The 57,671-nt window shown below is 44.2% G+C and carries 50 protein-coding genes and 1 pseudogene (1 of these 51 only partly in view); 40 read left to right on the forward strand and 11 right to left on the reverse strand.

Annotated features, from left to right (window positions below):
• Window positions 1-84: 84 nt before the first annotated feature.
• Window positions 85-1,014, reverse strand: coding sequence for a pentapeptide repeat-containing protein (locus tag QUA54_RS04920; protein WP_333413621.1), 930 nt, complete (start codon window positions 1,012-1,014; stop codon window positions 85-87).
• Between the two features lie 899 nt (window positions 1,015-1,913).
• On the opposite strand from QUA54_RS04920, the gene QUA54_RS04925 reads away from it, so the two are divergent.
• Window positions 1,914-4,430 (forward strand): adenylate/guanylate cyclase domain-containing protein, encoded by a 2,517-nt coding sequence (locus tag QUA54_RS04925; protein WP_333413622.1) that lies wholly within the window; start codon window positions 1,914-1,916, stop codon window positions 4,428-4,430.
• Window positions 4,431-4,539: 109 nt separating this feature from the next.
• On the opposite strand, the pseudogene QUA54_RS04930 reads toward QUA54_RS04925, so the two are convergent.
• Window positions 4,540-4,890, reverse strand: a pseudogene (locus tag QUA54_RS04930) (four helix bundle protein).
• A 177-nt stretch (window positions 4,891-5,067) separates the two neighbouring features.
• Here QUA54_RS04930 and QUA54_RS04935 point away from each other — a divergent pair.
• The 7 genes from QUA54_RS04935 (at window position 5,068) to QUA54_RS04965 (ending at window position 14,363) form a co-directional block, all read left to right on the forward strand.
• The gene (locus QUA54_RS04935) at window positions 5,068-6,558 is read left to right on the forward strand and encodes a mechanosensitive ion channel family protein (protein WP_333413623.1); all 1,491 of its coding nucleotides are present in this window, start codon (window positions 5,068-5,070) and stop codon (window positions 6,556-6,558) included.
• A 444-nt stretch (window positions 6,559-7,002) separates the two neighbouring features.
• On the forward strand, window positions 7,003-8,094 hold the full coding sequence (locus QUA54_RS04940; protein ID WP_333413624.1) for a substrate-binding domain-containing protein: 1,092 nt from the start codon (window positions 7,003-7,005) through the stop codon (window positions 8,092-8,094).
• Between the two features lie 97 nt (window positions 8,095-8,191).
• Complete coding sequence (locus QUA54_RS04945; protein ID WP_333413625.1) at window positions 8,192-9,547, forward strand: hypothetical protein; 1,356 nt, start codon at window positions 8,192-8,194, stop codon at window positions 9,545-9,547.
• 117 nt (window positions 9,548-9,664) lie between these two features.
• On the forward strand, window positions 9,665-10,114 hold the full coding sequence (locus QUA54_RS04950) for a hypothetical protein (protein ID WP_333413626.1): 450 nt from the start codon (window positions 9,665-9,667) through the stop codon (window positions 10,112-10,114).
• A gap of 225 nt (window positions 10,115-10,339) precedes the next feature.
• Complete coding sequence (locus QUA54_RS04955) at window positions 10,340-10,918, forward strand: hypothetical protein (RefSeq protein ID WP_333413627.1); 579 nt, start codon at window positions 10,340-10,342, stop codon at window positions 10,916-10,918.
• Between the two features lie 41 nt (window positions 10,919-10,959).
• Complete coding sequence (gene pstS / locus QUA54_RS04960) at window positions 10,960-11,976, forward strand: phosphate ABC transporter substrate-binding protein PstS (RefSeq protein WP_333413628.1); 1,017 nt, start codon at window positions 10,960-10,962, stop codon at window positions 11,974-11,976.
• A gap of 311 nt (window positions 11,977-12,287) precedes the next feature.
• Window positions 12,288-14,363 carry an iron uptake porin gene (locus QUA54_RS04965; RefSeq protein ID WP_333413629.1) on the forward strand — a complete coding sequence of 692 codons (2,076 nt, stop codon included), beginning with the start codon at window positions 12,288-12,290 and terminating at the stop codon, window positions 14,361-14,363.
• On the opposite strand, the gene QUA54_RS04970 is transcribed toward QUA54_RS04965, so the two are convergent.
• The gene (locus QUA54_RS04970) at window positions 14,360-14,539 is read right to left on the reverse strand and encodes a hypothetical protein (protein WP_333413630.1); all 180 of its coding nucleotides are present in this window, start codon (window positions 14,537-14,539) and stop codon (window positions 14,360-14,362) included. The two genes, QUA54_RS04965 and QUA54_RS04970, sit on opposite strands and share 4 nt — an antisense overlap.
• A gap of 547 nt (window positions 14,540-15,086) precedes the next feature.
• Here QUA54_RS04970 and QUA54_RS04975 point away from each other — a divergent pair.
• The 11 genes from QUA54_RS04975 to QUA54_RS05025 all read left to right on the forward strand — a co-directional run bounded on the left by QUA54_RS04975 (window position 15,087) and on the right by QUA54_RS05025 (window position 27,125).
• Window positions 15,087-15,344 carry a hypothetical protein gene (locus QUA54_RS04975; protein ID WP_333413631.1) on the forward strand — a complete coding sequence of 86 codons (258 nt, stop codon included), beginning with the start codon at window positions 15,087-15,089 and terminating at the stop codon, window positions 15,342-15,344.
• Between the two features lie 58 nt (window positions 15,345-15,402).
• On the forward strand, window positions 15,403-15,708 hold the full coding sequence (locus QUA54_RS04980) for a hypothetical protein (protein ID WP_333413632.1): 306 nt from the start codon (window positions 15,403-15,405) through the stop codon (window positions 15,706-15,708).
• Complete coding sequence (locus QUA54_RS04985; protein ID WP_333413633.1) at window positions 15,705-15,935, forward strand: hypothetical protein; 231 nt, start codon at window positions 15,705-15,707, stop codon at window positions 15,933-15,935. Before QUA54_RS04980 ends, QUA54_RS04985 begins: the two co-directional genes overlap by 4 nt.
• 721 nt (window positions 15,936-16,656) lie before the next feature.
• Window positions 16,657-16,827 (forward strand): hypothetical protein, encoded by a 171-nt coding sequence (locus QUA54_RS04990; RefSeq protein ID WP_333413634.1) that lies wholly within the window; start codon window positions 16,657-16,659, stop codon window positions 16,825-16,827.
• Window positions 16,828-18,569: 1,742 nt separating this feature from the next.
• A complete protein-coding gene (locus QUA54_RS04995) occupies window positions 18,570-18,749 on the forward strand; it encodes a hypothetical protein (protein WP_333413635.1) in 180 nt (59 codons plus the stop codon).
• Between the two features lie 229 nt (window positions 18,750-18,978).
• The gene (locus QUA54_RS05000) at window positions 18,979-19,380 is read left to right on the forward strand and encodes a plasmid mobilization protein (protein WP_333413636.1); all 402 of its coding nucleotides are present in this window, start codon (window positions 18,979-18,981) and stop codon (window positions 19,378-19,380) included.
• Between the two features lie 65 nt (window positions 19,381-19,445).
• Window positions 19,446-21,104 carry a relaxase/mobilization nuclease domain-containing protein gene (locus QUA54_RS05005; RefSeq protein ID WP_333413637.1) on the forward strand — a complete coding sequence of 553 codons (1,659 nt, stop codon included), beginning with the start codon at window positions 19,446-19,448 and terminating at the stop codon, window positions 21,102-21,104.
• Window positions 21,105-21,573: 469 nt separating this feature from the next.
• Window positions 21,574-23,283, forward strand: a complete 1,710-nt coding sequence (locus QUA54_RS05010; protein WP_333106742.1) for an SNF2-related protein — start codon at window positions 21,574-21,576, stop codon at window positions 23,281-23,283.
• A 19-nt stretch (window positions 23,284-23,302) separates the two neighbouring features.
• On the forward strand, window positions 23,303-24,343 hold the full coding sequence (locus QUA54_RS05015) for a hypothetical protein (RefSeq protein ID WP_333134554.1): 1,041 nt from the start codon (window positions 23,303-23,305) through the stop codon (window positions 24,341-24,343).
• 911 nt (window positions 24,344-25,254) lie between these two features.
• Entirely contained in the window at window positions 25,255-26,397 is a 1,143-nt protein-coding gene (locus tag QUA54_RS05020; protein WP_333413638.1) for a leucine-rich repeat domain-containing protein, read from the forward strand.
• Window positions 26,398-26,690: 293 nt separating this feature from the next.
• On the forward strand, window positions 26,691-27,125 hold the full coding sequence (locus tag QUA54_RS05025; protein WP_333413639.1) for a hypothetical protein: 435 nt from the start codon (window positions 26,691-26,693) through the stop codon (window positions 27,123-27,125).
• A gap of 381 nt (window positions 27,126-27,506) precedes the next feature.
• On the opposite strand, the gene QUA54_RS05030 is transcribed toward QUA54_RS05025, so the two are convergent.
• From QUA54_RS05030 to QUA54_RS05050, 5 genes are all read right to left on the reverse strand, one after another.
• The gene (locus QUA54_RS05030; RefSeq protein ID WP_333413640.1) at window positions 27,507-28,499 is read right to left on the reverse strand and encodes a tyrosine-type recombinase/integrase; all 993 of its coding nucleotides are present in this window, start codon (window positions 28,497-28,499) and stop codon (window positions 27,507-27,509) included.
• Window positions 28,496-28,777: a hypothetical protein gene (locus tag QUA54_RS05035; protein ID WP_333413641.1), complete on the reverse strand. Its 282-nt coding sequence runs from the start codon at window positions 28,775-28,777 to the stop codon at window positions 28,496-28,498. Before QUA54_RS05035 ends, QUA54_RS05030 begins: the two co-directional genes overlap by 4 nt.
• 300 nt (window positions 28,778-29,077) lie before the next feature.
• Window positions 29,078-29,227, reverse strand: coding sequence for an nSTAND3 domain-containing NTPase (locus QUA54_RS05040; protein ID WP_333085312.1), 150 nt, complete (start codon window positions 29,225-29,227; stop codon window positions 29,078-29,080).
• Window positions 29,228-29,329: 102 nt separating this feature from the next.
• Window positions 29,330-29,452 (reverse strand): hypothetical protein, encoded by a 123-nt coding sequence (locus tag QUA54_RS05045; protein WP_333154329.1) that lies wholly within the window; start codon window positions 29,450-29,452, stop codon window positions 29,330-29,332.
• A gap of 90 nt (window positions 29,453-29,542) precedes the next feature.
• Window positions 29,543-29,797, reverse strand: a complete 255-nt coding sequence (locus QUA54_RS05050) for a hypothetical protein (RefSeq protein WP_333413642.1) — start codon at window positions 29,795-29,797, stop codon at window positions 29,543-29,545.
• Between the two features lie 435 nt (window positions 29,798-30,232).
• On the opposite strand from QUA54_RS05050, the gene QUA54_RS05055 reads away from it, so the two are divergent.
• The 3 genes from QUA54_RS05055 to QUA54_RS05065 all read left to right on the forward strand — a co-directional run bounded on the left by QUA54_RS05055 (window position 30,233) and on the right by QUA54_RS05065 (window position 31,626).
• Window positions 30,233-30,571 (forward strand): hypothetical protein, encoded by a 339-nt coding sequence (locus QUA54_RS05055; protein WP_333413643.1) that lies wholly within the window; start codon window positions 30,233-30,235, stop codon window positions 30,569-30,571.
• Window positions 30,572-30,889: 318 nt separating this feature from the next.
• Complete coding sequence (locus tag QUA54_RS05060) at window positions 30,890-31,306, forward strand: XisH family protein (RefSeq protein WP_333413644.1); 417 nt, start codon at window positions 30,890-30,892, stop codon at window positions 31,304-31,306.
• Window positions 31,294-31,626: a XisI protein gene (locus QUA54_RS05065; protein WP_015179801.1), complete on the forward strand. Its 333-nt coding sequence runs from the start codon at window positions 31,294-31,296 to the stop codon at window positions 31,624-31,626. The genes QUA54_RS05060 and QUA54_RS05065 overlap by 13 nt, the downstream gene beginning before the upstream one ends.
• 114 nt (window positions 31,627-31,740) lie before the next feature.
• Here the strand turns inward: QUA54_RS05065 and QUA54_RS05070 are convergent, their stop codons facing one another.
• Window positions 31,741-32,868 (reverse strand): hypothetical protein, encoded by a 1,128-nt coding sequence (locus tag QUA54_RS05070; protein ID WP_333413645.1) that lies wholly within the window; start codon window positions 32,866-32,868, stop codon window positions 31,741-31,743.
• A 65-nt stretch (window positions 32,869-32,933) separates the two neighbouring features.
• Between QUA54_RS05070 and QUA54_RS05075 the strand changes: the two genes are divergently transcribed.
• Both QUA54_RS05075 and QUA54_RS05080 read left to right on the forward strand, forming a co-directional pair.
• A complete protein-coding gene (locus tag QUA54_RS05075; RefSeq protein ID WP_333413646.1) occupies window positions 32,934-33,107 on the forward strand; it encodes a hypothetical protein in 174 nt (57 codons plus the stop codon).
• A 2-nt stretch (window positions 33,108-33,109) separates the two neighbouring features.
• Window positions 33,110-33,733 carry a siphovirus Gp157 family protein gene (locus tag QUA54_RS05080; RefSeq protein ID WP_333413647.1) on the forward strand — a complete coding sequence of 208 codons (624 nt, stop codon included), beginning with the start codon at window positions 33,110-33,112 and terminating at the stop codon, window positions 33,731-33,733.
• Between the two features lie 235 nt (window positions 33,734-33,968).
• On the opposite strand, the gene QUA54_RS05085 is transcribed toward QUA54_RS05080, so the two are convergent.
• On the reverse strand, window positions 33,969-34,205 hold the full coding sequence (locus QUA54_RS05085) for a hypothetical protein (protein WP_333413648.1): 237 nt from the start codon (window positions 34,203-34,205) through the stop codon (window positions 33,969-33,971).
• Window positions 34,206-34,379: 174 nt separating this feature from the next.
• Between QUA54_RS05085 and QUA54_RS05090 the strand changes: the two genes are divergently transcribed.
• The 3 genes from QUA54_RS05090 to QUA54_RS05100 all read left to right on the forward strand — a co-directional run bounded on the left by QUA54_RS05090 (window position 34,380) and on the right by QUA54_RS05100 (window position 41,339).
• Window positions 34,380-37,949, forward strand: a complete 3,570-nt coding sequence (locus QUA54_RS05090) for a hypothetical protein (RefSeq protein ID WP_333413649.1) — start codon at window positions 34,380-34,382, stop codon at window positions 37,947-37,949.
• Window positions 37,950-38,182: 233 nt separating this feature from the next.
• Entirely contained in the window at window positions 38,183-40,591 is a 2,409-nt protein-coding gene (locus tag QUA54_RS05095) for a hypothetical protein (protein ID WP_333413650.1), read from the forward strand.
• A 136-nt stretch (window positions 40,592-40,727) separates the two neighbouring features.
• Window positions 40,728-41,339: a hypothetical protein gene (locus QUA54_RS05100; RefSeq protein ID WP_333413651.1), complete on the forward strand. Its 612-nt coding sequence runs from the start codon at window positions 40,728-40,730 to the stop codon at window positions 41,337-41,339.
• A gap of 311 nt (window positions 41,340-41,650) precedes the next feature.
• Here the strand turns inward: QUA54_RS05100 and QUA54_RS05105 are convergent, their stop codons facing one another.
• The gene (locus QUA54_RS05105; protein WP_333413652.1) at window positions 41,651-42,061 is read right to left on the reverse strand and encodes a four helix bundle protein; all 411 of its coding nucleotides are present in this window, start codon (window positions 42,059-42,061) and stop codon (window positions 41,651-41,653) included.
• Window positions 42,062-42,213: 152 nt separating this feature from the next.
• Between QUA54_RS05105 and QUA54_RS05110 the strand changes: the two genes are divergently transcribed.
• From QUA54_RS05110 to QUA54_RS05170, 13 genes are all read left to right on the forward strand, one after another.
• Window positions 42,214-45,417: a hypothetical protein gene (locus tag QUA54_RS05110; protein ID WP_333413653.1), complete on the forward strand. Its 3,204-nt coding sequence runs from the start codon at window positions 42,214-42,216 to the stop codon at window positions 45,415-45,417.
• A gap of 34 nt (window positions 45,418-45,451) precedes the next feature.
• Complete coding sequence (locus tag QUA54_RS05115; protein ID WP_333413654.1) at window positions 45,452-46,447, forward strand: hypothetical protein; 996 nt, start codon at window positions 45,452-45,454, stop codon at window positions 46,445-46,447.
• Window positions 46,448-46,470: 23 nt separating this feature from the next.
• Complete coding sequence (locus tag QUA54_RS05120) at window positions 46,471-47,556, forward strand: hypothetical protein (RefSeq protein WP_333413655.1); 1,086 nt, start codon at window positions 46,471-46,473, stop codon at window positions 47,554-47,556.
• 57 nt (window positions 47,557-47,613) lie between these two features.
• Window positions 47,614-48,327, forward strand: coding sequence for a hypothetical protein (locus tag QUA54_RS05125; protein ID WP_333413656.1), 714 nt, complete (start codon window positions 47,614-47,616; stop codon window positions 48,325-48,327).
• A gap of 169 nt (window positions 48,328-48,496) precedes the next feature.
• Window positions 48,497-50,467 carry a hypothetical protein gene (locus tag QUA54_RS05130; protein WP_333413657.1) on the forward strand — a complete coding sequence of 657 codons (1,971 nt, stop codon included), beginning with the start codon at window positions 48,497-48,499 and terminating at the stop codon, window positions 50,465-50,467.
• A 5-nt stretch (window positions 50,468-50,472) separates the two neighbouring features.
• Window positions 50,473-51,225 carry a hypothetical protein gene (locus QUA54_RS05135; RefSeq protein WP_333413658.1) on the forward strand — a complete coding sequence of 251 codons (753 nt, stop codon included), beginning with the start codon at window positions 50,473-50,475 and terminating at the stop codon, window positions 51,223-51,225.
• A gap of 427 nt (window positions 51,226-51,652) precedes the next feature.
• On the forward strand, window positions 51,653-54,121 hold the full coding sequence (locus QUA54_RS05140) for an ATP-binding protein (protein WP_333413659.1): 2,469 nt from the start codon (window positions 51,653-51,655) through the stop codon (window positions 54,119-54,121).
• A 133-nt stretch (window positions 54,122-54,254) separates the two neighbouring features.
• Window positions 54,255-55,010: a ParA family protein gene (locus tag QUA54_RS05145; protein ID WP_333413660.1), complete on the forward strand. Its 756-nt coding sequence runs from the start codon at window positions 54,255-54,257 to the stop codon at window positions 55,008-55,010.
• Entirely contained in the window at window positions 55,007-55,948 is a 942-nt protein-coding gene (locus tag QUA54_RS05150; protein WP_333413661.1) for a ParB/RepB/Spo0J family partition protein, read from the forward strand. Before QUA54_RS05145 ends, QUA54_RS05150 begins: the two co-directional genes overlap by 4 nt.
• A gap of 191 nt (window positions 55,949-56,139) precedes the next feature.
• Entirely contained in the window at window positions 56,140-56,514 is a 375-nt protein-coding gene (locus tag QUA54_RS05155; protein ID WP_333413662.1) for an alpha/beta hydrolase, read from the forward strand.
• Window position 56,515: 1 nt separating this feature from the next.
• Window positions 56,516-56,695, forward strand: a complete 180-nt coding sequence (locus tag QUA54_RS05160) for a hypothetical protein (protein WP_333413663.1) — start codon at window positions 56,516-56,518, stop codon at window positions 56,693-56,695.
• Between the two features lie 152 nt (window positions 56,696-56,847).
• Entirely contained in the window at window positions 56,848-57,111 is a 264-nt protein-coding gene (locus QUA54_RS05165; protein WP_333413664.1) for an HNH endonuclease, read from the forward strand.
• 150 nt (window positions 57,112-57,261) lie between these two features.
• A protein-coding gene (locus tag QUA54_RS05170) for a hypothetical protein (RefSeq protein WP_333413665.1) crosses the window boundary here: on the forward strand, window positions 57,262-57,671 show its 5' portion. 202 nt of this gene lie beyond the right edge of the window; 410 of the gene's 612 nt are visible here — the first part of the coding sequence; the start codon lies at window positions 57,262-57,264; its stop codon lies beyond the right edge, outside the window.

Below are 57,671 nucleotides of genomic sequence, written 5' to 3' on the forward strand. Positions count from 1 at the left end.
CCTCCTGCCTCCTGCCTCCTGCCTCCTGCCTCCTGCCTGCCTCCTGCCTCCTGCCTCCTGCCTCCTGCCTCCTGCCTTCTTGCACTAGGTTGGGATATTCAAGGCTCCATTAGTTCTGAGCCACTGCTTCTGTTGGCCAGTTAACCCTTGAGCATCTGTAAAACACGCTCTTTTGACGCGAGAACCAGAAAAATCCGAGCCCATTAACTGAGTATCTTTCAAGTTGGCGTGTCTCAGATCTGTCTCAACCAGATTAGTATCTCTTAAAACTGCTCCCTCTAGATCGGCTTGAAATAGAGAGGCTCCTTTGAGATTAGCACGGCTTAAGTCAGCGCCCACTAAGTTGGCTAACTCTAAAGCAACTCGGCACAAAATCGCTTCTGTCAAATCAGCATATCTCAAATCAGCCCCAACCAAATCTGCCTCCGTCAAATCAGCTCTCTTGAGAATTGTCTCATTAAGCTGGCTCTCTTCGAGATCGGCTCGCTGCAACGAGGCTTGGCTTAAGATAGCACCTTCCCAATTTGTCTGACGCAGATTTGCTTCATCGAGATTGGCTCCCGTAAAATCCGCCCCTTTCAAGTTTGCTTTCAATAAATTAGCTTGACTCAGAATTGCTTGAACCAAACAAGCGCCTTCTAAAGAGGCTTCCGTTAAATTAGCACCTTTTAAACAGGCAGAAGTTAGATTTGCATGATTTAGAAGAGCATTACTCAGGTTGGCGTTAAGTAATGTGACTTTTTGTAAATCCGTCCAAAAAAGGCTGCTGTAGAGCAGGCAAGCTTGAGTTAAGTTTGCCTGTCTTAAGTTGGCTCGATTCAAATCTGTCCACATCAGATTTGTGCCGCTTAAATTGGTATAACTCAAATCAGCACTATTGAGGTTAGTATGACTATAATCAATTCCATTTAGGTCAGCACCCTTCAGGTCAACTCGACTAAGGTTAAGATTTTGAAAATTTCGTTCTTGCTCAGCATACCGCTTAAGAATGTCACTGGCATTAATTATGTTCATCAGCATTAACTAGGAATTGCTCGGCTTAACGGTGGTTTTTGAACAAGCTTGGTTGTGATGCCCTGCATTCATAGATTTGCCATCTCTACCGATACTTTATTTTCGTTCGTTGCCAAGAGTGAGACTGGAGTTGATATATTCATCATGTTTATATCAATTAATATGACTGACTTGAGCCGATAAATTGATTAAAAAAGTTTCGTAATTTACTGGTATTTAAGGGTAAGTATCGAATATCAGTTGTTTGTTTTTTAGGTAGGATTGCCTGGAGTGCAGATAAGTAAATCTACTTAATTCAACGTAAAATCTAGAATTTATCAAGATAATAAGCTATTCAGCATTTAAATTGTATATAGCAATCCTAAATCATTTGTGAATTTCTTACTCCCTCCCCTTACCAAGGGGAGGGTTGGGGTGGGGTAAAAAATTTACGACTCATTTAGGATTGCTATATCAAAAAACAATCAAACTTTTGTGGGGTGTCTCGCCCCCTCCAATATGAAATTTAAATGCGCGACAGCTTAGGTCAATTTTTTCTTAGGAACTTTAGTTGGCAAGGGTTAATCGGCATTGTCTAATCTAAACCAATAATAAACCTTTTTTTTACTTTTTTATCTTTCCGATAATAGGTTCCTACTTTTCCTACTTTTCCTACTTTTCCTACTTTTAACTAAAGAATAATTGCTCTTTAAAAAACTTGTAAAAAAGCTTGACTTCAAGAACTTCCTCTGATATACAGGTAGAACTAGAGATATAAATACAAGAATAAAAAGCTTAAGAAAGCAGAAAAATAACAGATGTTAAATCCCCTAAATCGCTTGCGTAAATTCCGTAATGACTCCCTAGGTAATCTAAAACTGGGTAATCTCCAACTGGGCGGCTGGACCATTCAATCCAAGATGCAAGCGTTACTCCTAGGAGTTAGCCTCGGTTCTGTAGTGGTAGTTAGTGGGATTGGTTGGTATCAAACACAAGCCACCCTCAGAAGCAAAATCGCCGAGCAACTTGCAGGTATCAGCAGCACCAAAGCCGAGCAGTTTGAATCGTACTTTGAAAATTTGAACAACCAAGTAGGGATGCTGGCAGCAGACAGCAACGTTGTTAAAGCGATGGTGGATTTGAATGGGAGTTTCCGCAACCTGGAGCGCAACTTTGTTCCCGCCGAATGGGATACAGCGCTGGATACTTACTACACCGAGCAATTTTTCCCTAGGTTGAAAAGTAATCTATCCCCACAAGAACTCAACCCCAGTGTCTATCGTCCCACCGGACAAGCAGCTCGCTATCTCCAGTATCACTACATTGCTTCTAATCCCAATCCAGTCGGCCAAAAAGATAAGCTACTAGATGCTGGTGATGGCAGCGATTACAGCAAAGCTCATGCCAAATATCAAAAAATATTTGCAGGAATTATCCAAAAATTCGGTTATTACGATTTATTTTTGATTAATCATAAAACCGGAGATATCATCTATTCCTATTTTAAAGAAACAGATTTTGCCACTAATCGACTACAGGGTTTTTACGCCCAGAGTTCACTAACTGATTTGCTGCAGAAAGTCCAGTCAAATCCTACACAAGGTAGCATTCAGGTTGCTGATTTCAAACCTTACCGCCCCTCTTATAACGCTCCAGCCGCTTTCTTGGCAACGCCCATTTATAGCGGTTCTAACATGATTGGCATTTTGGCAGTGCAAATTCCCATTGAAAAAATCGACCAGGCAATTAGCCGGAGTAATAATTGGGAAGCCAGTGGTTTGCAGAAAACGGGGGAAGCTTATTTAGTCGGACCGGATTCCTTAATGCGTTCGACATCCCGTTTTTGGGTTGAAGACCCCAAAAAATATCAAAACGTGGTTCGTTACACGGGGACTGACCAGACAACTCTGCAACTGATGGAGAACTTCAACACTACCATTGGCTTACAGAAAATCAACAGTCCAGCCGCCCAAGCTGCCTTAGCAGGAAAACAAGGCATGATGGTAGACCGCAACTATCGGGGGGCAGAGGTATTGAGTTCCTACGCTCCTTTGAAGTTGAACGGCTTAAATTGGGCGATTCTGGCAGAAATGGAGGTGGGCGAAGCTTATCGTCCGCTTTACACTTTACAGGTGATTTTGTTGATTGCGGCGGTGCTTTTTCTACTGGGAACGGCGTTTTTAGCGGCAATTGCTGCAAAGATTTTTACCTCTCCCCTGCGTCGCTTGACTGATAGCGCCCGAAAACTTAGTGCCGGGGAACTGGATGTGGAAGTTGACGTGAAATCCCAAGACGAGTTTGGGGAATTGGCAACAGAGTTCAAAGAGGTGGCGAACAAATTACGCCAAACACAGGAGCAACTGGAAACCAAGAAGCAAGAGAATGATATTCTCTTGCATAATATCCTACCCAGCGCGATCGCCGATCGCCGGAACGAAGGAGAGTTAGTAATTGCCGACAGCCTCAAGCAAGTAACCATTCTCAATGCCCATGTGGCAGGTATTGCTGAGTTGAGCAAGCAAATGTCACCGCTAGAGGTAACAGAACTGCTTACGAAACTATTTGATGAATTTGACCAAGCCGCAGAACATTTTGGCGTAGAACGGCAAAACACTCTTAGTACAGATTACGTAGCAGTGTGTGGGCTCACCCAAATCAGATTTGACCACAGCAAACGAACGGTTGATTTTGCTCTAGCCATGTTAGACATTATCCAACGCCGGGAAAATGGTCGTCGTAATTTTGCTTTGGGTTTACGCATCAGCATTCATGCAGGCCCAATCACAGCAGGGGTAGTCGGAACCGAGAAATTTGGATACAGCATCTGGGGCGAAACGGTATATTTGGCAAGCCGCTTACATAGCAAAACTGAGTTGAACTATATTTTGCTAACTCAGAGTGTGTATGAACGGGTAGCAGATAGCTACACATTCGTGCATAACCCATCGGTAAATATTGAAAACCTAGGAAATGTAGAAACCTGGACGTTAGTAACGGCCCAAAAGTTGGTTACAAGTCAGGTGGACTTGGTTCAGTCATCTTTCGCAAAAATTAAGCCTATTTCTGAGAAGGCTGCCGAACTTTTCTACCAACGACTGTTTGAATTAGAACCTTCTTTTCGTTCTCTATTTAAGGGGGATATGAAAGAACAGGAACGTAAGTTAATGGCTACGCTTGCTCTCGCCGTGGAAGGTTTGCGTCACCCCGATAAAATTATCGGTCCCGTCCAGAAGCTGGGTCGCAGCCATGCGGGCTTTGGCGTCAAGGCTGAATATTACGATACCGTCGGCGAAGCTTTGCTGTGGGCGTTAGCCCAAGGACTGGGTGAAGAATTTACTACGCCAGTGCGAAAGGCATGGGAAGAAGCTTACACATTCCTGAGCGAAATTATGAAAGAAGCAGCAGCAGAACTTGAGTTGGAAAAGATAGGCGTTTGAAGGAGGCAGGAGGCAGAGGGCAGGAGGCAGAGGGCAGGAGGCAGAGGGCAGAAGGCAGGAGGAGGTAGGAGAAAGTAGGGGGAGGTAGGAGACAAGGGGCAGGAGGGTTTTAAGATTTGATTTTTTGAATGCTTGAAACTAAAATTCCTTGAAACCTATCGACTTCTTCCAAAACAGGACTAAATAGTTCAGGAGATGCTAATCCGACTTCTTTGGAAATAATCAACTGAGTGTCAAGTTCCCGAAGCGAACCTAAAGCAATGTGTAGAAAATGGATATATTCGTTTTGCGTTCATCTTCCATAGCCTTCGGCTATATTTGATGGTACAGAAACTGCCGCTCGTCTAATCTGACTTGTTAATCCGTAAAGTTCAGATTTTGGGAAGTTTTCGGTAAGGCGATAGCAGTTAATCGCAAGCTTGACTCCACACTGCCAGATAAATTGCTCTCTGTAGCTCATGGTGAACGAAGTTAGAAGTAGGAAGTTGGGAGAAACTCAACTAAACAATTATAAACCTCCTGCCTCCCCCTGCCCTCTGCCTCCTGCCTCCTGCCTCCTGCCTTCTCCTGCCTCCTGACTCCTGCCCCCTGCCTCCTGCCCCGCTACTCATTGTTTATCATTCGTTAAAAAACACTCATGGATAAATCACTTCTGGGATGGCTATTGCTTTTAGGATTGGGATTCCCCTTGTTTGGCATACTGCTTGGTGAAGCCGCTTCAAGATTGGAACGCGAGCAACATCCTTTAGCCGTTGGTCTGCGTCAGGTGCGCGAGTATCTGTTACCGCCGTTAGCCGTGCTATTGGTAATGCGACAGCTTTTGAACGTCGCTGGCAAAGATTCCTGGGCGCGTTTTGTGGAAACGTTAACTTGGGTTGCCCTGATTGTAGCGGGACTTTCTTTAGTCAACGCCCTACTGACTACAAAAAAAGAAACTATCAAATGGCAAATTCATGTCCCTAACCTGTTCTTTCAGGTAGCTAGGGCTGTAGTGATTTTAGCCATTGGCTATCACATTATCAATGGAGTTTGGGAGATAAGTTTAAGTGGTTTGGGCAGCAGTATAGGGATAGCTTCAGCAGTAATTGCCCTAGCGCTGCAAGATACCCTCAGCAACTTGGTATCAGGATTGCTGCTGCTATTTGCCAAACCGTTCAGAACGGGTGACTGGATTGAGTTCGACGGAAAGCAGGGTCGGGTAATCGAGCAAAACTGGTGGTCGGTTACTATTGCATCTCCTGGCAAGACATTCAACGTTCCCAATGGGGTACTGTCGAAGGCAAGCATTATCAATTACGGTCAGGGAGCAATTTGGAAAAGTATTTCCGCCAGCTTTTCTTATGACGACTCTCCTAATCAAGTGATTCCAGCACTAAATAGCTTGGTGGAGGGCATAGATGCAATTGAAGACGAAGGTTTGGCTCAAGTTACTTCCTATGGAGACTCCTGTATCACCTACGACCTTTATTATAAATTACTGCCTGAAAAAAATTTTGGTGTTTCTGGGCAACTCAAGTCCCGAATTTATTATCTGACCCAACGTTATGGTTTTACCGCCCCCTATCCGATCGCAGTGCAGTACAGCGTCGATGCTAAACAAGGAATACCAAGCCAGATTCCTCAAGCAATCGAGAACCGCCAACCGGAATTAGTAACTTATTTGCGATCGCTCCCATATTTCCTAACGCTCAATGACACTCAGATTGAGAAACTGGCCCAACGGGCTAGATTTCAAGCCTACGGCCAAGGTGAGCTAATTATTCAGGAAGGCAAAGAAGACGAGGGACTTTATATTATGTTCAAGGGTAGGGGAGAGGCTTACCTAAAAGATGAACAAGGCGATCGCAAGGTAGTGGACGAGCTCGAACTTAACGAAGCCTTTGGTGAAATGGCTATCTTTCCAGGAGACTTAAGTCCAGTTACAGCGATCGCCAACGAAGATGTTGAGGTTGTAGTGATTCCCGCCGAAAAGATTGTCGAAGCAATTGAATCTAACAACAAATTTGCCTCAGAGCTTATCCAATATATCGAAGAACGCAAAAAAATGGTTTTAGTTGCTAAAGGAATTAAGGAGGATGTGAAGTCGTTGATTAATAACAATGGTAGCCGAGCGCAAGTGAGAAGATAGTTAAACAGTTGACAGTTGACAGTGAGGTTTTTCGGATGGGGCTTTCCACCTCACCCTAAAAACATTCCGCCAACCTGCGTGGATTTTAAACCCCTAAATTTTGATAAAATTATATCAACCGCCAGGGGGATGCCGAACACGAGCGATCGCACAAAAAGGTAGCTCTTATTACTTCTGTTTCCTGCCTGCTAGCTTCTGCCTCCTGCCTCTTGCTATCCTGAAATTGGCGCTAAAAATAGTTATTTGTTTGGTAATTTTAGGCTTGACTTTTCCGGTCAAATAGTGTAGATTTTGTTTAGTGGTAAAGTTTAAATTTCACCTCAGATAAATACGCTACATTCAGGTCAAGTAAACACTACATTTTTCCCAAAAGGAGACTAAAAACACTAAAATATTTTCTATTTTTTTTATTTTCCTTCCTAACCACTTGGGTGGTTCCTATATATGTCATCAATCAACATGAGGAAAACTAGAGCAAATAATTACATAAATTACTTATTTTTGCTCAACCTAGTTTTAGTATTAACAGCCTGCGCGGGTCAATCAAAAACCTCACAAGCAAATATTGACAATAAAGCTACGGCGGATCGATCTTCAAAAGAAAGCTTGGGTATTCAGAAAGTCGAGGGGAAATTAGTTAAATCACCCTCAACTCAAGACTCAGCTAAACAGGGCATTGTCTTACCCGAAGTAAAACCCCTGGAACTGGAGGGAACACTGGCCATATCGGGAAGTCAGGTAGTTTTGCCGATTAGTCAGGCTATTGCTCAACGCTTTATCCAAGACGGGTATCCCAGTAAGATTAATCTCGCTGGTATTGATACTCAGGTTGGCTTCAAGCTATTTTGCGAGGATAAAAAGGTAGATATTGTCAATGCAGTTCGCCCGATTACCAGTCAGGAGTTAGCAGCCTGTGCCAAATCAGGTGTTGAGCCGATCAACTTTCAAATAGCCACCGATGCTGTGACCATTGTAGTCAGTTCTCAGAATAGTTTTCTCCCACACAGTCTGACGCGCGAAGAACTGGCAAAGGTATTTACTGTTCAACATTGGTCAGATGTCAATCCCAAATGGCCAAAAGAGCTGATTAAACGCATTGTCCCAGCGGGGGCTGCTACTGGCGGCTCTGTTGAACTGCTTTCCCAAGCTATTTTCCAAGGGAACGTCAGCCAACTTACTAATGCTCCCAATACGGTATTTTATGACTTTGTAGAGCAGTTGCACTCAGAAGCTTTAATTAATCCCTATATGATTGGCTTTTTAGAGTATGCTTCCTATAAAGAAAACCGAGACAAGTTGAGGGCGATCGCTATTGATAGAGTAGACCCTTTCCTGTCAACATATCCCATCGTTCGTCCGCTGTATATTTATGCGGATGCCAAAGCGATTCGCCAACGACCGGAAGTAGCAGGTTTTGTTAACTATTACTTGACCTATGTAAACGAAGAAATTTCTAGTTTAGGCTACTTCCCAGTTAAACAGACCGTATTGGATGAGTCAAAAATTAAGTTCTTGCAATTGAAAGGTAATAAATAATCGTTGAAGAAAGTAGGCAATAAAAATTAGTTACTTGTCTTTGGACTTGAAGAACCCCCTGATTGCAGAACTCACATACACCACAATAGTTAGAGATATGATTGAAATTGCACAATTCACAACTGAGCAAGCCAAGAGTTACTGGCAAGCTCTAGCTCAGCTAAAGCTCAACTTTATTTGCCAAAATCAACCCTTTCAGTATGGCTTTCCGCTCATCATTTCTGCGGAACTTGCTGACCAACTGTACCAAGCCTCTCAGGAAGTTGAAGATTACATACTAGCCTTGGCAACTGATGCTGATGCTCTTAACGAGCGGATAACTCAGAGATTTAAGAGCGTTGTGGGACAACATCTGAACCTAAAGACTATCAACTCCCAATTAGTTAAACATCTTCAATCAGGCTTAGGAATTCCTATAGCGTATGATGTACTCGTAACCGACAATTGCCAGAATAGCTTAAGTATAAAAGCTACTGAGGTGCAAGGTGTGATTAGTTATCTAGGTTGGATACGTCTAATTTTACAGGCGGCAAAAACAGCACTAGGGGAGCATCCAGAAGAGTTATTGGATAAACTTTTTGAGCCAGAAAAAGGCTTAGAAGCTATTAACCAGCTAAGCCAAACCCCTGAGATTTTTATCGTTGATGTCGATCCGGTCAGACAGGCTAGCAGAATAGATCTACAAGCCATGTCAGAGTTACTATCTGGCTCGGGTTCTCATCTAGTGTCGATTTACGAGATTTACCGTCATGGAAGCCACTGGCTAGCTGACATCCACGATAGTGCAGGTAGGTTGTTAAAGACTGTAAAAATGGTTAATATCATCTGTCGGCTGGTGCCTGACGAGATCAGAGAGGTTCTAAGCACGCTACAAAACCAACCTGACAGCAAACAAGAACTTGTAGATTTCTTTTCAGACTCAAGCTTAAATTGGATATGGCATCCAGCTTGGCAGAACATTTTTGATAAACGAGATTTAGCAGCCCTAAAAGATTTGCCAACGGCTCACCACCATTATGTAAAAACTATTCAACAAGGTGACGTTCCCCCTGGAGTATATTTCCAAAAATCAGTCGATGGTCATGGGGGTGCAAATCAATCAATAGTCAAAGTCCAAGATAACTACTCTGTCCCAGAAGGTTTCATCCTACAGCCCTATCTGGTCAAAAAGCCTTTTAAATATATTGTCTCCGAACAGGGATTGAAATTTGACTGTTCTGTTGAATTGCGAATCATGCGGAATTTATCATTAGGTACTCCCCGAAATCAGAGCGGAGCTTACTTCATGGCAAGAATTGCTCCTTATGAAGTAGAGGGTGACAGTGTGAAAAATAGTGTAAAGGAAATTCAAAACGCTGTGTCTCACATTCTCGATCAATACAAACAAAGCTCCAGAAAGATACACTATTGGCAGTTACCGTTCGGTTTTAGTCCGGTTCTAATCCAACCCTAATAGCTTCTTATTCATAAAACAATCATTGAAGTTAATTGACGTGGTATAAACGTTACCCCTTATCCTTAAATTAAGGATAATTCACTAAAAATTAAAAACACCATCACTGAGGTCATCATGTTGTCTAAAAATCTCCTAGAAACCATTATAGAGTCTCACTCAATTTTACAGGTCAGCCTGGATAAAGGTTGGCAAGAATTTAAAGAAAGCAATGATTTTTTAATCAGCAAGGAGTTATATCACCAAATAGATTGGTGGTATACTAGCCCATATTTTGGAGTTATTCCTAATCCAGGTCATTGGTATAGCTGTCAGCTAGCTGCCAAACATTTTCTCATAGAAGTTGGGAAATTAAGAATTTATTTCGATACTATATACCCCGGAAATTTTTCTCAATCGATAGAGGTTGAGAGAGATGAGGGATTAGATGTTAGACGATTTAAAATGACAGCTTTTCATCAAGTGAAACCGATTTGTGTTTTTCAGTTGGATTTTATCCACGATCACGAAAAGTTTTATTTTCTTTACCCGCCCCAATTGTCTTTTTGTGAACTGGAGACAATTTAACATAAATAATTGTCATTGCGCGACGCAGAAAGTGAACGCATTTGCTGAGCTTAAAGAGCGGCTCGTTTTTATTTAAAAATTGTGCCGCTTTATCCCTAATAGCAGAATAGTGATGAAACACAGAATTGTCATTGAATGACATAGAAAAGTTATATTTTTTTTCTGAAAGCCTATCGATGAAAAGCGTGCAGAAATAAACGAAAGTATGGGCTAGATCTGGTAGTCTTGAATAAACAAAAAAAACAAACTAAAAAACTGATGATTTTACCCACAAATACTTGGCAGAAACTTTTCATAGTTACAGGAATAACTGTTAGTTTTGTTTCTATGTATTCTTGTAACGTTCATGCTCAATCTTTTGGAGAAAAAGAAAATGTATTAATAGCCCAAAATTTAGGGGGGATAGTACGAAAAATACCCCTGGAAGAAGTAGCAGTTCCAGCAATGTCTTCAGCAAAGACAGCGACAAATGCTGCATTTAGCCAAGCCCGAATTGAACTAAAGTCAGATGGTTCGTTAATATACATACTCAGAGGTAAAAACCAACAAGGCTTTGAAGTTGAAGTACAAGTTACTCCCAGTGGCACTCTTATTCAAGTTGACGAGCAAATAGAGTCCAGTGGAGTCCCTGAAATTGCTCTAAAAGCTTTCAAAAAATGGGCTCCCAATGACCCACTTATCAGCACTTGGCGGAGTACCCGTCTTGGCGAATTTTTCTATCAATTTGTCATTCGGGATTTTTGGTTAGAAATTGCTGCTGATGGTAATAAAGTCGTCATTTACCGCAAAAAAATCAATATTTAGCACATCAACAGTCAAAATATGCAATTTGGTCGCACAGATTCATGAAGACATTTACGATCGGTAATTGGCAGAGAATTGTCGCTGCCACACTAACTGCAACAACAATTGCTTTCACTACTAATGCTGCTTTTGCTCAATTACTTAAGGGTGCTGGTGCTTCTTTTTCCGAACCTCTTTATCAGCGTTATAGCGCCGAATACGAACGGGAAACAGGGGTCAAGTTCAACTATAGTTCCATTGGCAGTGGTGGTGGTATTCGGTTGTTTATCAATAAAACACTGGACTTCGGAGGTACTACTTTAATTCCTACCCCAATTGAGAAAAATCAGATGGAAGATGGGTTGCTAATGGTACCCACAGGAGGAGGGGCAATAGCCATTGTTTACAACCTTGAAGATGTGACCTCGGATGTCAAATTATCTCGCGAGCAACTGGCACAAATATTTACAGGTAAAATTGCCAATTGGAACCAAGTAGATTCCCGTTTTCCTAACAAAAAGATTCAAGTTATAGTTCAATCCGATAGTAGCGGTACTACCTTCACGCTCACTAAATACTTGCGAAAAATTACAGGGGGAAAGATAGAAGCGACGCGGGAACCTAATTGGGGATTTCAGGTTTTCGCTGCGCTTCCTCAAGATAGTGCAGTGGCTGGAGAAGTACGAAGGATTGATGGTGCGATCGGCTACGTCCAAACAAGCTTTGCTCGTAAGAACAATCTGGCTACAGCTAGGATTGAAAATCGGGCTGGTCGTTACGTGGAACCGACTTTGCCAGAAACTGAAAAAGCCCTAGCTAATATAAAGTTTAACGATGACTTCACGACTGAAGATATTGATGACCCAGAAGATGGCTACCCCTTGGTTAGTTTGAGTTGGCTGCTGTTCTATGAAAAGTATCCCAACGAAACTCTTGTCCAAGCTAATAAGAACTTGTTGACATGGATTTTAACTAAGGGTCAAGCATTTAATCGAGAATTAGGGTATACGAAAATTCCTGAAGATGTAGCTAATAAAGTGATTGAAACTGCCAATAATGAATTGAGAGTTCGTCCCTAATGAAGAAGGCAGGAGGCAGGAGGCAGGAGCCGCAAATCATACCAAATCCAGGTTACTTACCCCCTTTATGATGGAACCGCTTTCGACGCGAAGAACGCGAAGAGAAGAGGAAACAGAAGAGTCAGAAGATAAAGGGGGTGGCAAACTCGGATTTGGTATCAGTAGGGGATTCGACCCCTCCTGCCTTCGGTCTTAAACCCTTGATCCATGAAGGTCGCAGCAGGAGACACAGGGCACTTTTCCTCCTGCCTCCTGCCTTCGGAGATAAAAAGGCTTGTTATCCATTGTCTGTAGGAGAAAAAGGAAAAATTATGAGTAAATTGAGTCTGTCGTTGCCGCTAACCTCATTAATACTGGGTTGTAACTTGTTAATATTACCCCCTGTCTTGGCGCAAGCAAATCTTGCTGATACTCCCGAACCTGAATCTCACACAACTACAACTGCCAACTTGCCAGAGAAGAATGAGGCTACTGACCGAGTTATTACATTGGCAGACACTTCAGATGTTATGGTTACATCAACTGATGAAATTAACACGACTAACCAATCTCTGCGTCCATCATCTGTAACAAATTTTAACTCAAATGATTTTAGGGAAGAATCCCAAGACTTGTCGGTTAGTAATATTGAACCCTCGAATATCCCCCCAACTCCTATTGGAAAAGAGGAGGGCTATGTTTCCCCCTCCCTAATCCCGATCGAAGGTGAAGAGGTTAGGGTAGATCGAGCCTTATCCGAGAAGTATTGGGAAGAATTATTGAGTTATTCAAAGGTGATTTCTAGCACATGGGAAAACCAAGTATCTTCTGGTAATAGGTTGCCCTCAGTCAACGTGGATGATGAACCTCAAGTCCCAAAAATTCCTACTAACCAATTACAACCGCCCCAACTATATAGCCAACCACCCGATGCTATGGATGAAGTTACCAGTGTCACAGATTTGCGAGATGTTAGTCCGGGCGATTGGGCTTATGAAGCGCTGCGAAGCTTGGTAGAAAAATATCGTTGCGTTGCTGGTTCTGGCAAAGGTACTTTCGAGGGTAATCGTGCTATAACCCGTTATGAATTTGCTGCTGCTTTTAATACTTGTTTGATAAAGGTTGGACGTATAATTTATAGCTTGAGCAATACATTTCCCAATCGAGAAGAGTTGGCAGTTGTACAAAGGCTACAAGCAGATTTTGCTACTGAACTGAAAACTATCACAACTAAAATAGATAATTTAGAACAGCGGGTAACCTCTCTCAACGACAATCAGTTTAGCACTACTACAGTTCTTCGGGGTACAGTAGATTTTAATTTAATTAGTGCTTTTGGAGATCGGAAAGCTGTTCCTTCTGGGGAAAAGCCCCGGGACGATTTGAATGAAAATCTCACCTTATCAGCGCGCATAAATCTCAACTTTGATACCAGTTTTACAGGTCGAGACCGATTGCGGACTAGCATTCGGGCTGGAAATGTCAGCAATTTTGGTAGTAGTGTTACTGGAACAGATATGACTAGCCTAATTGGTGCCATTAACACTAGCAATAATCTTAGGGTGGGCTCCTTGTTTTATGAGTTTCCTATAGGTAAACGCGGTAAAGTAGCGATCGCACCTCTTGCAGATTTTCCGACTCGCATTTTTCCGGCCCTTAATCCTGTTTCTTCTATTTCCAATTTTGGTGCTGAAAGTCCTATCTATTCGTTTGCTTTTGGTACGGGTGCTGTAGTATACTATAACTTTACCGATAAAATTGCCGCTGGTGTCAGTTATTTAACTACGAGTGGTAGCAATCCAGTTGAGGGACTCTTTGGCGGTCAATATACTGCTTTAACTCAGTTAACTTATACTCCATCTAATAGGTTAGCGATCGCTTTTACCTACGGTCACTACTACGCTCCCGAACCCGGTTCAACTGTTAATGTAACGGGGAGTAAGGGCAGTAGATTTGCTCAGTTGCCTTTTGGAGAAAATACGGCGACTTCTTCTAACGCTTTTGGCTTACAGTCTACTTATAAGTTGAGCAATAAGTTGATTTTAGGCGCTTGGGTTAGCTATTTTAATGCGAGGGCTGAGTCTTCGCCCCGTGTTAATGGTTTAGATGGTTCAAGGGGAGCTAGTGCCGATATCTGGAGTTGGGCAGTTACTGCGGTAGTGCCAGATTTGGGTAAGTTAGGTAGTCAGTTAAATTTTGTCTTTGGTATGCCCCCGAAGGTTACAAGTAATGATGTTTCTTCTCGCTTAGACCGCGATAGTTCGCTGCATTTTGAGCTATCTTATCGTTATCCACTTACTAACAACATTTTTATTACTCCGGGAGTTTTGTTGATTACTAATCCCGAGCATAATGCAGCCAATGATAGTATTTGGATTGGATTATTCCGAACTACTTTTACGTTTTAATTAAAAGTAGGGCGTTGCAAACGCTGAATTTCGATAGTCGCTATAGTGGCGACTTCTCTTGCTACTCGTTCATGGGTTCCTGTTGGTTGCATCTGGACAGCTACTCCATCACGTAATTCAAAGCGGTCGTAACCTTCTGGATACCAGTCCATAAAATCGTCTAAAGTAATTGTCATTAATTTTGGTAGGGCTTAAATCATCTGTCATTCCTTCCTTCGAGCGTTGATGTCTTTTATTTTACCGACTGGGAGGGCGGATCAAATATTTAGCACGCCCTGAAAGAGGTTGAACAATCAACATTGTACCTATACGCTCCGATGAAACTTGACAATTAATTCAATTCAGATGCCACAACTTGACAATTAATTCAATTCAAATTTTGTTAAAAACGCTAAAAAATAGCTAATTGTTGCGGAGCGCTAAAGTCAGACATTGGCTGTACAAAATCAGGTGTTTGCTGTACAAAATCATCGAGAATACAGGTATTTGCAGGGACTGTACCATACCTGTTTCGATCTGAAAATGTCCAGCAAGAGCCGGCATTGGCCTGTCAAATTACTGCTTTTTTGTGCCGAGAGTGCATTTGCTTGTTGAGGCTGGTTATAGCTGTTGAGTTTTGGTAGCAAGCAATGTTTTTGTCCGTACAAAACCTTTTGTTCAAATTGCTCCTACTGTTGTGACAACTTCGTAGCAGCACTGGCATCAATTGCCGCAACTGTCCCATTGAACTTGGGTAGCGTCGGTACGGTCTTGAACTTAGAGTCGTTTGACGATCGCGCTCTCTCTAAAATCAAGTACAACTTTATCAATGCGAACGCAATTGTCACTACCTCCAAAGTGCCTAGTTTAACAAGTCAAGGCTCACGCAACTGGCACACGGTGATGAGTGCTCACGCTCCTACCTACAACGGTTGCAAGCGGCCGAGGCGAGCGCTGTATTGGCTACATGGCGATTGCCCTTCAACGAGCGCCGAGCAGTAGATTAAAGTCGCCACACCTCAATTATTCGCCCGATCGCGAATGTAGAATAAAGGACACAATGCGCGAGCTCATCCGCTATGCTAAAATCCCAAGATATCCTTGCAATACTCAAAGTGCACAGTTGGGATTCAACGAACTGGACGTACAGTTCTCTCGCTCAAAGCTTGGGAATGAGCGCATCGCCTCGGTTCATGCTGCCCTTGAGCGTTCTGAAGCTGCCGGTCTGTATTATGGCTCCGAGCGGAAAATTTTGAAGCAAGCGGTGTTGGAATTCTTGGTTCACGGGTTGCGCTATGTATTCTACGCCCAACCAGGCCCCAAGCAAGCGGGGATTGCCAACTGCACATTCTGCGATCGCCATTGAAAAGCAAGCTGGTTGCTTCACCGTCTGAGGTTTACGTCTGGCCTGACCCTCAAGGTGTTGTGAGATGGCAGGCAATCGCGCCTCTGTACCGTTCAGTCCCTCAAGCTGCCAGTAACGATCCAAAACTTTATGCCTTGCTCAGCTTGATTGACGCTATTCGAGTTGGTCGGGTGCGGGAGCAACGTTTAACCGCTAGCGAACTTGAAAAGAGGATCGTCGCTCTATGAACCCGCAGATACTCATGCTGGAAATAGTTGCCAGGGTAACTCTCTCAAGTACGCACTACCATGTAAGCCTTACACTCGCGAACAGCTCGGCTCGGAGCGCAAAAACCAGATAGTCCAGCCCCAACTTTATTGCTGGCATAGTGGGTACTACGCTATAAAATCGCTTCTAAAATTTTAGCTACCTGCCCATTTTCTCACACTTGCTCAAGTTGATTTTTAATTCAATTTAGATACCGCAACTTGACTATTAAATCAATTCAGTTTTTGTTAAAAACGCTAAAAAATTAGCGAATTTTTGTGTGACCTAAAGTCAGGCATTTGCAGTATAAAATCAGGCGGAAAGCTGTACAAAATCAGTGAGATCCAGGTATTTGCAGGGGCTGCACTCTACCTGTTTTTACCCGAAAATATCCTGCAAATGCCTGAATTTTTCGGTCAAATTGCTGTTTTTTTGTGCTGTTCGTGCCTTTGCTTGTTGAGGCTGGTTTTGGCTGTCCTCAATCGGTAGCAAGCAATGGTTTTGTGATCACAAACTCTGACTTTTACGTGCAAACAAAAAATAATGCACCTTTATGAATGGGACATCCTAGGTGTCAAGGCGCTTGATTTTTATCCGATCTTCGACTGTGCCGGTTGCTCACATTGCTCCTGTTGTTGTGACAACTTCGTAGCAGCACTGGCATCAATTGCTCCCGTCACACCTGGGTAGGGAGCGATCAGCTTGAGCGACAGCTCGATCGCCCACGACGGAGCTCCTACAATTAAACAGACGAGCGGCTACCAATCTGGCGTCGTATCTTCAGCTATTGAGGAGGATTTTGCGGCGGCAATCGACGCGGACTTTTCTTGCATCCACCGATGTTTTGGCGATAGTTGGCGAGACGCAATTTGAAGAGTTTAAGCAGCTAAAAGGTGAGGGGCGAGCTCACAAAAACGCATAAAAACGCATATTGCCGAAAGTTTTCCTAGGTCTGCCGCTCTTGGATTTTCCCTTGCTGACCACGGAGACACCAGGAGCGATCGGCTTGTTGCCCACATTCCGCACCCTGAACTGTCACACTACGAATTTTCGGAGTTTGGCTAAATTGAACTGGCGAGCGCAAGTCCAATTTCCCACTTCTGTGTATAAAAAATGATTAGTTGGGTTCACAAAATTCCGCCAAAACCGATTGTGACAGTGGAGAGTGCGGAAAGTGGGTTGTTGGGCAGCCCGATCGCTCCTGGTTGATTTCCTTGTAAATCGATAGCGAATAAGAAATTACTATTTCTATAAATGGATAGGCGGGGAAATTTGATTTACTTGATCGGCGTTGCAACGATCACAGACGCTCTCGCTCTTAAGACACTTTAGATGGTCTGCTCTTAACCTGCCTTCATACCAACAGTTTAGCCGATTGCAAAGCGCGGGCCCGACAACAGCAATTTATGCAACTGTCAAGGCTGACATAACGGCTGATGTGTTACCAATTTTCTCATACTCCTTAAATTTGATTTTTTATTCAATTTAGATAACGGCTGCTGCGCTGCCAATTTTCTCGCACTTGCTTAAGTTGATTTTTAATTCAACTTAGGTATCGTAACTTGATTATTAAATCAATTCGGATTTTGTTAAAAACGCTAAAAAATTAGCTATTGTTGCGTCAGCTAAAGTCAGGCATTTGCAGTATAAAGTCAGGCATTTGCAGTATAAAGTCAGGCATTTGCAGTATAAAGTCAGGCGTTTGCAGGGGGTACACTTTACCTGCATTTACCTGAAAATATCCTGCAAATGCCTGACTTTTTCGGTCAAATTACTGCTTTTTTGTGTCGAGCGTACATTTGCCTGTTGAGGCTGGTTTTGGCGGTTCTCTCTCGGTAGCAAGCAATGTTTTTGTGATCACAAACCATGACTAATGCGTGCAGAGATAAAAATAATGCACCCCATGAATAGAGATTACTGCCTGTACTAATCAGGTGGAGAACTATAACGAGCATTGATAGTTGGGAGTCGATCGACTGCGGTAAATCAAGCCGCTGTTCCCTCACGACTGCTGTAAACCAAGCGGTCGTTTCCTCACGACTGCTGTAAACCGAGTGTGTAGGAGGTCACGGAGCTTCGAGTACAAGATTGAATTAAAGCGGAGGGAGCGAATCGTTCGCAATCCTCCATCCGACCTTCGTAATTATTCGGTCATTCGGCCTCTCACGACCGAGAATAATTTACGGTCGAAGAAAAGAAACAACTTTTCTTTATTTCAAACATCGGACGATCGTCCCATGTTAATTACGAAGGTCGAGCGCTCGAAGGGCGGAGTATGCGTTGACTTTTACAGTTGCCAACACGCCATCGACTGTAAATAGCCATCGATCGCAACGCAGGCATTTGCAGTATAAAGTCAGGCGTTTGCAGTATAAAGTCAGTAAGATTACAGGCATTTGCAGGAACTGCACTCTACCTGTATTTACCCGAAAATATCCTGCAAATGCCTGCATTTTCCTGTTCCTTTACTGCTTTTTTGTACAAGGACTGCCTTTGCTTGTTGAGGCTGGTTATAGCTGTTTAGTTTTGGTAGCAAGCAATGGTTTTGTGATCGCAAACCCTGACTAATCTATACAGACAAAAAATAACGCACCCTTATGAATGGGGCATCCTAGATGTCAAGGCGCTTAATTTTTACCCGCTCTTCGGCTGTACCGATTACTCACATTGCTCCTGCTGTTGTGGCGGCTTTTGTGGCAGCACAGGCATCAATTGCCACAACTTTCCCATCGCACTTGGGTAGCGATCGCTCAAAAGCTCGCTCTCTTGTTACCCAGCCATCGCTCTCTTGTTAACCACCCCTCACGATCAGACATTTAATCGTCCTTCCAGTGCGATCGCCTCCCAAGCCAAATTTTATACAAACAAATTAAATTAAGTTAGAGTTGGGTATGGTCAGTCTCTACTTTGATAAACCCTCTAATAGCCCTCTCCACTTGGGGGGGATAAAATCACCTGACTAGCGGTTTTTAATTACAGTTGTTAACTTGTATCTTGGGAAAAAGTTTTTACTGATTAAAAACTATGAAAGCTTTACCGGAAGTGAAACCTAGAGAGCTGCTATCCAACCATATTCACATTCGCCTAACTGACTCTGACTACAATCAAATTAAAGCAAGAGCCTCGCTAGTCAATTTGAGCATGAGCGACTTCATGCGCCGTGCAGCTTTGAGGAGAACCATGCCGCGCCCTCTAGCTGCATTTGACTTAAAAGCCTATCAAGTTTTGTGCAAGATTGATGCCCACTTTAGAATTGCAGGAAACAACCTCAATCAGATTGCTAAAGCTTGCAAGAGTGCTGTGGCATTGGGAGAACCAGTTGTTGTCAATACAGGACTCTTAGAAAGCGTACAGCAACTCATTCGAGAGAACGGAGGTACAATTAAAACAATAGTTGCAAACCTCGCCAAATCTACAATACGCTAATTATTAACAAGCTTGGGCTTTACCGCCTGAGCAATCGATTCTGTGCAACTGACGGTCTTTCGGTTATGATTGGCAAACAAATCAAAGGTACAGGCTTTCGAGGCTGTCTGAACTACGTGCTGGGCAAAAAAGACGCCGCTCTAATTGGCGGTACTATGTGCGGACAAACTCCTGAAGAACTCGCTGCTGAATTTGGCATCGCCCGACAACTAAGACCTAACCTGAAAGTAGCAGTTTTTCACGCCACTTTATCTGTCGATAGCACCGAAAAACTCGAAGATTCTGAAGAAAATGACCAGCGCTGGCTGGCTATCGCAGCCAACTACATGAAAGCGATGGAATTTGACAACAACCAGTACGCAGTTGTCAAGCACAGCGATACAGAACACGACCACATCCACATCGTCGCCAGTCGCATTTGCCTAGATGGAGGTGTTGTTGACGATGGCTGGGACTATTACAAAAGCCAAGAAACTATTCGCCAGCTCGAACGGAACTACAGCTTGGAAACTGTTACACCCAGTTGGGAAACAGACAAGCGAGCTCAGACTACAGGAGAACACAGGCAATTAAAAAGCAAGGGAAACAAGAGCGTCAGGGTGCAATTGCAAGACCTAATTGATGAAGTTACCCAAGACAACCCAAGTATGCCAGAATTCGTTGAGCGGTTGCAGCAACAAGCCGTAGAGGTGCAAGTCGGATTGACTCGAACTGGCTTCAGTAAAGGCATTTCTTACAATTTAGATGGAGTCGCTTTAAGAGGTACTCAGTTGGGTAAAGCCTACACTTTTTGTGGATTGCAGAAGTATCGAGGCGTTAGCTATGACCAAGGGCGAGATAACGCCCTAATTGAAGCTTTAATGCAGCCACAAAACTTAGCTATTGCCCCCAGCGAGGCAGAGAAAAATGAGTTAGAGTCGTCACAATCCGAGTTAGGAGCAACCCTATCTGCAACAGCAAATGAGTTAGAGTTGTCACAATCTGACCTAGAAACAACTACACTTGGAACTCCTGCAACAGCAAATGAGTTAGAGTCGTCACAATCTGAGCTAGCAGCAACCGCACCTACTACTCCTGCAACAGCAAATGAGTTAGAGTTACAACTGTCAATCCTGCCTGAAAGGAATGAAACTCAGTGGCAAAAAGTGCGCTCGCATCTAGCAGTCGAGTACAGTTTACCTTTAGAATTGCTTGAAAAATTGCACTCTCATTCTTGGCTGTATACCGGCTCAGAAAAGGCTGTCTTTACAGGACGGACGCTTGAGGGGGAACCCAGGCTCGCTTTTGTTCTCGATGAATTGGGCAACTTTACTACAACCCATCCCCTGTCATCTGAAGCTGCTTTCTGGGTAGCGACTACCGGAGAAATTGAGCGAGCTGTGATTGCCTGTAACCCAATCGAAGCCCTTTCAATTTTGCTTATTGAACAGGAAAATAACCAGGATAACTCTACAACACCACCACCCACAATTTACCTAGGAATTGAACGAGCTTCACAACTGCCTATAGAATTCTTACAAGAACTCGATAGCGTTATTATAGCGATTGCCGAAAATTCTCAGCTCGCTCGAAATGCGCTTGCGCTGCTACCGAATGCAGAACTTGTCAATCCACAGTCAAGTTGGAATGATATCTGGATACAATTAATTGAGCAAGAACAGCAAAATATTCAACCAAATAACCAACCTTATAAACAGCGCATCCAAGACATCGAACTGGATTAATTGTTGCTACCTTAAATTTGTCTAGAATTTAAACAAAGTGCTTAGGTTCATAAAACAATCAATATGTTTGATAAAACCTGTTGATCAATACTTCGGACAGTTTTTTAACGGCCCTGTAAGCCGAGGGCGAGGAAGCCCTGCCATTTTTTACGCATTTTCTGAAACGAGTGCGCGCTTACTTAAACCTTGAAAAAATAGTCCAGCATATAGCCAGTAAGGGTTTCGGAGACTCGACCAGATCTAAAACTGTCCGAAGTATTGCTTATGGGACAAGGATTATGTCTCACCACTACTTCCGTATCACTACCAAGCATCATAACGCTTGCTGTACAATAAAGGGTTCTAGCCGTGGGTCGCCCGTATTCTTCGCCTCAAACGCTAAGGATAATGACTACACTTATTACCTAGCAAAGCTTTTAGGCTAGCGGACAGGTCTGTTTAGCAGACCAAGTAAGGAAAAACTATAAATATGGAAAAAAACTATACATTTCAATTCAATCCTTCCACTGCCTTAGAAGCCCTGAAAGCTGGTAAATACGACCCGCTTAACTTCTACGAAGCGCGTTTAGACCTGTTTAACCTCTCGGTAATGGCAGACTATGACCAACTCATTTGCCTACCCACATTAACTGCTATCGACAAATACTGGTATCAGATTGAAACAGCCCGAAAAGTCCTCAGACAAATGGGTGGACGGGCATTACTAGCGGATGAAGTCGGATTGGGTAAAACCATTGAAGCGGGACTAATCATCGCCGAATACTTAGCTAGGGGGATGGTAAAGTCCATCCTAGTGTTAACTCCGGCATCCCTAGTTTCCCAGTGGCAATCAGAGTTAAGTGACAAATTTAATATCGCTACTATCACCACAGATAACCGTGACCCACAACAACCGATAGACGAATTTTGGACAAATAATCCGCGAATTATCGCTTCATTAAACACGGCTAAGTCTGCTAAACATTATCTTCACGTCACCAGTCGTACTTGGGATTTGGTTGTTGTCGATGAGGCACACCATCTAAAAAATCGCAGTACCCTCAACTGGAAACTGGTCAACGCCCTCAATAAGCGGTTTATCCTCATGCTTACTGCTACGCCAGTGCAGAACTCCCTTGTGGAACTGTTTAATCTGCTAACCCTCCTCAAACCGGGACTGCTACAAACAGAAGCCGCTTTTAAAAAAGAATACGTCAATTCCAAGAATGGACGAGTCCCTAAAAATCCCGAAAAGTTACGCACTCTGATGCGGGAAGTTATGGTACGAAATACCCGCGCCCTAGTAGATGTCAAACTGCCCAAACGCTTCGCCACCACAATTACCGTTACCCCGGCAGCCGGAGAGGAGAAACTTTACCAAGACTTGAGCAAGTATCTACGTTCTTCAGAGGACAAACTAGACAGACTCTCCCGTACTAATTTGCTAATGCGAGCGGGTTCATCCCCTAATGCTTTAGCTGACTCCCTCAAGCAACTGACTATCCGCCTACCCGATGAAGAACTGAAGTCTTTAGCTGCACGAGCATCCCAAGTCAAGCAGGTCGAGAAAGCAAAAACCTTAGTAGAGATGCTCTCCAAATCTCGCCAGAAAACCTTAGTTTTCACAACCCATAAAGCAACTAGCACCTATTTAGCTAAAACGCTGCAAGCGGCAAATATCCCCTTTGCAGAATTTACTGGCGGAATGTCCCTTAAACAGAAAGATGAGGCTATAGCCGCATTTCGGGATAATGTTTCTGTACTCTTAGCATCGGAAACAGGGGGAGAAGGACGTAACATCCAGTTTGCTAATGCGATCGTTAATTATGACCTGCCCTGGAACCCAATGAAAATTGAACAGCGCATTGGTCGTATCCACCGCATCGGACAAACCCAGGATGTTTTTATTTTTAACTTCTGTCTCAAAGGCAGTATCGAAGAGTATATTCTGCGGATACTGCACGACAAAATTAATATGTTTGAACTGGTAGTCGGAGAAATTGAAACAATTTTAGGCAATGTGGATGATGAATTTGACTTTAGTGAAGTTGTCATGGATATCTGGCTTAAGCATCAAGTTAAACCCGAATTAGATCAAGCCTTTGAGCAATTGGCAGATAATTTGTTGAAAGCCCAAAAACAATATGAGCAAATTCAAGAACTGGATGAACAGATTTTTGGCGAAGATTTTGAAGCTTGAAAAATTGATTTGATTAAATATGTTATCAGACCCAATAATTACTACTTTAGAAAAAATTGTAGCTCTCCATGACGGAATAGCTGAACCGGCTGGGGAACACGTTTTAAATGCGCTGTTAAATGAAAACATAGCCTCGTTACTTTCTCTACCAGAAGAAGTAACTTTTACAACTATCACTGATGTACCTCAAAGTGTTTTTGTTACTTATCATTCAGAAGTATTAAATAAATTATCTGAACTATTAGCTGTCAAAGGGCAGATTAGTGCCTTGGGTGTAAAATTTGATGGCTATCTAAAAGCTACGGGATTTGACAAAAGCATACCAGAGAGATTCAAACCTCAAAATGGGTTAATTCGTTTTGTAGATGCTAAACCATCAACCACTCGCTACATTTTATGTAATGTGGCTTACACAGCGAATGCCGAAGAAAAAAGGATTGGTCTAGTTTCGTTTATTATCAATGAAATAACAGGAGTAACACCAGTACAAATTGGGGATGCTTTATTTTGGGAGTCTGACAGAATGGATGTGGATAATCAAGAAACACCATTTTCTATTCCTTTTGATGAGTTGTTGAAGTTAATCGAACATCAAAGTGGAATATTGATTGGAAAATCTTTAGATAATTGGCAGGCTAAATTAACAAGAGCAAGAGCTAGGGATGAAGAAAGACTAAAGGATTATTACAACACGATTAGCTCTGGGATTCGCCACAAGATTGAGTTAAAAAATTTGATTGGTGATGAATTAGACAAAGAATTAGCTCGAATTGAAGCTACTAATAGAGAGCTAGATCGAAAATTGTTAGATATCCAAGAGCGTTATGCAATGAGTGTAGAAGCTTGGTTGCACAGTGCAATGATTATCCATCTACCTACAGTACATATTCAATGTGAGTTGCAAAGAAAGAAAACGAAACGGACTGTAACAATAGTTTGGAATCCGTTCACTAAAATTATTGAACCTCTTTGCTGTGAATTATCAGGAGAACCTGTTTACGATTTCTATTTAGATGATCTATCAGCTAAAATTATCTCCCCGACAGTTTGGACTAGATAGGGGTATAGCCGAGATACGGGCTTTCCGAGGACACGACGTAAAGTTTTGTAACAATGCCGCTTTTCAATGTCCCTTCCGCCTAAAGAAGCTGCCAACACTCAGTCAGCTAGAGCAGAGTAGTATTACTACTCTGCCCTCGTACAGACCCAAAAAGCGGAAATCTTTTACTGCTAAACATTTCAGGCTTTGCTACTTCAAGTCATTTTGTCTTATATTTACAAAACTTTACGTCATGTCCTATTTTGCCCGTATCTCGGCTATACCCCTGATAAGTTTGCTTTGTTATTCATTACCATTTCTATAAGTGACGGATGTCAAAGTTAAACCAACCATTTTCATAAAAGGCTGTCAAATCTTGAGTGGTGTAATTTGGAGTGGAGAAAATGGGTATACTGAGCTCATGTTGGAACAGCTTACACCATAAGCTATTTAGGATAAAAGCCATAAACCAAACAATCTCTCTCAAATCTTGAGTGGTGTAATTTGGAGTGGAAAAAATGGGTATACTGGGCTCATGTTAGAACAGCTTACACCATAAACTATTTAGGATAAAAGCCATAAACCAAACAATCTCTCTCAAATCTTGAGTGGTGTAATTTGGAGTGGAGAAAATGGATATACTGAGCTCATGTTGGAACAGCTTACACCATAAGCTATTTAAGATAAAAGCCCTGAACCAAACAATCTTTATCAAATCTTGAGTGGTGTAATTTGGAGTAAAAAAAATGGGTATACTGAGCTCATGTTAGAACAGCTTACACCATAAGCTATTTAAGATAAAAGCCCTGAACCAAACACTTTCTGTCACTGCCAATGGTTTGTACCACGGTTTCAAGAACGTCGGGCTAAAGTCAGCTAAAGTGTTGGCGATATCTTTACTTTTGACATCTACCACATTTTAGGAGATGCTAATGAATCAGCCCCAATTGATGAGATTGACTTCGATAGGATTGGCCAGCATTCTGTTACTGGGAATATTTGGTAAGTCGCAAATTAGTGGAAATGAACCTTTCTCATGGTTCGTGCAGAAACAACGGGGCGATAGTGAACGGACATTTACTAAGTGGTGTCACGAAAAGGCTTCTTTGAGTGCTGAAACTAAACATACTGTTGAAGTATTGTTGAAGAAAGCGGGAACTACTGAGTGCGAGGCGGCTAATCGACAACTTTCGAGTCTCACGGAACTAAAGCTCGACAAAAATCAAATCCGTGACATCAAACCGCTAGCATCTTTGACTCACCTGGATTGGCTCTCCCTCGACAACAATCAAATCAGCGACATCAAACCGCTAGCATCCTTGACTAAACTGAATTACCTCGCCCTCACCCACAATCAAATCAAGGACATCAAACCGCTAGCATCCTTGATTACATTGACTAAGCTCTGGCTCGACAAAAATCAGATCAGGGATATCAAACCGCTAGCATCTTTGACTAAAGTGAATTACCTCTCCCTCAACAGCAATCAGATCAGGGATATCAAACCGCTAGCATCCTTGACTAAAGTGAATTACCTCTCCCTCGACAGCAATCAGATCAGGGATATCAAACCGCTAGCATCTTTGACTAAAGTGAATTACCTCTCCCTCGACAGCAATCAGATCGGGGATATCAAACCGCTAGCATCTTTGACTAAAGTGAATTACCTCTTCCTCAACAGCAATCAAATCAGTGACATCAAACCGCTAGCATCCTTGACTAACCTGACTTCGCTCAACCTTAACAGCAATAAAATCAAGGACATCAAACCGCTAGCATCTTTAGGCTTCTCCCATAATTCTTGTGGGGTAGGCATCCTGGCTGCCGTTAACAGGCTTTTTGGGAGATGTCTCTTGACTAACCTGGCTGTACTCGATCTCCACAATAATCAAATCAGTGACATCAAACCGCTAGCATCTTTAACTAACCTGACCGATCTCAACCTCAACAACAATCAAATCAAGGACATTAAACCGCTAGCATCCTTGACTAAACTGACCGCTCTTTACCTCAGCAGAAATTCGAGCGCACCCAAGACTTGTCCTCTCAAGCCAGAGTCTATCTGTAATTGGTAACAAGAACCTAGCTCTTAAAACTTGAGAGTTCAGAAAATTAGAGTATCCCCAACTAGAACAAGGTTTTGGAGTGAGTGAGAAATTACCCTATCCTCGCCTAAAGCTCCCAGCGGGATTTTTACGACTGACCGCCATTGTCTTCTTCGTAGTCACAATTAAAAAATCGGCCATCGGAAAAATAGTCGCCTGCCCGTCCGGCTGAGGACACCAAAAAGTCCTGTGTCACGCGCTTGAAACTACTGGACGTTCTTGCTAGACTAAATGAAACGCTTGACACAAGGGATTCATTTGTTATGCCTAACCCTAAAGGACACGAAGATTCAATCAAAAATTCCCGCTTTAAAGCTGCTTGGCAGAGCGGTCCGACTCGCACTATTCGAGTTCCGATCGCCCTGGCTGACGCTACTCTAGATTATGCCCGACAACTTGACAAAAAAATCGAACCGCGTGACACAGCAGGTAGGCGTGGTAGTTCCGAAGTAGAAAAGAAACAGGCTCAATCGCATGACACAAGGAATGGAACCGAGGAAGTGGCATGGTTAAAGGCTGAGAATAGGCGCTTACAGAATTTAGTGAGTGACATGGGGATTGAACTGTACCATACCCCACCCCCTGAAATTGAACTACCAGAGGCTGCTGACCTACTAAACAGACTGAAAGCTAAGCGTAAGAAATCAGCGGCAACACTCGCCGACATTGAGACAATTTTAGAGATGATTGAAGGGTAAACCCCAAAAGGGAATTAGAAATCTATACCCTGGTTTATCCCGGAGATGTGCTGAGATAATTTCTATGGCGTTAAGCCACAGAAACTTAAAACCCTATCAGGGATTGAAACTCCTTCATTACTTACTGCGTTACTGCAAACCGCACTAAAGCCCTAAAACCTTATCAGGGATTAAAACTTGACACACGTTGATTCCCGTTTTTGCGCGGTTTGGACGGCAACTGCACTGTCAAAAATCTCAAATCTGAATCTAAAACCTGAAATTATTTGACCGGAAAGAGCAACCAATATTCTGTTGACTGTCGGCAAGTGCGATCGCATTTGGAGACAAATCACAGGAACCAGAATCCTCAACTAACCGAAAGTTGGGGATTTTTTTTTCTCAAAACATCCCATCTAGTAACTGGGTAATGTCTTGCTGGTCACGCCCCCGGTTGTCGTCATAAATCATGAGCGTGTTTAAATTCCTGTGCCTGCTGAGTTTCTGAACTTTCCGCACATCCCCGTCTGTTGCGTCGAGTGCCGCCGTGATAGCTGAATGCCTGATGCGGTGAGGCGACATCTGTTTTTTGATACCAGCCTTTTCGCTATAACGGACAACCATCTTGCAAATACCGTCACCGCTAAGTCTGTGTCCGCTGTGGGCGGAATCAAGTGCTATAAAAAGCGGGTTATCGGGCGAGCAATTTCCCCTTTCCTCCAACCAATCGGCGATCGCCTGCACTGTCGCAGAACCCAAATCGATCGTCTCAGCTTGCGTACCGCGTCCCTTGCCCCTAATCCGCAAAGTCTTACCGGCAGGATCAAAGTCACAAACACTCAACTGACTGATCTCATTTCGTCTCAAAGCATTACCCCACAGCAGGCGCAACAAAGCATAGTCCCGCTTCCCAGCTTTCGTTGCCAGATCGCACTGCTGCAAAATCCGCTCAAAAGTCTTAGTATCAACGCCCGTCGTATCTCGGTAGCCGACAATTTTCTCTCCCTTGATATCCTCCAAACTGTAATGACACACGCCGAGCTTGCGACCCATTTCCACCAACGATTTAACAGCCGCCAGCCGCCGATTAACAGTCGCTTCCTTAAGTCCCTTGTCAATCAGCTTAGCTTTGTACTTCAACACCACCGACACAGCCTGACGCTCTTCCAGGTGCAAAAACTCCAAAACGTTATCAGGACAGGCGGACTTTCCCGTCATAGTTTTTAAAAAATCATTGACATCCCTCTCATAGGCGCGTCGTGTATTTTCAGAGCGTTTGTCAGCTAAAAGTTGTTTGAGCACGTCAGGGTCAGTGTCTAAAGTGTCGAAATGTCTCGAAATTTTGGCATCGAGGGAAGCTTCCAGGCGGGCTATCGACAGTTCTGGTTTATTCATTTTATGCCTTTGAAAAGTGACGTTCCCGATGGCTCGTCGGAACTGGAAGCCGGAGCGCGAGGAACACTATTTTGAAGTCGGGCGATGGGGTCTAAATAAGCACTATCCGCTGGGGTTGGTTGGTGGCTGTTCGGGTCGGATAGCCTTGGAACCTGCAAGATAAATCTCTTGTTTAGCGGCATACCCGGCAGCTTGACCACCGCTGAGCACGCCCGGCACGGCATCGCCCGTTTTTGGGCATTGCTGACCCAGTAGCTCGACTTCTCACAGAGCTTCATGCCTCAGCTTTGCCATACCCGCCGCATTTGCTAGACCCGCCATTGTCCTAGTATGGGACAGGATTAATCCGAACATTTTGGCTTTCCTGATGTTGGACAGAGCGCTTTGAAAAAATTCACCCGCCGCGCTGCATCGGCCCGCCCAGTTTGTGAACTCGTCACATACCAGAGTCATAGGTTGAAAGCTGGGGTTAGGTTGCGACTCAATAATTTTGTATCGGCGACGAACTTCTGACGCAAACCATTCGAGCGAACGATCGCGTCGTAGTTCATCCCGCCACCGACAACCTCACATCCCTGCTACGCTCCAAACGCCGCGTGCGGGTCACAAACGATAACTTGATACCCACACTCCAATCGGCGCTTGACTTCTTGCTCGGCAAAGGTAGTTTTTCCACTGCCGGGAGCGCCATAGATTAGCACGCTGGGGTAGTTGGTGAGGATAGGCATGAGGGACCCATCTACCTGTTCTGGTTCGATAGCCCCTGGTGTTTGCCTGTTGCTCTACTTTGTCGCTGGGGTTGGTTGTGGTGTCGAGCGTCGCCGTTCCCGTCAAAGCGGGTTGTTGCTCCTATCGATAGCCAAAGATTCGAGATAAGCTGTTTGGATTTCACCCTCAAACGCCACCTCGCCCGCCTCTTTAAGCTTCTTGTACCGCTGCTGAGTTTGTGCCATTAAATAGGCAGATTCAGCAGCAGCAAAATCCAACTCGTAAGACTTATTCTTATACTCTTTGATTCGCTATCTGATTGGCTCTTCCCCTCTTTACGAGCGATAAGCATCACTGTTACCATGCCACCAATTGCCAACAGAGCCAGCAAGATTTTGATGCCACCTTGCACCGCGCTCAATCCCTTTGAATTCAGCTTTTGCGGGAACTAACCAAGCTGGGCGAGATTCGATTCTGTTGCCAATTTTGAACTCGATTCGGTCGTTGAAGGGCAAGGCAGTTGCACCCGCCAAACCTATCAATCCTAAACCTAACAATCCCGAAACAATCACCTGATTTTTGCTACTCATGGATCAAAATACTCCAAATATGTGACACAAACAAAACCACCGTAGACCCTCACTAAAGCAGCACTAAAAATTAGTAACTGGCTATTTGATATTCAACAAAATAACCCATCTTATAAACAGCGCGTCCAAAACATTAAATTAAATGACTTAGACTTCCCTGAAAAAGCAAGTATTGTGTTTAATAAAAACGTTCATTAACAAATTTTTAAATTTCGACCTAAATTACTGATAGTGCTGCCACTAACTATTACACTTTTGTGAATAAATTTATCAAATAATTTTACTGGTTTGCTAAGTAAATTGAGACGGCGCTTGCTCATTTTTTTTGTGAGCCGACCTTGATAACAATAAATTATTTATACGTTTTTTCGTAAAATTTAGTACCAAAAAAAATGAGCGCTGTCGCGCCAAAAAATAAAGTATCGGAGATAAAAAATGGAAGTCTCACAAACCAACACCTACTACTTCAATAATTTAACCTTCGTCCACCAAACAGAAAACCAACTGTACATTATGGACCGGCAAACAACACTTGTCTTGAATTTTCAACAAACAAGCTATCAAACGATCGACAAAATAATCCACGCTCTGCGACTTTTGAGAGACAAAAAAGTCCGAGACAGAAAGTCAATTATCGAGCAAGAGCTGCTGGCCTTAAACTTCCAATTCCCTCTCGAAAGCAGCAACCGTAACAACAACGACACCAAAAATGGTAGCAGCAATGGTAGCAGCCACGACAGCCACAAAAACTGCGAGCTAAAAATCGACTGGTAATTAAATGATGCCGGAGAGATAAGTTTGTTTCTCCGGCAGCCAATAGCAAACATTTTTCGCCACATCCAAAAATGGTCTTCCTCTCATAGCACCATAGGTGTATCTCCTGCACTAAGAACAAGCCGATATGTTCGAGTCATCGGGCGCCACACTACGTCGGCTGCACAATCATATTTGGACGAAAGGCTTCTTCTGATCTAAAAAAGGGCGAGGGGCAAAGTTTTGTGGCGCTGCCCGAGAACATCGCTTTCAAATGAATAGCGTATATACTTGAAATAAAACTATCGAAGATATTAAACACAACGAGTCAGTACAGCTATGTCTGCTAAAGATGTCTTTCACGAAGTCGTTAAAATCGCTCTCCAGAAAGATGGATGGCAGATTACTCACGATCCATACACTTTACAAGCAGGAACTCTCGAACTTTACATCGACTTGGGTGCCGAAAGGGTGGTTGCGGCCGAAAAAGACGGACAAAAAATTGCCGTTGAAATCCAAAGCTTTATTGGCCCCTCCAAAATCTCCCAGTTTTACACAGCATTAGGACAATTCATTAGTTATCGAGCAGCTTTGCAACAACAAGAAACTGACCGCCTTTTATACCTAGCAGTACCCAGCAATGTCTACGATAGTTTTTTTACAATGGGGTTTATTCAGTCTTTAATTCAACAAAACCAAATTCATTTAATTGTTTACGATATAGAGCAGGAGGCGATCGCACAATGGCAAATGTAGACCTTTATAGGCAGCACATCCAAAATCTTCTCTCCCAACACGCTAGTCTTGTGTGGGATGAGCGAATTCAGGCTCAAACTATCTTTGATACCGAGCGCGATCATTATCAATTAGTATATGTGGGCTGGCGCAATCAGCGGCGAATTTATGGCCCGGTTTTGCACCTAGATATTATGGACAATAAAATTTGGATTCAGCAGGATGGAACCGAGGTGGGTATTGCTAACGAGCTCGTAGAATTAGGAGTTCCTAAACAAGACATTATACTTGGTTTTGACCCTCCTAATATGCGACAATTAAGTGACTTTGCTATTGGATAAATTACGCTTAATGGTTAAAAAACTTAGCTTTTTTGAAGGCTACTTTTTTATTTCCTTTGTATTAATTATCAACATTTATTGCAGTCAATAAGTCGGATATTGCGTGTGCTCGCATCAAAACTTTGAAACCCGATCGCAAGCAGAACCGACGCCAAATCCAGGTAAATAAGTAAGGCGATAGTTGCTTTTAGCCATAGCCCTTGCCTCTCTTGTTGTCCAAGGTTTGACGCTTAGCAAATCGGGTTCAGTTTCCAGTTGCTTTAAATAAGAGCGATCACCCGTTACAAAGGCGATCGCAATCGCCAAGAACTTGCAACAGCTCAAAGGAGCCTGAACCACCTGCTTTTCAGTAAACCTAACCACAATCCAATTCCACTCTAAGAATAATTGATTGCGGCGCATATCGCTGTCAGCATCGCAGCAGTGAGTCGGCTTCTTAGATTTGCCAGCATAAGGTTCATCAATCTCGACATCAATTCCGAGTCCAGATGGAGTGTGAATTACAGTAAAATCTGCTGAATAGCTCCTCTGAGATGACGGAATTTTAAACTCTGCTGCTTGGACAACTTCCTCGAAATATTGCTGTAAGTATTGCAAGAAGCGCTCTTCGCTCACTCCTTGCCGAGCTTGAGATATGCCTGTCGAACTAACCCGAAGTGACATCAAATCCTTGAGCGATCGATTTCTGTGCTGTAAGTCAATTTTTACACTTGTAAAAACTGTCTGCAACCCTTCTTTTCCTAGCTTAAAACTAGAAAATTCCTGCTGTTTGTTGGATAACGTCTCTTGTTGAAATAATATCTCTTGTTGGGATAATCTTTTTTGTTGGGATAATATCTCTTGTTGGGATAACATCTCTTGTTGTTTGTACTCAAGAACCTGCTGCTTATACCTGGATAGCAGCTTTTGACGGCAACCAAACACATAACTATAAGCAGCCGCAATTAAACAGGAATAAGCAGCTACTACCAACAGCATTTCCCACCACAGCCAACCCCAGGAAATAGCTAACAGCGGAAGTGCGATCGCACCATAGAGCCAAAACACCCAAATTAACCACAGCAACTTGACAGGTAACACCACAGGTGGTTGAGGCGGAGTCAGCAAAACAACAGGTTGCTCGAATTGTTGAGTTTCTTGAAGTTGGGATGAGGTGGCACAACTAGAACTTGCCTCTGGCAAAGGATATTGATGGCAGAACTGCATTACCACTTTTGGGTAAAAAACTATAGGATAATTCATAACTTTAAATACTCCTTTTTTTAAGAGCGCGGTCGCGCTATTTTTAAGAAAGTTTTTTGAATTGTATGCAAAAAATCACCCAGTCAAACTCACAAGATTTAACTCATTCTCAACCAGTTAGCAAAATTCAAAAGGACAAACAAATCTCTCTTAAATCCGACGCAGCAACAATGGCTGCGCTTACTCAACTCGAAGAACGCCGCGATTATTATCACACCTGCATCAACGGAGGATACTAAGCATGAATTTAGCCACAGCAACGCTTGCTCAAAGTTCAATAACTGCGGCTCAAGTTTGGCATCAACTAGAATCAGCAGAAAGCTCAGAAGAAATCGACCAACTGCTGCAATCCCTTTGGAAAACCCAAGAAACCCAGGAACTCGCTGTTGATGCCCATGCCGACTTAGCCGACCAAATTGATGCCGAAATTGCAGGAATTACAGCGCGAATGCAGTATTTGATAGAACTGCATTCAAAAGCTATCAACAAACTCCAGGGGTGGAGAGAGCGCTTAGACAAAACCGTTCTCTACTTCAACGAGTGCGGCGTGTTAACTTCAGAAATTATTGGCAAACACCGCCGCATTGTTGTCAAGGAAAACCCGCCTACCTGTGAAGTTTTGATTGACCCATCTCAACTGCCAGAACCCTATCGCCGAGTCGAAACAAAAACCGTAATTTCTGCCGACACAAAGGCGATTGCAGACGCTTGGAAACAAGGAATGCCTGTAGATGGCACTAGGGTTTTCCGCAAGCGCAAAGTGGTTTACAGCTTGCTTCCAGGTAACAATTTGCACTCTCTTCAAGCCAACCAGACGCTTGAGAGTCGTTCTTCGGATAAAACGCAGTCCAAAAAACGGCGTTAGCCATCTTTTCAGGTGTCAGAAATGCCTTGATTTGACACCTGAATTATTAGACATATCCGAGTTAGACACCTCCGAATTATACCATTTATGAAAAGTCATGCAACAGTAGCAACAGTAGGTTGATTTCGTGAAATAAACCCAACGATGCAAAGTGTAGTAAGACTTTTTAGAAATGGTATTACAATGTGACACGTTTGTTTTGTAAGAGCGAAGACTTAATTTTGGTCGGTATCTCTTATAAATCAATCCAGTATTGAGGGTTCTCCACTTGTTCTTCGGTGACGTTGAACAACGTTGATGCTCTACCTTTAATAACCCCGTCAGCATCAAAACTCAAAACGCCAAAAAACTGCTGACTGTTTTCACCTTCTCCAAAAGCAACGCGAGCAAGTGCATCGCTATCAGAGAAATAATCCCGTTGGCTTTTCATAGCCGTAGTTGTGCGAACTACTTTCACTTTTTTTCTCCACATTGGGATTGTCATCCTGATTGTAACACGCTACTTCTTTCTTCTAAACCCCTCCAATTGGAGGGGGTAAATATCACTCAGTAGCAGGAATTTGTGAAGGAACAACCTTGTCAAAATCTGGACTATTACTGTGCGTAAGTCCTAAAAATGTAAAAACTAGGATTCAGGAGCTAATCAATGAGCAGAAGAAAAGTTACCCCAGAATATCGCTCCACAGAATGGGTACCTGGGGAAGGACTAAAAATCCCAGTCTTTGATATGTCCTTGACTGACGGTAGAGCAAAGGGGCGGTACCAAGCTGAATCAGAGGTGCTGCGTAACTCCCTGCTTGAACTGCTTTTTGAACCTGAAGAATTAGCATCCCTAACTATCGTTAAACCCGACCCAAATGATAGCAGCTTCGACCCTTTGAAAAACATCGATTTCGGAGATGGTATTACCAGAAGAGTTGCTTTCAGCTCCGGCAAAAATGTGTACTTTGCAGACATTGAACTCTCAACCAAACTGTTGAGCGTATTCAAAACCCAACCCGACCACGCCTGTCGCTACGGCTCACTGCTAGTTAGCAGTTGCAACCTTGGAGCCAAATTGTTAGATAGCTCCCTTGACGGCGAAACCTTGCGAGTCAAAATTGTTGATTCTCAAAGCGATGACGAGAGTGAAAAAGCGAAAGCTCATAAGTGGCAAACCGGAGACTGTCACGGTAAAATTTCACCGGCACTAGCCCAACAATTAGGAGGGAATTACAACCGACCTTTTCAATTCAGATTTGCCTGGATGCAGGAATGGGGACAAGAAGACTGCCACACTCCAGAAATTAGCTTTCTTGCCAAAGGAACGCTGTTGCCTGATGCTAATTTAACCTCCGACTTGGATTATGATATCATTATGGATCGCTCCTCTATCAAAGGAGTTGCCGCATTGCAATTAGCTGAACTTATCCCCTGTGGCGACTACGAATTTCCCAAAGCTATACTGGGAAATCGAGGCAACGCCAAAGTAACTGAATACGAAAATTCCTGGCAGTTTTCGATTTGGTATTCTGAACCAGCTATTGGGGCTGACATCGCGACACCGACCAAAATTGAAGCCCAAAAGCTAGCTGACTTGCAAAATAACCGGCTGCAACTTGCCAAATACTTAGTGGAGCAGCACGACAAAAAAGCTGCTTTTCAATCTAGCCTTCACGAAGACAGCAGCGGATTACAAGACGAAACAGATGAAAAAGCCCAGCGCAACGAATCCCGGCTAATTTCAATTTTGAGGAACGACAAACTCGGTCAGCTCCTCGACTTTCCCAAAGTCGTCGATTTCATGCAAGAACAACTGGCTAAAAAGTGGAAAGACTTAGCAATTAAGGGAGCAATTCATCACGGTTCAGCAATGGCTCAACCTTGTGAAACCCTCCAACCCGGTACAATTGTTGCCCCCCACTTGCGACACGGCACAGAAGTAATCGTTACCCGATACCCAATTGTCAGTAAAGATAACATCCGCCGCTACACAGTAGACAACAAAAGCCATCGCGCATTAACGCAATACAAAGGGTGCGTTTTCATTCGCTCTGACCAAGCCATGCAGCATCATCAATGCGATTTTGATGGCGATCAATTAGTGATTACGCCTGCTTCCCGAATGCCGAATATCGCCTCTGAAACCAGGCACGCTAATCAAGAGAATGAGTACGATGCAGTTGAGAAGCGAGAGAAAGTTGACTACAATAAAGCTATCGATAGTAATGGCGATCGCAAGTATACCAAATTGCGGCAAATTGCCGTAGCGATCGCCCAAAATAAAATCGGCTGGGTGGCTACCTTAATCGGGAGAGTGCAATCGTCAGCAGCAGAACCGGGACAGCCAGAAAGTTTATTCAATCAACAGAAGCGGCAGCTTCTTGGAAAGCTATTTGATGCCCTGCAAATTGAAGTGGACAGTCCCAAAAGTGCTACTCGCACCGAAGACCACCACCCCACCCTGCTGTCCAAGGCTAAGCAGTGGTCAGAACAGCACCCAAGCTACCTATTTGACTACAAAGACGACCCCAGGCTTTACAAAACCGTGCCATTACCTATAGGAGACGGCACCGCTATCAATTGCATTGCTAGGGAGGCTGTTAATCCAGAGTGGGAACCGACTCGTCTAAAAAGCCGCCACCGCGACGAGTTTCGCTACCTGTTCGAGTCTCCTTCTGACTTAGATGAGCGAGAAAAATGGGAGAAACATTATGTCAGGTGGGCGCAAGATATTAAGGAACGCTATCGAGAAAGGATGGGCGAAATTCACTTGGAGTGCGGCGGCGATTCTAAGGCAATTAAAGAAGCCGTCAGCAAGTTATACGAGAGCTTAAGAGCCGATGTGACCGAAGCTTGGACTGACCCTGAAGAACGGTTTTTAGCTGCTAGTGCGATGTGGCACGTCGAAACCGCAAATCCCAACTTAGAAGTTCCTCGCAAAGCTTGTAAGGAACTTTCTCGCCAACTGCTGATTGAATTCAACCTTGAACCTGAGTACGAGCGACTGCACGAAGCTATGCCAAAAGACACTTACGTTCTGAGCGTCCCTTTCGAGGAATTGGAACGGGACGGCAGCAATAAGACTGTCAGGGATAAGAAGCGACAGCCTGTTGGCAAAGACTTAGCTGGACATTGGAAAGAATTGTTAGACAGCAAAGGCATTAAATATGAAGCAACTTTGCATCCGAGCCTGCCAATGGTCAATTTTGCCTTAATTGAAGCCAGCGAAAAACTGGTGGGAATTCTTGAGAAGAAGTTTTGCGAAAATGTCAACGACATCGACAGTTTAGACTTAACTTACCGCGATGGTCTTGGTCGCACCAAAGATGTGAGTTCACGCATTGTAGCTCCTGCAGATTATACTTGGCTTGAGTCCCAAAACCAAACACCTAAAGCAGCATTGGTTCTCAATTTGTTTACAGATGAAATTTGCCAGCAATTGCAAACCTTTCAGTTTGACAGAGCTGAACTGATTGGGCAGAAGTACAATGACTTGAAAGATGTTGACTTTAGCAGTCCCAAATGGAGGCAGAAAACATTGACTTTTGAGGTGGGTTCTGTTAGCGGTAGCGGTTCGAGACGCGACGGCAGCCCTATTGTCCTCCTTGACGGACAAGAACTAGCCATGTTCTCTACTAATTCACCTAAATTGCCGATCGGTACTACCTTTGAGGCCACTATTGAACCCTCCCCTAAAGGCAGCGCTCTGATCTTAAACATCAACCCTAGCTCTGTGCAACTAATTGAATCAGTTGAGGAACTTTCAGAAGTCCCGCCAACCTTTTGTCAAGACCGATCGCTATCCGTATCGACAACTCTTTGTCAAGAGCGATCGCTTGTATCGCCAACCCCTACCCAAAAGCGATCGCAATCCGTATCGCCAACCCCTTGTCAAAACAAACCGCCATCTCAACCCAAAGAGATTGCTGCCAGCCCCGCCTACCTCTCACAATTGCTGAAAGATGCGATTTCTGAAGCATATAACCAAACTGGAGAAACTAAAATCCCTGTGGGGAACTGGACAGCTTTTATTAGCCAATCTCGCAATAATGTTAGGTGTTTAGTCAGAGATGAAGCTGATAATCCGGTCTTGGCTGCTGACTTGAAAACAGGTCAAATCATTAAGAAACTTTCTGAAAACAACAGCTCTCAGTTTATCAAATACCTCAAAGAGGTTGATGCTGAATTAGCTTCTACATCTTCACCAAAAAGAGATGCAGATACACAACTTTAACATCAACTACCCTACATCTAAGACCGGGTAAGTGTGAACGCCAAGAAAGCTCGTTGACCGAACAGTTAGTTTTTTAGCGAGTTCCAAACAGGAACTATTTATTAGTAGACGACAATTCCCCCTCCGATTGGAGGGGGTCACTTTAACTCCCCAAAACCGCTCTTCCGAGTGAAGTCAGTAGCCATACTGCTCGAATTTCATGGGAAATATCCACTCACGCCGCCACAAAGATTATGGCTACAAAAACAGCATACCGAAGCCGAAGCCAGGGAAACTACATCACCCCTAACACAGCCGAGGGCAAGAAAATCCTCAACTACCTAAGAAATCGCTGCGAGAAAGCTTTAGATTACTGCCTGGAAAACGGACTCACCAGCGTAGAAGATTTTGCCGATGCAATTGAAGAACTAACGGAAGCAGACGGCAAACCTGGCATTAGCGTGGATGTCAAGCACAACGGACTCGTCCTCAGTTTGAGCGATCGACCCGAGTACGGCTCTACCACAGGAAAGTACATGATGGAGCACTTGGGAGAGCCGGACGACAACCGATTTACTAAAACAGGAATTGAAGCATTACTCGATTCGCCTCGAACTAAAACAAGGTCTAAGAAAGACGATTTACTAGATGAATTGGATGATGAGCAACCCTCCCCCAAGTCTAAATCTAAAGTTGCAACTAAGTCTAAAAAAGACGATTTACTAGATGAATTAGAGGATGAGCAACCCTCGCGTCGATCGAAATATCAAACGGTTAACAAGTCTAAAAAAGACGATTTGCTAGATGACTTAGAAGATGATGAACCATCGCACAAATCGAAATCTAAAGCCAATATCAAATCAAAAAAAGATGAAATAGAAAATTCGGATGACGACGAGCCATCACCCAACTCTCAAACCAAAAGAAGACCCCGAAAAGATGACGTAGAGGAGTTAGAGTCGGAAGAACCCCTGGTTAAATCTAAAGCCTTAACCCGCTCTCCGAGAGATGAACTAAGTCAGTTAGATGAGTTTGAAGTCAAAGAACCTCAACCTAAAGCTAAGCCTCAAACTAAAAGCCACCTTCAAAACTCTGATCGAGAAGATTTGGAAGACGAAGAATTATCAGCTAAATCCCAAGCCAAAAGAAAACTTCAGACAGATGAAGCGGTAAAAGTTGCTGAATCCTTAGCACGCACACCTTCAAAAACCCGAACTAGCCAACAGCGACCTCAAGGCAAAAAATCAAACGACCAGAACATCGATAGTATCCTCGATGCTGCTGTACAAGTCAGTGGTAGAACAGCCATTTCTGGAAGTGAGGTAGAAGGTACAACTGTCAGCGGCCTGAGCGGTCAAGTTGCGGTTCTCGCTACTCTGATGGGGAAAAAAGCAGCTTCTCAAATTATAGAAGCTGCTCTTGGGGCTGGAAAAGAGCGCCAAGTTGCCGGTATTGTCAAAAGGCTCCAAGCTCAAAGCCAGCGAGCTGACTCGCTCTCGCAGCGGGTTACCAACTTGGTTGAAGCGGATTCAGTTGCAGATGCAAGGGTCGAATCCGAAGCTTTACCAATAGCTGAACCGGAGCCAGAACCGGAACAAAACATCTTACCTGAACCGGATGCCGAATTTGTCTCAACACCCGGTATGCTCTTAGCTAAAGCTGTTAGCAAAGTCCACGGAAAAGTTGATAAAATTTCCGGTCGTGTGAGAGACAACAATTCTGAAAAAACGGCTTCTATTAAGATTGACACAGAGGCGAGTTTTGAAGAACAGCTCGTACAAATAAATGAAGCACTCAACCGACTTGAAAAGCGACTCGATACCCTAGAAGAGCGAATAGAAGCTTTAGAGAACAAACTTTCTCTTCAAAAAAGCGAGACAGGCGTTCAAGCTGCGGATGCAAAATTAGAACCGCCCCACAGCTCAACTCCATCCCTCAGCGACCAATTCGTACAAAACGGGACAGAAATAGGTGAAAAAATTTCATTAGAATCAACAATCCCAGCTAGCAACAGCGCTAGCGCTACTGCTAAAAAAATCACTGTGACAGCCCAAAATCTTACTCAGGACGCCCAACTTGCAGCAACACTGGCAAAAATTTACAGCCTAGCTGAAGAAGAAGCAAATGCGGAAGGCATTGCATTAGAAGACGGGGTTGATTTTGGACAAGCCAAACTTTATGTAACAAATTTTGACTCCTCTACCGCTGTCAGCTTAAAAACTAAGGAAGGCGAGGAACTGTTTTCAGCAGTACAGGATAAAACTGGAGAATGGGAAGTTACAAACGACTTCCTGAAACCTGAAGAAAAAGAAGAACTCGACCGCTTAAAGATTTTTCAACAAGCTGTCAACCAAGAGCGGCTAGCTGAAATGGTAAAGAGAAGCAATCAAGATGAAGTCAGCTTTACCGATTCCCAAGGCTCGCGCCTCGACTTTGAAGTCGAATTCAGCGATAAATCCAAGTCGAAGGGTACTATCAAAGGCTTTAACTCTCACAGCGAGATAGTTTTTGAGGCCAGCCTCCAAAAAGGTAATGTTGAGGTACTTCTGTGCGATATTCCACCAGAAGTAGTAGAAAATCTCCTATCCCAACAGCAACTTGCTCCCAACCAGAACTCCAACAAGCAGGAAGCGAGAAAAACTGAGACCGAAATGGAAATTTGAAATAACTTTTTTCACTTGCACCCTCCATTTGGAGGGGGTCACTCTCACTGTATAGAATCACCTTTTTTGGCGATTTTGCAGGGATTAGATGCAACTTAAATTAGCATTAAAGCACTGAATTAATCGAGATAGTGACATGGCTACTTACTTAGACCAAACAAGAAATGAACGAAACCGCAACTCATTATCACGCTGGTTAAAACAACAGAAAATCAAACTGGGCGACCTTCCATTCCTCGGCATTTGCCTAGCCTCGCTCATCTACTTCAGCATTCACGACCCGCTCTTAATTGCGACTTTAGGCTGCTCCAGCATTGTGTTTTTGAGTTTATGGCACCTCACTAGAGCTATTCCCATTGTAGAGCGATACATAGGCTGCAAAATTCGTTTTTGGCACATTGCCACTGCCATTATCACCTCTACTGCACTTTGCTCCGTACTCGATTCCCCAGCCAACGCCCTCTTCCTCTCCGGCTTAGAAGAATTTATGCAAGAACTCGCAGAAGGAGCCTCTTCAGCAGGAGGCGAAGCTATTGATGCCGAAGTCATCGAACTGATTTTCAACTTAATTCGCGGAGCATTTCTTTTGTTAGTAGCAGCCGCTTCTCTTTTCGCCTACAACCAAGCACAACAAGGTAATGACTGGAGACCAATTGTTACCCAAGTTGCCTTAGCTTTTGCCATTGTAATTGCCGTTGACGTAATAACTTTTCTGTTCGTTGGCAATGGCGGAGGTGGAGGAGCTTAGGGAAGAAGGGGAGAGGGGGAGAGTGGGGGAGGGGGAGAGGGGGAGAGGGGAGATTAGAGGTGTGCAGTAAACAGCAAGCTATTTGAATTTTCAGGTAGATTGCAGTTACATAATCCCTCATTTCTATTCAATTAGGTGAGTATATGTTAGATGTTGAAGCCCTCTAGTTTTTATCGGGTTGTTGCAAGTTTTCAAACTTCTCCCCTTGTTCCACTCTCCCCCTGTTCCACTCTCCCCTTCTTCCACTCTCCCCTCTCCGAATCACCCCCTCTCCCCCTCTCCTCTTCTCCCCCTCTCCCCCTCTCTTTCGTTCACCGATTTTTAGTATGGTTTTTTGGCACTGGAAGAAGCCACATAGAAGGGTTATTAATCATGTTGACCAGTGTACCCAGTATTTGATTGTAATGTTGATACAGCTCTCTACCAACCTGAACATCCAAGTAATTGCATTTAACAGCAAATTCAATCCAAGTTTGAGTTTCAGCAGCTTCAGCTTCAGAATCACTTAATTTGGATACAAAAGCTCCTTCATAACGCCGTTTACGCCATGCCTCAGACAAATTGGCACAAACAGAACGCGAAGACCGACGAATTTGATCTGTCAATGAATATCGTTCCTCAATAGGAAACTTTTTAGAGAGTTCAAAAATCTGCATAGCCACATCTAATGCAAGTTGATACACTTCTAAATCTCGGTGGGATTGAATTGGTTTTCTGTTCATTTCAAGCTCTAATTTCTTAACTCCACTTTCTATTATCCCCTCTCCGAATCACCCACTCTCCCCCTCTCCGAATCACCCCCTCCCCCACTCTCCCACTCTCCCCCTCTCCCCCTCTCCCCCTCTCCCCCTCCTCTTTCCCTCCCCCTATTACCATGCTTAAAGACCCAGATAAAGACTTTATTTCCGTCAACAAAATTCTCGGCAAACAAGCCAGCATCGGCATCATTCCAGCGGAACAGCTAATTCCCTGGATGCTAATCACTGTAATTTCCTACATCCTCACCAACGGCCTATTCAGCTTAGGAATGCCTTGGTTTTTCATCACTGCTTTCTGGCTAATTGTAAGCTGGTGGCTCCTGACAGGTAACAAACCTCACCTTTTTGTAGACAGGTTTAGACCTCCGCCGGGGAATGAGTGGTACAACGGTAATCTTTTATACCTTTCTCCCGTTCCCCAACACCGACCAAACCCGATTCGCCACCGAATCAGCGATTCACAAGTCCGAGTCAAACTTAAACCCAAAGTTGCTCCCAATCAACAAGGAGGTAACAGCCGACTTATGCCCTTCCAAAACTACCAAAACCTCCTGTGTTTAGTCACTATCAAAAAGGATGGTCGAGAAGTTTCTGGTTACTTACTGAATGAAGGCAGTCAATACCAAATTGTATTCGGATTCGAGACGGCTGGCTTTCACAACATCCTGTACCGCCAGGAAGTAAACAACGCAGCTACCGCCTTAGAAGAGGGGCTAAAAGACATTGCCCCAGGCGAAAAAATGACCTTTCACACCGGCTGCTACAGCAGCGATTGCCTTCGCCAACAACAGTTAACTGAATTGGCTGACAACTGTCACCTCAAACCCATTTCTGTACTCGTTCGTAACGAACAGAAACGTATTCAAGAACTCAACTTAGCAGGCACCAGACAACTGTGGAACCAAACTATTTTCTGCACTTGGACATTCAACGCTCAATCTGGCTCCAAATCCAACGACCCTCTGAGTAAATTCATCAATGGAATTGTCAACACAGCCAACAGCGTTGCTGCACAATTTACAGGCAACCAGCGCATCTACTCTGAACGCTTTTACAAACAACTGCTGCTCGACGCTTTCGAGCAAGGCTACATCCGGTGGGAACTCTTGCTAAACACCAAAATCGGACTGGAAATTCAACCCATGAATGCCCAAATACTATGGGGCTGGCTGTGGCAAAAATTCAACAGCGCACCCGTACCCCCTATCCCCCAACTTCTCACCTTAAAAGAAACCGCCTCCGACTACAAACTAACCGAAACCATCAACAGTCACAAACACGCCTGCACCATTTTAATTGAAGGTATGAGCGGCCGTTCGAGCTGCCCAGAACACAGAAAAGCTAGCTCACGCATTTTGCTCCCCGGCAGAAACGCAGAATGCGGCGTGCTCACAATGGAAGAGGGCCCCGGCGGCTGGCTCAATACCAGAGAGCAACTGCAATGGCTCTGGAAAATTATGAGCAACAGCTACGTCCGCGATACTGAAGCCGTTGTCGAAATTAGCGCCGCTCCCAACTTTATTATTCAAGACAACTTAGCAAGGCAAGCTAAACAATCTAAAACTGCCAAAAAACGCGCTTTAGAAAAAGGTCAAGGTCGCGATGTAGGAGCAGAAGTCAAACAGGAAGAATCCTTTGAAGCCCAGAAAAAAATGTACAAAGGTGCAAGAGCAATTCACGCTGCTGTCACCTTCTTAGTCTACCGACCAACGCCGGAGCAACTAACACACGCTTGCCAAATGCTCTCCCACAGCTTCGGCTCTGCCAAGGTATTAAGAGAGCGCAACATTGCTTGGCAACTGTGGCTAGAAACTTTGCCCATTACTGTAAGCTGGCTGTTGCACAGCAGTTCGCTAATTAACGAACGCCGCCTCACCTTAGACACCGAAACTGTCCCCGGTATTTTGCCCTTAACTGCTGTAAGGGACATCGACTCAAAAGGAGTTGAATTCATCACCAAAGGCGGCAAACCGGTTTACGTTGACCTCATGCACAACCAAACTAGCCGCGCCGTTATTACAGGTGAATCCGGTTGCGGTAAAAGCGTTGTAGGATGGCGATTTGCGGTCGATGCTTTAGCCGCTAATATCCCAGTAGTCGGTATGGACATCTCAGCAGGAAGCGGCAGCACCTTTGAGACAGCAGTAAAACTGTTAGGAGACGAAGGTGCGTACTACGACATCACCTCTGGTAGCTCGAATCTACTCGAAATACCCGATTTGAGGCGTTTTGACAGAGAAGAGCGATCGCGACGACTAGACCAATGGAAAGAGTTTATCCGAAAAGCGCTGACTATTATCAGCATGGGCAAAGTCCGCGACCCAAAACTAGCGCAGCGAGTCGATGCCATTTTGCTGCTAACTCTGAAAAAATTTCTGGAAGACCCAGACATTATCGAGCGCTACAATACTGCCTTTGAAAAAGGCTGGAAATCGACCGCTTGGCAAGAAATGCCAACCCTCACAAACCTCCTAAAATTCTGCACAAAAGAGCAACTAAACCTGCAAAATTTTACCGACTTCGACCGCATTGCCATCAACCAAATTACCACTCAATGCAACGCCTTACTAGCCTCACCTTTAGGGAAAGCAATTGGCAGACCGAGTACATTTTCACCCGAACCCGCTGTTAAGTTTTTTGCCCTTAGCGGTCTGGGCAACGAACAAGACCAATACCTGATGGCAATTAACGCCCACGCTGCTTGCATTCGCAACGCACTTTCTCACCCTAAAAGCCTATTTATCGGAGACGAACTTTCGATTTTGTTTAAAAAAGATGGATTTGCTGAAGTAGTAGGCGAACTCTGTGCAGTGGGTAGAAAGAATGGCATTTCAGTGCTCTTGCTATCTCAAGATATCGACAGTATTTGCGATTGTAGTGCGGGAACTATGATTATGCAAAACATGGTGTATCGAATTACTGGAAGATTGACATCAAACGGAGCCACTTCTTGGATCAAAAATTTGGGATATCCGGCTGAAATTATTAGCCAGAATGCCACAGAAGCTTTCCTTCCCAGAGCTGCCGACCTTTATTCCAATTGGCTAATTGAAAAAGGAGGTCGTTTCTGGCAAAGCCGATACTATCCAGGCGAAATGATATTAGCAAGTGTGGCTAACAATCAAGCTGAATTGATGGCTCGCGCCCGAGTGATGGCTCAATATCCCAATACGTTAAAAGGGCAACTGCTAGCACTCAAACAATTTACCTCTGAATATGTACAAGCCATTAAAGAAGGGCGTTCTTTAGCTAATATTGGCAAGAATGCAGTCACCGATATTAACGAACACAAAGCCCATCAAGACCTCATGGCTAGCTAGTTTTCCGTAAAATTTGTAGCAAGGAGAAAGCACTATGAAATCACCGAAATTACTTGTAAAACTTGCCTTCACAATTCCGGCAATTTGGCTGAGCTTAATACTAAATTCTGTTGAAGCAAAAGCTCAAACCTCTGATAGCAATCCGACTGCTATACAGATTCCTAACTCAAACAACCCGTCGAACAGCACTTTCAATAGTGGAAGCTTCACAGTTCCCAATCAACAAATAGAAAATCAAATCCAACAATCAGCCAATAACTTCTTGAGCAAACAGACAGAAATAGGAGGTTTACCCAACACAATTAGCGACATCACAGGCGAAATTTCAGATACCGTCTCCACCATCTCCAACAGCATCTCAGGCATCTGGGACAGCTTGTTAAACAAAGTCGAAAGCTTCAGCAGTGAAATAGAATCAACCCTCTCTTCATTCCTGGGAGAATTGAAAGTTCCCGACTTGAAAGAAGCAGAAAGAAGCATAATGGATGGCAAGACTGATGACAGTGAAGGGACAAAACTATCCGCTGCTTTAGAGAAGAAACCGCCAGATTCTTACAGCCTCAAAGAGAACAATGCAGAGTTAGCAGAAAGAGAAAGTGCTGTCAGTGAAGCCAATAAAGCCACTCTCAGTAAAGATGCTCAACAAAAGCAAGCGACTCTGAAAGAAATTGTCCAACAAAACGTAGAGCAAACTGGTCAAATTAGCCAAAATTCAATGGAATTGGGTGCTGATTCAGAAGGTCAAGATGTCACACAGAACATTATGAGAAATATATCTCAACAAAGTGCGATCGCAGCTAAGCAAGCAGCCTTATCAGCAGAAAATCAAAGTGCCTTAGTCATGCAGGGCCAGCAAGCTCAAATCGATCGCAGTTTTGCCAACATTCTCAACGCTCAACAAGCTGAAGAACTCAACGAAATTAACACAGCCCAGAGACGGCAAGATGCTGCGGCTACTACAGCTTCTTCTACTCAAGCCGGACTGTTTCAAATGCCGGGAGGGCTCAAACTAGGGGCAAGCGAAGACTGAAATCACAACAAGGAGACACCGCGATGCTGACACAACTAATCGCCCAAACTAGCACAGCAGGACAAGCCCTGGACACTCTATCTGATGCCATAGAAGTCTCTCAAAAAACTGTCGAATCGTGGAATTTAGTTTGGTTTAACACCTTCAACACTCAAGAATCCTCTCTCTGGATTGCTTTAGTTAAACTCGGACTAATTCTGGCGGGAATGTCTGTTACTTACCTCGCTGTCACTACCGGGAAAGAAATCATCGAAAAACAGTCTTGGTCAGAGTTAGTAGCCATGTTTATCTGGCCGCTTGTGATTGTAGTATTTCTCAGTAACAACGGTAAAGTCTTAGCTGAAAGCGTCAAATTCATCAAAGCTGTAGGCAGCACTCAAGTTCAGGAAATTATGAAGATTCAAGTCGGAGAAATGACCTTCAGAAGTGCCCTGAGCGACGTTAACCTCACCAGTGCTGGCAAAGAAGAGATTGAGAAACTCTATAGCGAATGCCAGGGCAAAGTTGGAGAGGCTTTAGTCCAATGCTGGAACAGCAAAAAAGAGCCTGCTCAACAAATTCTCCAGGCAGCGGAACAGCAAAATGGAGGCTCCCTTAAAAGCTTGCAGCGGTTTGTTGAAAACTTAGGCAATGTTGCCAATCTTCAAGATATAGGAAATGGCGATTTTGCAGGGCAAGTTTTTAGGTCTACTGTCTTGCCCATCATTCGCTTAATTCTTAGAGCAGTGCAGTGGGCATTTGTCAACATTTTAGAAGCCGCTTTGTTGCTAACAGCTTTATTCGGGCCGATTGCAATGGGCTTGTCACTATTGCCGCTGCAAGGAAAACCAATCTGGGCTTGGTTAATCGGATTTATGTCGTTATTTGGAGTGCAATTAGGCTACAACATCGTCGTTGGATTAGTCGCCGTAGTCATTGTCAAATCCGATGCAGAGTTAGTTACAGACATCGCCTTTTTATTCTTTTTAGCTGTGTTTTCTCCCGTTCTAGCCGTGTTAATAGCCAAGGGTGGAGGAACTGCTTTGTACAGTGCGATCGCCAATAGCACTAAACAGCTTACAGACATCGCCAGCAACGCGATTGGTCTTGTTGCGGGAAAACTCCTTTAGGACTGAATTCGTCCACCAAAATTTGTTCAAATTTACCACTACTCAACATTAGAATTTATGAATGTCAAACTTAAACAATCTCAACCCTTACTTCCCGAATCTAAAAACACCTTAGCCTTGTGTTTTATCCTGCTAACCAGCTTTGTTTTTTTACTAACAATTGCTGTTTTAGTTAACACAGTTAGTTTGAGAGCTTTATCTCAAAAAAAAGTCACCTTTGTCCAGCTCAAAGACGGAACCGCCGCCCGAATTGCAGAACAAGATGAGTTTTACAGAGAGCCTAAAACCATCCAAACTTTCGTGTCAAGTTGGGTGAATTTAACCTGGGCTTGGTCAGGCAAAATACCCGGCACAAATGACCCCGACCCCGGCATTAAAGTTAAAGGCAGTGCCCAAGTTCCTACAACTGCTTGGATGGGCTCCTTGATGATGGAATCAGAGTTTGGAAAAGCTTCTCTTGTTGAACTTGCCAAACTCGTTCCCAACACCATCTATTCAGGAAAAACCCGCTCTGGAGTCTATATCTCTCACATCTCAGAACCCAGAGAAATAAAAAGAGGTGTTTGGGAAATAGATGTAATTGCTACTCGCGTCGTGCTGGAACAAGGCATTGGAGAAAGCCGAGAACAGTTTAATCGAACTTTCACCGTCAAAGCCGTAGAAATTCCCAAATCCCCTCTCAAAGAAAACGCTAATGAATTAGAGAAGACTATTCACTCTTTGAGAGCAGCCGGATTAGAAATTTCCCGAATTGTCGAATTCAAACCATAGAAGAGGAAAGAGACATGGAAAGGGGACGAACCGGCAAGTGGGTAAATTTAAAAACCTACCGTAACAACTAAATAATTTAAACATTTAGTATGTTTCATCCCTTTGCTTGAAGTCTTCTCTCTTTGCTTTTTTATGTACAGTTAAACACAACACATTCAACTCTAAAGCCATGACTAACAAAAGAAATGGATTAACCGAAAATCCAATTAATACCACTCCTGATAATAGTACCACTACAGCCAATATGAATCATGCAAGTGCATCAAGTGAATCTACCCCAAATAATGATGGCGGCAACATCAATTCCCCTATTTCCTCTTCTCCAAACCCTTCCCCTTCTGACGATGATATTGATGAAAACTTCATTGCTAACTTTGACCCCAATGCACCCCTAACACTTGAAACTCAATATCAACTCGCTCAAGATGAGGAAAGACCACTGCCCCCGCCTGTTTCCGAAAAAGGCGTTCCTAGAACAGTGACAATCCTGCTGTTGACTGGGGGGATACTATTGCTAGGAATGCTGATTTGGCAATTCATCAAGCCTAAATCACCTCGCAACTCAATCGCACAATCAACCCCAAAAGAAAGCCCTTCTCCCACCATTAAAGATGAAAAACCGGAGTTGCTGGCTAAATTAGCTTACCAAGACCAACAAAAACTGTTAGCTTCAAAACCGCAAAAAACTGCAAAACCCAAAACAGAACCACCATCTAAACCGTCAAGAACTCCACGAGAGCCGCGTCCAGTCGCTACCCGTCCAACAGCACCACCACCTATTCCCCGAAGCGAACCCCTCGCACCCAGAACAGTAGTGCGGACAGTAACACTACCCGCACCCTCAAGGACAGTTGCACCGCCACCAACCCCCATAGCTAAACCGCTAACGCCCTCACCTCCAATGAAGACTCCGACTGAAGAAAAAATCGACCCGTTTGAGCGGTGGAACCAACTCGCTCAACTCGGACAAGTCAGGGGGAATTTTGACCCTAACCGAATCGCTTTTGCCGTGAGTGCAACACCAAGCACTCCAGCGACAACAAGTGCTACCGCTGCTGGTACGAACCCAACTCCAACAACTGAATTTCTAACTGTCAATATCGGCAACCAAAAGTCGCAACCCTCATACATTCTTCAACAGCCAATCCCACAAGAACTATATAACCAGCCAAGTAACGCCACCTGGGAAAAGCTACACCCGGAATTTTCTAGAGGAGAGGACAACCTCGAAACCACCGACAACTCCCCAAACCCCACTAACCAATTAACTCCGGCTGCCCTTTCCGAAAAAACAAGTTCCGATTCTACCGATAACCCAGTCGAGACTACCTTGCCTGAGAAAGAATTTCAAACCCTTTCCCCAGAAGCTGCGCCAGAGGCGGATGCCTTCACAACTTCCTCAACTCTGGAACAAGTAAACTCCCCAGGGGCAAAAGGCATTCTTAACCGCACGCCCCAAACGGAATCAATGGAGCAGACAGTTCAAGTAGCACTCGGAACCAATATTTCTGGCGTAGTTTCGATTCCGCTGCTGTGGGATGAAGGCTCAGGTAAACAGCTAGGAGACAAATTTGCCATCACCCTCACAGCCGACGTAACGGCAACTGACGGCTCTATTGCCTTTCCTGCGGGTACGGTTGTCATTGCCAAAGCCAGTACCGTAAGCAAAGGCAATCGCATGGTTCAAGCTAGTGCTGTGGCGCTCGTTTACTCTGATAGAAATGGTCAAATTCAACAACAGCCCATTCCAGAAGGCGCAATTTTGATTGCAGGAGAGGGCGGAGAACCGCTAATTGCTTCCGGTTACTTCGACCCAGGTTCCGATATTGCTGGACAGGATATCCTCACCGCAGTGCTGTCGGGAGTTGGACGAGTCGGGCAAGTGTTCGCGGAGCCTAAAGTTAGGAACTCTAGCAGTATTAGCGGTGGGTTTGGAAGTAGTACAACCACCGTTGAAAGCCGAGACCCCCAAATTTGGTCAGCCGTCCTCGATGGCTTCTTCAGCCCTTTGGCAAAACGGATGGAAAGCCGCTCAGATAGAGCAACCCAAGAACTGTTAAACCGCCCTAATGTAGCTGTGGTTAACAAAGGAACTCCCGTTTCTATTACCATCAACAGCTTTCTCAACATCAATCAATAACAATTATGAATACTACAATGCTCAAACCATCAATCAAAACTCTCAGTTTGTCAATTCTTGCAGCAGCGATCGCTGCTTTTTGCTACCCGGACTGTGCTTTTTCTCAATCAAGAGTAACAGGCTATCAAACTGTGGGTCGAGACATTGCCGCCAATAGCGCCGTTGATGTAGAAGTCTACCCCGGTCGTGCGACTGCTATAGACTTTAGTTCGACTGACGAAGCTCTGGCCTATGTTTTAATTGCTGACCCCTCAAAAGTAGTTTTCAGCACCGACGCACAATTGGCAAGCGGTCAAGCCAAAACTGTTTTCTTGCGTCCCATTCAAGCACTCAATTTTCCGGGAGTTACCACAGCTACCATTACCAACCTCTCAATCAAAACTGTAGATTCAAAAGGGAAACAGCGACTTTACAACTTCAACATCGTTCCTGCCAATAAAAAGCCAGAACACTTAGGAATTCGCATCACTCCCCTCACCCCTAGAATGTCGCCAACTTTGAACTTGGCTAGAGGCCGCACACCCACAGCCTCAGATGTCGAAAAAGGGTTGTTGATTGCCATTCAAAAAGGCTACACGGCAGCTAACGACCCAGTAGTTTACAGCGTGCGACAATTTTTAGCTCTAGTAAGAAACCACAATCTATCGGTGACTGATGCTGCTGCACGAGCCGGAGTAGACTTGTCTGTAATTGTCGAGCTAGCCAAAATAGCTTTTGAAGAATCAAACTACCGTTCACACAAACCTACTCATATCTAACCAATGTTAGACAGAGTTAGGTAAGTGCATTCGTTCCGGGGTCAAGCACAAAGCGGGAGCAACGGCAATCCCATCAATTTAAAATCTCAAATCTCAAATCTCAACTTGTTCCAATTACCCATTACCCATTACCCATTACCAGTCTAGAGCGGCTTTAAGTACGCAACTTGGGTTAGTTGAGATGCAAATCCTCTCCTCAATACTGCCAAGCGGGAGCCAGTGTCGCTAACCGCTCGCTCTGAGAACTTATGGCTTTTGACTGATTCAGATTCGTTTGAGGCTGCGCTATTAATAGGAATTAGTCAAACAGCATAACGAGACCGAGCGGGGATGGTGAATGAGGAGAGGAGAACTCTTCTACGGATGGTGTTACTCCCCTCTGAAGAAGAACGTTTTTTTCCTCATTCCCACTCTCTTTTTTCAACCAATGTTCCGCCCAAAAAGCTCAATTCAAAAAAAGTCTGCCCTCCCGCTGCGCGTTGTGCTTACAGTCCCCAACGCTCTCCTGATTTCGACTTTACTATGTCTGACGGGATGGCTTTCTTTTCAAACAGGGCGGCAGACAATGAATGACTTAGTTGCACAGCTATTGGCAGAAGCAACGAGCCGCATCTCTGACCGCCTTGACAACTACTTAAAAGAACGGGTTGGGAAAGGAGAAGGGAATTATAATAAAATGCAAACTGGTTCGGTGAACCAACTTCGCCCAAGTCAAACAGCCGGAGTCACAATCAAACCAAATGGGAAAAGAAATGGGTCAGACTCTCCAAAAACAATATTGCCTCAACAAAAAACAAATCCTGCTTTTCCCACCCCAACCTCAACATTCAACTTGCACGATTTCCACATCAGCCCTAACTGTCAAGCCTTTATCTTAGACCGTTCGGGACACTTAGTTGCTCGGAACGAGGTAACTGAACTAAAACCGTCTATTTCGGTTGACCACCATCCGCGAGTTCGCACCAAAGCTCTGCAACAAAAAGTAATCCAGCTTTCAACAGAGTATTTGCTTAAACATTATGGCAGCCTGGCTGCTATTAACAGCAGCCAAAATCTTAACTTTACTGCCAGCAACTCTAGATACTTACTGCAAGTCAGACCTTTTGAAAACTCTTCAAGCTTAAACTGGCTGATTGTAGCAGTTGTCCCTGAAACCGACTTCACGGAAAAAGTTCAGGCCAATACTCGCAACACTATTTTGCTCGTACTGCTGGCTTTGATTCTTTCTATCTGCCTTTTGCTGTCCATTTCCCTAAGAATAGAACAGCGGCTGCTGCGGTTAATTTCGGCAACAGAGGCGATAGCTGGTGGCGACTTCGACTCAACAGTTTCAGGTAGCGGCGTTGCCGAACTCGAAGCCCTAGCCTGTGCTTTCAAGCGCATGAATTCCCAGTTAAAAGCATCTCGCCAGCGGTTAGAAGAATATTCTGGCGATTTAAAACGGCAAGTTGCACAGAAAACAAAGGAACTAAAACAAGCTAAAATTGCCGCCGAAAGTGCCAATCGCGCTAAAAGTACCTTTCTGGCTAATATGAGCCACGAACTGAGAACGCCTCTGAATGCGATTATCGGCTTTGCTCACCTCCTTGTGCACTCTAAAAAAACTGCACCGGAACAGCAGTCGAGTTTAGATATTATCAATCGCAGTGGCGAGCATTTGTTGAAACTAATCAACGATATTTTGTCGCTGTCTAAGATTGAAGCTGGTCAAATTACCCTCGAATCAAATGCTTTTGACCTGTACAGTTTGCTCAATGATATAGAAGGGATGTTCCAACTCAAAACTCAATCGTCGGGGTTGCAACTTGTTTTTGAACGCAGTTCAGATGTACCGCAATACGTCCGAACTGATGAAAGCAAGGTGCGCCAAGTTTTGATTAATCTGTTGGATAATGCTGTTAAATTTACTGAGGCGGGTAGGGTGAAGCTGACTGTAAAATGCCTTCAGTCTATGGCTAAAAAACCTTTACCCAAATTCTTTCTCCAATTCTCTGTGAAGGATACAGGCCCAGGCATTGCGCCTGATGAGGTTAGCCGTTTGTTCAAGCCGTTCGTGCAAACTGAAGCTGGCCGGAAATCGCAAACGGGAACGGGCTTGGGATTGCCAATCAGTAACTCTTTTGTGAAGCTGATGGGTGGCGAGATTAAGGTCAAAAGTTCTGTGGGGAAAGGAACGGTTTTTAGTTTTTACATTAAAGTCAGTCATGCAACTGAGAGCGAAGTTTATGACAGACTGCCGCAAAAACGAGTGAAGGGGTTGGCATCGAACCAACAAATATATCGCATTTTGGTAGCGGACGATGAGTCGGCAAATCGGTTGCTGCTAACTCAGATATTGAAGTCGGCTGGTTTTGTTGTGTGGTTCGCGGATAACGGAACCCTGGCTGTTAAGTTGTGGCGAAAGTACAAGCCGCATTTAATTTGGATGGATTTGAGGATGCCTGTTCTGGACGGCTTTCAAGCTGCTCAAAAAATTAGAGCTTTGCCTGACGGTTCTAACACTAAAATTATTGCTTTGAGCGCTAATGCTTTTGTTAAAACCCAGGAACTTGCCTTGTCGAATGGCTTTGATGATTTTGTTGCCAAACCGTTCCGAGAAACAGTAATTTTTGAGAAGATGGCGCTTCATTTGGGAGTTCGCTATATCTATGAAGAGGAGTCGCCGAGGAAGTCCGAACAGGATGAGCCTGTTATGCAACTGACTCCTGAGTCGCTGTCTGTGTTGCCGAGGGAGTCGATTGAGAAGCTTTATAAAGCAGCCGCTTGTGGAGACGAGCAAGCAGTAAGGCTGTTGATTGAGCGAATTCCGCTGTCCGAGAAGCAAATTGCTCTGGCTTTGACTAAATTAGTTGACAATATGAGCTTAGATATTATCAGCGATTTGACTCAACACTAGCTTTAAATGATAACTGCGATCGCAGTTAGTTATCAGACGCGGTTCTCAAAGTTCTTTCTAGGATTAGTCTACAATAAGCCGCAGTCCACTAATATTGTTTAATCAACACGTTTCAGAGCGTGCTTAAAAATAGATGAGCAAAATTATTGCGCTGTTCAACCAGTCAGGCGGTGTCTCCAAAACCAGTTTGACAATGAATTTAGGCTACCATTTGGCGAAGCGGAAGCAAAAAGTCTTGTTAGTAGATATGGACCCCCAAGCCTCACTTACCACCTTCATGGGCCTGGAGCCATCTGAGTTACAGGAGACTGTCTACGAGTCCATTATGAACGGTTCTGACACGGCGCTCCGCAAAAACCTTCACAACATGGACTTGCTCCCTTCTAATATTAATTTGAGCGGAGCAGAGCTGGAACTGGTGGTGGCTGACATGAGAGATAGTCGGCTAAAAGAAGTCATTGACCCCCTGAGCTCGCACTATGACTTCATATTGATCGACTGCCCTCCCTCGCTCGGCATCCTATCCTATATCAGTCTAGTTGCCTCCACTCACGTCTTAATTCCGATTCAGACTGAATATAAAGCTCTCAAAGGAACTGAATTGCTGTTGCAAACCATTGCTCGCGTCAGGAAACGCGCTAATCGTTCATTGCAGATTGCCGGAGTGATTCCGACGCTGTACGATCCCCGTACTGTACAGGCCTTTCAAAGTTTGCAGTCAATTACTACTTCTCTGGAGAAGATTGCTGCGATTTACCCCGCCGTCCCTCGGACTGTCGCTTTCGCCGATGCGTCACAGCAACACGTACCTCTGGCCGCGTACAATCCAAAACATCCAGCCGTCGCTGTACTCGATACTATTGCACAAGGACTCTTAGCTCTGCGATGAATCAAAAGCGCGACAATCAGCCTTATCAAATCAAAGGGGTTGAGGCTCTATTAGGAACCAGCGACAGCGAAGATGCCGCATCCTCCCTTGTCTCAATACACAAAATTGTCTTGCCCCAGCAGCAGCCACGCCGCTATTTCGAGCCGACAGCTATGCAAGAACTGGTGGAGTCAGTCAAGCAGCTAGGGATTCTGCAACCGCTCCTGGTACGCCCAATAGATGGCAACAAGTACGAATTGGTAGCGGGAGAACGGCGCTATCGAGCCGCTTCGTCGTTAGGTTTGACTGAGATTCCTGTTGTGATTCGGGAACTGACAGACACAGAGGCTCTGCAAATTGCACTGCTGGAGAACTTGCAGCGGGAAGATTTGAATGCGATTGAGGAAACTGAGGGAATTCTGCAATTGCTGGCAATGAAATTGAACTCTACCTCCTCGTCAGTTATTGCTTTGCTCGGAGCGGCCGCGCACCCGGAACGCGCTGGTGTGGATAACGTTATCCACAGCTCGGAGTGGGAAATAGTAAGCGATATATTTGCACTCGTCGGGAAGTACACTCCAGAGAGTTTCCGAACTAATCGCCTCCCGTTGCTGAACCTGCCAGATGATGTGATTGGAGCGCTGCGGAAAGGACAGATTGAGTATACCAAAGCCAGAGCGATCGCCCGAGTTAAGGATAGCTCAGAGCGCTCCCAATTGTTAGAAGAGGCGATCGCTCTCGACCTCTCCCTGACCCAAATCAAACAGCGCATTGCCGATTTAAAAGCGAAAAGTACAGGGGAGGCGACTGAACCGGATCGCTCGCTTAAAAGTCGCGTAGATGCAGCTTATGGCAGAGTGAAAAAGTCTAAGGTTTGGGATGACCCCAAAAAGCAAAAGAAACTAGAGAAGCTGTTAGCTGAACTGGAAGCATTGGTGGGTGAGGGATTGGAAAAATGAAGCGGATCTTAAATTAAAGCTACTGACGATGCAAATTGGTAGATATCCGGCGAGCGTCATCCTCTAGGGAGAAGCTTTGCAAAAAGGCAGTCCAAATAGCAATGAGGAATTTAGCCGCTACATGACCGTGAGGGGCTATTGTGTTAGCAATTGATTACCGCCACGCTTCCCAGTAGCGGTTTCGGACTCAGTTGGAGGACGTAGAAGCCACTCTGTCGTATATCCAAACCCATGCCGATGAGTGGTTCATTGATATAGACAGAATTGCTCTGATGGGAAAGTCAGCCGGTGCCCATTTAGCATCGCTTTATGCTTATCGTTCAACTACAGTTCCAGTTAGAACAGTAGTGAATTACTACGAGCCAAATAACTTGCTCGGAGGATATTACGATCCACCTTTTCCCGACCCCCTAAACGTCCGAGCCATTCTGCGTGACTTTCTGGTAGGAACCCCCCACAAATTAGGAGAGCTTTACCGTCAAGCTTCTCCTATCAATTATGTTAAACCCAACCTTCCCCCTTCTCTACTGGTTTATGCAGGTCGCGACCATATAGTTGGGGCCTAGTTTGGACGCTCTCTACGAACAATTACAAGCCACTGGAAACCGTGCGGTAATGGTCGAAATTCCTTGGGCTGAAAACGCCTTTGATGAGGTTTTTAATGGTGTGAGCAATCAACTGGCTTTGTATTACACAGAACGCTTTTTGGCTTGGGCACTGAAGTCTTCTGATTACCAACCAAAATAAAGAAAAATCCTCAAAAACGAGCCTGACAACCCGCTCGACTTTAGTCCAGGGATCAAAGGCAGCAGGAGAGTTTAAATTATGGCTGCGTAAATTTTTAGCAGGGAGCTGATACGTAAATGAACACGTAACAGCCGTGAGGCTCCCAAAGCTTTATGTCCCCAGCTTCAAGACGCAACAAGAGACGCCAACTTCTGGAACTGTACGGAAACCGCTGCCACTGGTGCAACAAGTCGATGCAGAAATCAGAAAGAACCATCGAACACTTACTCCCGAAAAGCCGAGGCGGGTCTAACGCACTCTCCAACCTGCGTTTAGCCTGCTTCAGTTGCAATAATTCGCGTGGAAATAGCCTCGAACCTCCGGACGGCAAGAATTTACGCACACAAAGAACTCAACCACATGAGAAAATAGCTTAGGATTTTCGCACGATCGCGAATTTTCATAGCTAATAAACAAACTAACTTGCTCCTCAAAAAAGTCGCATGGATGACCTAGATCGACGGTTAAGCGCTCTAATTGCAGAGGTGCGCCAACACCCAGCCCCAAGCAAAAAATGGCGAACAGCCATGAACAAGCTGTTATTGCAAATTCAACAACTACCAGGACTCAAAAAATCAGTCCATCAAGATTATCCTGAAGCCCTCAATCGTACTTTTGAATGGGTTAGTCGCGAGATTGCTAATTTTGAGCCGCGATCGCCTTCTGTTTCAAAAAGTTTGCTTAACTGGATCAACGTCTACCTGGGTTGGCGAATTAAAGATTTGTCTTCTCCTGACAAAGATGCTCCAATTAGTTTAGATGCACCGATCGCAGCAGATATTGGGAAAACAACTCGGCTCGAACTATTACCCGATTTTCCGCTCAGCGGGTTGGATGGCATGATTGAAAGTGTTCAGAAAGAAACCACTCAGCGAATAGGTCTCAAACTAGAATTTTACATAGAGTCAGATCCAGAAGGCAAGCTAAAAAATAGCTA

Origin of the sequence: Microcoleus sp. MOSTC5 (assembly GCF_036701825.1) — a bacterium.
Lineage (GTDB): Bacteria > Cyanobacteriota > Cyanobacteriia > Cyanobacteriales > Microcoleaceae > Microcoleus > Microcoleus asticus.

Excerpts from the sequence above, each read along its gene's own strand:
- QUA54_RS05040 (WP_333085312.1), bottom strand. The coding sequence starts at position 29,227 with ATGCCTATCCTCACCAACTACCCCAGCGTGCTAATCTATGGCGCTCCC.
- QUA54_RS05090 (WP_333413649.1), top strand. The coding sequence starts at position 34,380 with ATGAGCAGAAGAAAAGTTACCCCAGAATATCGCTCCACAGAATGGGTA.
- QUA54_RS05060 (WP_333413644.1), top strand. The coding sequence starts at position 30,890 with ATGTCTGCTAAAGATGTCTTTCACGAAGTCGTTAAAATCGCTCTCCAG.
- QUA54_RS05105 (WP_333413652.1), bottom strand. The coding sequence starts at position 42,061 with ATGAACAGAAAACCAATTCAATCCCACCGAGATTTAGAAGTGTATCAA.
- QUA54_RS05115 (WP_333413654.1), top strand. The coding sequence starts at position 45,452 with ATGAAATCACCGAAATTACTTGTAAAACTTGCCTTCACAATTCCGGCA.
- QUA54_RS05095 (WP_333413650.1), top strand. The coding sequence starts at position 38,183 with ATGGCTACAAAAACAGCATACCGAAGCCGAAGCCAGGGAAACTACATC.
- QUA54_RS04925 (WP_333413622.1), top strand. The coding sequence starts at position 1,914 with ATGCAAGCGTTACTCCTAGGAGTTAGCCTCGGTTCTGTAGTGGTAGTT.
- QUA54_RS05085 (WP_333413648.1), bottom strand. The coding sequence starts at position 34,205 with ATGTGGAGAAAAAAAGTGAAAGTAGTTCGCACAACTACGGCTATGAAA.
- QUA54_RS05140 (WP_333413659.1), top strand. The coding sequence starts at position 51,653 with ATGTTCCGCCCAAAAAGCTCAATTCAAAAAAAGTCTGCCCTCCCGCTG.
- QUA54_RS05145 (WP_333413660.1), top strand. The coding sequence starts at position 54,255 with ATGAGCAAAATTATTGCGCTGTTCAACCAGTCAGGCGGTGTCTCCAAA.
- QUA54_RS04980 (WP_333413632.1), top strand. The coding sequence starts at position 15,403 with ATGCGCGAGCTCATCCGCTATGCTAAAATCCCAAGATATCCTTGCAAT.
- QUA54_RS05055 (WP_333413643.1), top strand. The coding sequence starts at position 30,233 with ATGGAAGTCTCACAAACCAACACCTACTACTTCAATAATTTAACCTTC.
- QUA54_RS05000 (WP_333413636.1), top strand. The coding sequence starts at position 18,979 with ATGAAAGCTTTACCGGAAGTGAAACCTAGAGAGCTGCTATCCAACCAT.
- QUA54_RS05080 (WP_333413647.1), top strand. The coding sequence starts at position 33,110 with ATGAATTTAGCCACAGCAACGCTTGCTCAAAGTTCAATAACTGCGGCT.
- QUA54_RS05165 (WP_333413664.1), top strand. The coding sequence starts at position 56,848 with ATGTCCCCAGCTTCAAGACGCAACAAGAGACGCCAACTTCTGGAACTG.
- QUA54_RS04935 (WP_333413623.1), top strand. The coding sequence starts at position 5,068 with ATGGATAAATCACTTCTGGGATGGCTATTGCTTTTAGGATTGGGATTC.
- QUA54_RS05025 (WP_333413639.1), top strand. The coding sequence starts at position 26,691 with ATGCCTAACCCTAAAGGACACGAAGATTCAATCAAAAATTCCCGCTTT.
- pstS (WP_333413628.1), top strand. The coding sequence starts at position 10,960 with ATGAAGACATTTACGATCGGTAATTGGCAGAGAATTGTCGCTGCCACA.
- QUA54_RS05065 (WP_015179801.1), top strand. The coding sequence starts at position 31,294 with ATGGCAAATGTAGACCTTTATAGGCAGCACATCCAAAATCTTCTCTCC.
- QUA54_RS05120 (WP_333413655.1), top strand. The coding sequence starts at position 46,471 with ATGCTGACACAACTAATCGCCCAAACTAGCACAGCAGGACAAGCCCTG.
- QUA54_RS05045 (WP_333154329.1), bottom strand. The coding sequence starts at position 29,452 with ATGGCACAAACTCAGCAGCGGTACAAGAAGCTTAAAGAGGCGGGCGAG.
- QUA54_RS04995 (WP_333413635.1), top strand. The coding sequence starts at position 18,570 with ATGTCAAGGCGCTTAATTTTTACCCGCTCTTCGGCTGTACCGATTACT.
- QUA54_RS05125 (WP_333413656.1), top strand. The coding sequence starts at position 47,614 with ATGAATGTCAAACTTAAACAATCTCAACCCTTACTTCCCGAATCTAAA.
- QUA54_RS04945 (WP_333413625.1), top strand. The coding sequence starts at position 8,192 with ATGATTGAAATTGCACAATTCACAACTGAGCAAGCCAAGAGTTACTGG.
- QUA54_RS05030 (WP_333413640.1), bottom strand. The coding sequence starts at position 28,499 with ATGAATAAACCAGAACTGTCGATAGCCCGCCTGGAAGCTTCCCTCGAT.
- QUA54_RS05135 (WP_333413658.1), top strand. The coding sequence starts at position 50,473 with ATGAATACTACAATGCTCAAACCATCAATCAAAACTCTCAGTTTGTCA.
- QUA54_RS05050 (WP_333413642.1), bottom strand. The coding sequence starts at position 29,797 with ATGAGTAGCAAAAATCAGGTGATTGTTTCGGGATTGTTAGGTTTAGGA.
- QUA54_RS05015 (WP_333134554.1), top strand. The coding sequence starts at position 23,303 with ATGTTATCAGACCCAATAATTACTACTTTAGAAAAAATTGTAGCTCTC.
- QUA54_RS05005 (WP_333413637.1), top strand. The coding sequence starts at position 19,446 with ATGATTGGCAAACAAATCAAAGGTACAGGCTTTCGAGGCTGTCTGAAC.
- QUA54_RS04965 (WP_333413629.1), top strand. The coding sequence starts at position 12,288 with ATGAGTAAATTGAGTCTGTCGTTGCCGCTAACCTCATTAATACTGGGT.
- QUA54_RS05150 (WP_333413661.1), top strand. The coding sequence starts at position 55,007 with ATGAATCAAAAGCGCGACAATCAGCCTTATCAAATCAAAGGGGTTGAG.
- QUA54_RS05070 (WP_333413645.1), bottom strand. The coding sequence starts at position 32,868 with ATGAATTATCCTATAGTTTTTTACCCAAAAGTGGTAATGCAGTTCTGC.
- QUA54_RS05035 (WP_333413641.1), bottom strand. The coding sequence starts at position 28,777 with ATGAAGCTCTGTGAGAAGTCGAGCTACTGGGTCAGCAATGCCCAAAAA.
- QUA54_RS04940 (WP_333413624.1), top strand. The coding sequence starts at position 7,003 with ATGTCATCAATCAACATGAGGAAAACTAGAGCAAATAATTACATAAAT.
- QUA54_RS05020 (WP_333413638.1), top strand. The coding sequence starts at position 25,255 with ATGAATCAGCCCCAATTGATGAGATTGACTTCGATAGGATTGGCCAGC.
- QUA54_RS05100 (WP_333413651.1), top strand. The coding sequence starts at position 40,728 with ATGGCTACTTACTTAGACCAAACAAGAAATGAACGAAACCGCAACTCA.
- QUA54_RS04950 (WP_333413626.1), top strand. The coding sequence starts at position 9,665 with ATGTTGTCTAAAAATCTCCTAGAAACCATTATAGAGTCTCACTCAATT.
- QUA54_RS05110 (WP_333413653.1), top strand. The coding sequence starts at position 42,214 with ATGCTTAAAGACCCAGATAAAGACTTTATTTCCGTCAACAAAATTCTC.
- QUA54_RS05130 (WP_333413657.1), top strand. The coding sequence starts at position 48,497 with ATGACTAACAAAAGAAATGGATTAACCGAAAATCCAATTAATACCACT.
- QUA54_RS05075 (WP_333413646.1), top strand. The coding sequence starts at position 32,934 with ATGCAAAAAATCACCCAGTCAAACTCACAAGATTTAACTCATTCTCAA.
- QUA54_RS04970 (WP_333413630.1), bottom strand. The coding sequence starts at position 14,539 with ATGACAATTACTTTAGACGATTTTATGGACTGGTATCCAGAAGGTTAC.
- QUA54_RS05010 (WP_333106742.1), top strand. The coding sequence starts at position 21,574 with ATGGAAAAAAACTATACATTTCAATTCAATCCTTCCACTGCCTTAGAA.
- QUA54_RS04920 (WP_333413621.1), bottom strand. The coding sequence starts at position 1,014 with ATGAACATAATTAATGCCAGTGACATTCTTAAGCGGTATGCTGAGCAA.